This is a genomic window from Rhizobium sp. R693, from assembly GCF_002211315.1.
Classification (GTDB): domain Bacteria; phylum Pseudomonadota; class Alphaproteobacteria; order Rhizobiales; family Rhizobiaceae; genus Rhizobium.
Genome location: NZ_LOKY01000019.1, coordinates 1 through 47,490, shown reverse-complemented (window position 1 = coordinate 47,490; position 47,490 = coordinate 1). Strand labels below are relative to the sequence as shown.

Sequence of the window (47,490 nt, the reverse complement as noted above, 5' to 3'; positions counted from 1 at the left end):
AAAGCTCAACCGGCGAACGGGTTAAGCGTGGTAGGATCACCAAGGCGGGCAACCAAAGGGCGCGTCGGGTCCTCATCGAAGGGGCCTGGACATATCGCTTCCCGGCCCGTGTAAGCTCGAGGATCCAAGCGCGGTCGCAGGACCTAGCAAAGACCGATCTGTTACCTATGTCTCCGGGCTGGACAATAATTGTGATGGCGGAGAGGAAGGGATTCGAACCCTCGATACGCTTTTGACGTATACTCCCTTAGCAGGGGAGCGCCTTCGACCACTCGGCCACCTCTCCGGTGGGAGCCTGATAGAGTCATTCGACAGGTGACGCAAGCGCTTTTTCGGCTTTTTCACCTGATGCTGAGGCCAGCGGCCTCAGCTCAATAGCTGCTTGAGATCGGCAGATGCGTCCTCAATGATCGCCCTGTCGGGATTGATCCCCGATTCCAGCATCTTCTTGCCACTGACATAGGCCTTGGCGTCATTGATCGCATCGACGGCGATGAACGACCCGTTCTTGAAATACCAAATGGAATGCGCGCCGTCGCGCGCGCCAGGGCGCAGAATTGTGTCGTCATAGCCCATATTGAAGCCGGCGATCTGCAGCTTCACATCATACTGGTCCGACCAGAACCAGGGTTTGGGATCATATGCTTCGTTCCCGCCGGCAATGATGGCGGCAACAGCCTCCGCCTGATCGACGGCGTTCTGCACCGATTCGAGACGGATGCGTCCACCTTGCCACGGCAGGACCGCGCAATCGCCGGCAGCAAAAATCGACGGATCGGACGTGCGGGCGAATTCGTCCACAATGATTCCGTTCGCGACCTCGAGACCGGCCTCCTTGGCAAGCTGGTCGTTCGGGACGACCCCAATGCCGACGATGACGAAGTCGACCTCGATCGTAGAGCCGTCGGAGAGTTCGGCAGCGACCACTCTGCCTTCGTGGCCGACTAGATGCTTCAGTCCGGTCTTCTCACGGATGACGACATCATGCGCTTCATGAATCACCCGCATGATATCGGCCGTCTCCTTGGCGGCGACGCGCTGGAGGATTCGGTCGGCCATTTCGATTACCGTGACCTCGAGGCCGCGGTGACGGGCGACGGCCGCAGCCTCGAGTCCGATATAGCCTCCTCCTATGATAAGGACTCGGCGACCCGGCCGCATCTCGTCAGCCAAGAGGTCGGCATCGCGCTTGTCGCGCGCTACATAGACGCCTTCGAGTTCTCCACCGATCGATGCCGGCAGCGCACGCGGCGTCGATCCGGTCGTCAGTGCCAGCGTGCCATAATCCAACGCCGAGCCGTCTTGGAGGAGGACCTGCTTCTTATCGCGCACGATCTGTTCCGCCCAGGTCGAAAGCCTGATCTCAACATCGTTGTCCGCGTACCAGTGCTCCGGTCGGAACAGCAGGCGATCGAACGCCATCTCACCGAGCAGATACTTCTTTGTGAGCGGTGGCCGCTGATAGGGAAGCGCGTCTTCCGCACCGATGATGGTGATTGGGCGTGTATCCTTGAGTGCACGCAATTTCGCGGCCAATGCAAAGCCAGCCTGCCCCGCGCCGATGATCACCAGTCTGTCCGTCACGTTCTCACTCCCAGCATACAGCCGCGCGTTTCAGCAAAGGCCTACCCCCTGCCTCCAGCGTCGTCAACCTGAAGCGGATCGGCCTATGCGATCTCGATCCAGCGGCGCTCGTGGAATGACTGTGCCATGGCGTGAACAGACTTCTCTATCCTAAGACCGTCTTCGAATGTCACGATCGACGACGGCTCACCGGAAATTGCGCGGATCAGTTCGCGGCATTCGATAATTTTGAGATCGTTGAAACCGAGCCCGTGCCCGGGGGCCGGAATGAAGCGGTCGTAGGGCAGATGCGCCGGGCCGGCCAGTATCTTGCGAAAGCCCTGTTCTGAGCCGCGGCCTTCCGCCTGATAGAGTTCGAATTCGTTCATGCGCTCCTGATCGTATGCGATCGAGCCCTTCGAGCCGAAGATCTGCAGCGCGATTCGCCCTTTACGCCCCCAGGCGGCGCGGTTTGCCATCAGCACCGCAGAGATTCCACGGCCCACACGCATCAGAACGTTGGCCGCGTCGTGATTCTCGACATCGCGGCGACCGCCTTCCTTCAGCGGCCGGCTACCGTAGGGCTTCACCATGTCAGTGATAACAGCCTCAACGTGGCCGAACAGATACCAAAGCAGCGACAGAGGATGCACGGCGAAATCGTCCAGCGCCCCGTAACCGGCGGAAAGCTCGCTCTTCCAATAGAAGAAAGCATCGGGATCGGCCATGAAGTCCTCGTCCATCTCGACACGGATATGATTGACCGCACCGATCGCTCCTTCCTCGATCAAGGCCTTGATATGCCGCATGACGGGATTCTGGATATAATTGTAGCCGAGAACGGCGACCTTGCCCGCGGCTCTTGCGGTGTTCAGCATCCGCTCGGCATCAGCGTATGCTGGCGCCATCGGTTTCTCGCACCAGACATGCTTACCGGCTTCGAGCGCAGCAATCGCCATTTCGGCGTGGAACTGGTTCGGCGTGGTGACCGACACGACATCGACTTCGGGATCGGCGATCAAGGTGCGCCAATCGGCTGTTGCCTTCTCGAAGCCAAATTCGGAGGCGCGCTTATCGGCAAGGTCGGCATTGGCTTCCGCCAGATGGACCAGGCGCGGGCGTTCGACATCGCCGAATACGGTCTTTACCGCATTCCATGCGAGAGCATGGCATTTGCCCATATAGCCGGTGCCAATCAGACCGATTCCCAGTGATTTCATCCTATCTCCTCCAGATGCCGGCCGGATTTTTGGAATATTTAGATCATTTTGACAAGCGGCCCTTCCCGCATATCTTTGCTACGGTGACCTCGAAAACTGTTCAAAACACTTGGATTTCAATGCAATAAAAACAATTGGGCTCGCGCATGAAAATCATCTATGCTCGTAATTATGGAATGTTTATTTCGTTCAATGGACAGCGTGCATGGACAGTGACAGCAAAACGCCCACCAGGGTTCCGCGCGACTTCGAGAGCCTGCGCAGCATCATCATCGAACGGAAAGCAACCATGCCGAAGCGACTTGCGCAGGTCGCAGCTTTCGCACTCGCTAACCCCGACGAAATCGCCTTCGGCACGACGGCCAGCATCGCTACGGCATCCGACGTGCAGCCGTCGACCCTGGTGCGCCTGGCACACCACCTCGGCTACGAGGGCTTCTCCGACCTTCAGAGCATTTTTCGCGAGCGCCTGCGCGATCGCACGCTGACATATGAAGAGCGCTTGGTGACGCTGGAGCAGGCAAGCGGCGAGGACGAGGACGCCAACCTGCTTTCCGGCTTCATTTCGGCCGCGAGCCAATCGGTCAACCGGCTGGCGGCCACCGTGCAGACGGATACCTTTGCCAAGGCCGTCGACATTCTCGCGGCTGCCGAGACGATCTATCTGATCGCCAAGCGACGCTCCTATCCGCTGACCGCGCATATGACTTATGCCTTCTCGAAACTGAATATCCGCCACCAGATTGTCGCGTCGCCGAACGGCGTCGATCCGGAAATGGTGCAATTCGCGACGCAGAATGATGCGGCAATCGCAGCGAGCTTCTCTCCCTATGCCGCTGACAGCCTGAGCCAGGCCGAAGCGCTGGCGGATCGGGGCGTGCCAGTCGTTGCAATCACCGATTCGGCTTTTTCACCGCTTGCCGCCCGTGCCACTTGCTGGTTCGAGGTAGCGGAGGCGGATTTTGCCGGTTTTCGTTCACTCTCGGCCTCGATGGCCCTGACGATGGCGCTCCCGGTCGCCATCGCCGAGCGGCGGCGCAAACGAACGCAGGCAAAATCGACAAAATGAAAAATGGAACAAACATTCCGAATTGACAAAAATACGGAACCGATGTTTCATTACTCGCAATCAGCAGGCGCCAAGCCGTAGCTAAAATCTAGCGGGAGGACATGATGGCACAACCGAACCCGGGCTCACAGCCGGAACCGTCGCTTGACGTGATCACGATCGGACGCTCATCGGTCGACCTCTACGGGCAGCAGATCGGCTCGCGGCTTGAAGACATCGGCTCCTTTGCCAAATCTGTCGGCGGCTGCCCTGCCAACATCGCTATTGGGACGGCCCGCCTGGGCCTCAGGTCGGGCCTGATCACCCGGGTCGGCGACGAGCAGATGGGCCGCTTCATCATCGAGCAGTCAGCCCGCGAAGGGGTCGAGACGAAAGGCATCAAGACCGATAAGGAGCGCCTTACGGCTCTGGTGCTGCTGGCCGTCGAGGCTGAAGGCGTGTCGCCGATGATCTTCTATCGCTCGGACTGCGCCGATATGGCGCTCGACGAGAACGATATCGATGAAGGCTTCATCAAGTCGTCGCGCGCGGTCCTGGTGTCGGGCACGCACTTTTCCCGACCGAACACGGAAGCCGCACAGCGCAAAGCGATCTGCATCGCCAAGGCCAACGGCCGCAAGGTGATCTTCGACATCGACTATCGGCCTAATCTCTGGGGCCTTGCGGGCCACGCCGAAGGATTCGAGCGCTATGTGAAGTCCGATCGCGTCTCCTCCAAGATGAAGGAAACGCTTCCAGACTGCGACTTGATCGTGGGAACCGAAGAGGAAATCCTGATTGCCTCCGGTGCCGATGACGTGCTCGGCGCGCTCAAGGAAATCCGCCGTCTTTCGCCGGCAACGATCGTGCTCAAGCGCGGCGCCATGGGCTGCATCGTCTATGACGGCCCGATCAGCGACAATCTGGAAGATGGCATTGTCGGCGAAGGCTTCCCCATCGAGGTGTTCAACGTGCTCGGTGCCGGCGATGCCTTCATGTCCGGCCTCCTGCGCGGCTGGCTGAAGAACGAGCCGCTGAAAACCTGCGCGACCTGGGCCAACGCCTGCGGCGCCTTCGCCGTCTCCCGCCTGCTCTGCTCGCCGGAATATCCGACCTGGGCCGAACTCGACTTCTTCCTGAAGCATGGCAGTAAGCATCGCGCCTTGCGCAAAGACGAGGCGATCAACCACATCCATTGGGCTTCGACGCGCAAGGGCGACATTCCGCTTCTCATGGCGCTTGCAATCGACCATCGCTCGCAGCTCACCAGCGTCTGCGACGAACTCGGCGTCAATTACAAGAAGATCGTCGCCTTCAAGCGCCTTGCGGTAGAAGCCGCCGCGCGTGTTGCCGGTGGCCGCAACGGCTACGGCATGCTGATCGATGAGCGCTTCGGGCGTGACGCCTTCTTCGATGCGGCGACCAAGAACTTCGCCTGGATCGGCCGGCCGGTGGAACTGCCGGGGTCCAAGCCGCTGCGTTTCGAGTTCAGCCAGGATATCGGATCGCAGCTCGTCGAATGGCCGCTCGATCATTGCATCAAGTGCCTGTGCTTCTACCATCCAGATGATCCGGCAGAACTGAAGACCGAGCAGCAGGAGAAACTGCGCACGCTCTTTGAAGCCGCCCGCAAGGTTGGCCGCGAATTGCTCGTCGAAATCATCGCGAGCAAGAACGGGCCGTTGGCCGACGATACGATCTCGACGGCTATGGAAGAGCTTTATGCGCTCGGCATCAAACCCGACTGGTGGAAGCTCGAGCCGCAGGCTTCGACGGCTGCCTGGAAAAAGATTGAAGCCGTGATCGTCAAGAACGACCCATGGTGCCGCGGGATAGTGCTGCTCGGTCTCGAGGCTCCGGCCGACGAGCTGGTGAAAGGCTTCGAGGCGACATTGGCTGCTCCTTACGTCAAGGGCTTTGCCGTCGGCCGCACGATTTTTGCCGAGGCTGCCCGCGGTTGGCTTTCCGGCAAGTTGAATGATGAAGAAGCGATATCAGACATGGCCGGACGCTTCCGCCAATTGACCGAGGCCTGGTTGAAAACGCGCGGTCTACATTAATTAAAGCATTTGGGAGGTGCCTCATGGGCAAGACTGTACGTTTGACGATGGCTCAGGCCGTTACGCATTTCCTCAAGAAGCAGGTGACGGTCGTCGATGGCAAGAAGATACCGATCTTCGGCGGCGTCTGGGCGATCTTCGGGCATGGCAATGTGGCCGGCATCGGCGAGGCGCTCTACCAGGTGCGTGGCGAACTGCCGACCTATCGCGCCCATAACGAGCAGGGCATGGCGCATGCGGCCATCGCCTATGCCAAGGCGAACTTCCGCCAGCGTTTCATGGCGTGCACGACCTCCATCGGCCCCGGCGCGCTCAATATGGTGACGGCCGCTGGTGTCGCCCACGTCAACCGCATCCCGGTACTCTTCCTGCCTGGCGACGTTTTCGCCAACCGTGCACCGGATCCGGTGCTGCAGCAGATCGAAGATTTCGGCGACGGTACGGTTTCGGCGAACGACGCCTTCCGTTCGGTGTCCCGCTATTTCGACCGCATCACGCGGCCGGAGCAGATCATCTCTGCGCTGAAGCGCGCCATGCAGGTGCTCACCGATCCCTATGATTGCGGCCCGGTCACGCTGTCATTGTGCCAGGACGTGCAGGCTGAAGCCTTCGATTATCCCGAGAGCTTCTTCGAGGAGCGCGTCTGGACCACGCGTCGTCCGCGCCCGGATGCCGACGAGCTGACAAACGCCATCGCTCTCATCAAGAAATCCGAAAGGCCGGTCATCGTCGCCGGCGGCGGTGTCCTCTACTCACAGGCCACGAAGGAACTGACGGCGTTTGCCGAAGAACACCGGATCCCCGTCGTCGTCACGCAGGCTGGCAAGTCGGCGATCGACGAGCGACATCCGCTGGCGCTCGGCTCCGTCGGCGTTACCGGAACATCGGCTGCCAATGCCATCGCAACGGAAACGGACCTGATCATCGCCGTCGGTACGCGCTGCCAGGATTTCACGACAGGTTCCTGGGCGCTCTTCCAGAACGAGCAGCTGAAAATTCTCGGCCTCAACATTGCCGCATACGACGCGGCCAAGCACGACGGCCAGACATTGGTGGCCGATGCCCGCGAAGGGTTGAAGGCTATCTCGAGCGGGCTCGCCGGCTGGAAAGCACCGGCCGCGCTGGCGGAGAGGGCCGAGCGGGAAAAGAAGGTCTGGATGGACGCCGCCGCGAAGGCGATGGCGAGCACCAATGCCGCCCTGCCCTCCGACGCCCAGGTGATCGGCGCCGTTACCCGTTCGATCGACCTTGAAAAGGCAATCGGCCTTTGCGCTGCAGGCGGCCTCCCGGGAGAGATGCACAAGCTTTGGCCGGCGACCGCTCCGGGTAGCTACCATATGGAATACGGCTTCTCCTGCATGGGCTACGAGATTGCGGGCGGCCTTGGCGCCAAGATGGCGCATCCAGAGAAGGAAGTTTTCGTCCTCGTCGGTGACGGGTCCTACATGATGCTGAACTCCGAGCTCGCGACATCGGTCATGCTCGGCCTGAAGCTCAATATCGTCCTGCTCGACAACCGTGGCTATGGCTGCATCAACCGGCTGCAGATGGCGACCGGTGGCGCGAACTTCAACAACCTGCTGAAGGACGCGCATTATGAAGTCATGCCTGAGATCGATTTCAGGGCGCATGCCGAGAGCATGGGCGCGATCGCGGTCAAGGTTGCATCGATCGCCGAGCTCGAGAAGGCGATTGCCGACTCGAAAAAGAACGATCGCACCTCAGTCTTCGTGATCGACACCGATCCGCTGATCACGACGGAAGCCGGCGGCTACTGGTGGGACGTTGCGGTTCCCGAAGTCAGCCCGCGCGAGCAGGTCAACAAGGCGCACGCGGCTTACGTCAAGGCGCGCGCCGCCCAGCGCATCGGCTGATCGACTGATTTCACGGGAAGAGCGGCCCCGCTCTTCCAACAATGCCTTTGAGGAGACTATTGATGAAGGCCAAACTTGGCATGTCGCCGATCGCCTGGTGGAACGACGATCTTCCTGAGCTCAGCGACGACGTATCCCTGGAAGAATGCCTGCGCCAGTCGCGCAGCGCCGGCTTCACCGGCATGGAACAGGGCCGCCGCTTTCCGAACAATCCGGCCGAGATGCTGCCGATCCTGCGCGCCGCCGATGTGACGCTCTGCGGTGGCTGGTTCTCCGGCACGCTCGTTGACGAGGATCTTTCCGCCAATAAGGACCGCATCGCGCCGATGATCGAGCTGTTCAAGGCCGTCAACGCGCCTTGCATCGTCTATGGCGAGGTCGGCCGTTCGATCCAGGGCGATCGTTCCAAGCCGCTCGCGACCAAGCCGCGCCTGTCGGATGACGAGATGAAGGCCTATGCGCGCAAGGTCACGCAGTTCGGCGAATGGTGCGCCGAGCAGGGCATGCCGCTATCCTATCACCACCACATGGCAGCCGTCGTCGAGACCGAGCCGGAACTCGACGCCTTCATGCGCAACTCGGGCGAAGGCATTCCGCTTCTGCTCGATGCCGGTCATCTGGCCTTTGCCGGCGGCGACGTTTTGCGCGCCATCGACAGCCACCACGCTCGCATCAACCACGTGCACGTCAAGGATATCCGCAAGGCCGTCGTTGACGGGCTCGACCGCAGCAAGCAGTCCTTCCTCGACGCGGTGGCGCTCGGCGCGTTTACCGTGCCGGGTGACGGTTCGCTCGATTTCGGCGCAATCGTCCAGAGACTGGCCGATTATGGCTACGAAGGCTGGTTCGTCGTCGAGGCCGAGCAGGATCCGCGAAAGGCGCCCCCGCAGAAGATGGCAGAGATCGGCCATGCCGAACTGATGCGTGTCATGACCGCCGCGGGCTATACCGTGGAAACGGTAGGCTTCCCGAAGGGATAACGTTCTGCCTGCGTAAGAGCATTGATATCGATTGAAGGAAATCAGTTCATGCCGAACCTTCTCGTAAAACCAAGGGGTGACCGCGGCCGAGTCACCCATGTAACGCCGGAAACCGCCGGGTGGACCTATGTCGGCTTCGACTTGCATCGCCTGAAGCCGGGCGAGACTGTCTCGAGCGAGGCCGGCGACCGCGAGGCCTGTCTCGTATGGGTGGCCGGCAAGGGCAAAGCAACCGCCGCAGGAGAGGATTTCGGCTCGGTCGGCGGGCGCATGAGCCCGTTCGAGGGTGCGCCGCATTCGCTCTATGTGCCGGCCGGCTCCAGCTGGTCGGTGACGGCGGAAACCGATCTTGAACTTGCCGTCTGCTCGGCGCCCGGTGGCGGTGACTACAAAGCGAAGCTCATCCCGCCCGGCGTGCATCCGCAATTCCAGCGCGGCAAGGGCTCGAACGTGCGTCTCGTGACCAATATCATGCCCGAGGACGACAACTCCGCCCACTCGCTGCTGGTGGTGGAGGTCATCACGCCGAACGGCAACACCTCCTCCTACCCTTCTCATAAGCACGACCAGGACAATTTGCCGAATGAGAGCCTGCTGGAGGAAACCTACTACCACCGTATGAACCCGCCGCAAGGCTTCGCCTTCCAGCGCGTCTACACCGACGATCGGTCGCTCGATGAGGCAATGGCGGTGGAAAATGGTGACGTGACGCTGGTGCCAAAGGGTTATCACCCCTGCGCCACCGTCCACGGTTACGACCTCTATTATCTCAACGTCATGGCCGGCCCGAAGCGGGTGTGGAAATTCCACAACCAGCCAGAGCATGAATGGCTGCTGAAATAAGTCGATGTAGAATCGCTAACTATGTGACAGCGGGCGAGCCGTGCAGATGGTTCGTTGCCTCCACCGAAACCGAACCGATGGAGGACTACCATGCACGGCTCAAGCACCATTCACAGCCACTTCACTTCTTCGTCCCGGCGGGCCGATGGTCAGACCCGGGCGGAATTCCGGCGCGTAGCGCGGCTTCGGCGGTAATGAGCAGAGACCGCTAAAGAATTCGACAGCGATGGCAATACCCTAAGTGGTCGATTACCTCTTCGGGACCAGTGGCATGCTCGGATATCGACTTGTCCCGTGCAGCGGCGTGCCCAGATCGCCTCAGTAAGGGCGAGGCTCATCACGTTGCATCGGTCGCCAGAGTGATTTGCCGCCGGCGAATATATCTGGCCAAACTGCGCAAGCGCTTAGAGTGCGATTTCACCGCCAGCCGGAACCTACCCCGTTGTTTTCAGCCAAGCGGCTCAATCTCATGTTCGTGGCGCCCCGTCCTTGGAGCGCCACGAGTATTTGAGCGCTTACGTGCGCGGCTTCAGATTTTCCGGGTCATAGATCGGCTTGTACCCGACGCCGACCACCTCCACTGGATAACTCTCGGCAAAATACTCGACATTCAGCTTGCGTCCGACTTGGCAATGCGACCAGGGTAAGTAGGCCAAAGCAATATTCTTTCCGACCGTCGGGCCGTAGGCGATCGAGGTCGTGTAGGACCGACGGCCAAGCTCGTCGACCAGAACCTCTCCCGTGGCCGGATCGACGACCGGCAGGTTGCCGACGGGATAACGCTTCACGCCCAATTTGTCGGTATTCTCCGTCATCACAAGCGTACAAAGCACAGCCGGCTGGTGCTCACGCGCCTTGTATTGCAAATGCTTAGCCTTGCCGCGGAAATCGGCTTCCTTGACCTTCGGACGGGCGAGATCGCTTTCGATTAGGTTGTACTGGGTCAGGAGGTCGGCGTTCTGCAGACGTAGGCTCTTTTCCATGCGGCGTGAGTTTGCATAGGTCTCTACGCCGAAGGCCATCACGCCGGTCGAGCGCAGCGCATCCCAGACGACAAGGCCGTCTTCGTATTTCATATGCAATTCCCAGCCCTGCTCACCGACGTATGAGATGCGGAAGGCGGTGACAGACTTGCCTGCGATTTCGATCGGCTTGATCGCCGCAAAGGCGAAGTTTTCCTGTTCGAGCCCGGTCGGATCGGCCACAGCCTTCTTCAGCGTGTCGCGCGCGTTCGGACCCCAAATGCCGATCGTCACGAATTTTTCCGAGACGTCCGTGATGATAACGTCAAGGCCACGGTCTTCGGCGACGCGCTTCATATAGTGCAGGTCGCGTGGGCCGGCATCGGCGCCGTTGACGAGACGGCACCGGTCGGCCATGCGGAAGACGGTGAAGTCAGCGCGCACCATGCCTTCGTCGTCGAGGAAGTGGGTGTAAATGCCCTTGCCAATATTTGCATCGCCGCCGACCTTGGCGGCGCACAGCCATTCCATCAGCTCGACATGGTCAGGTCCCTCGATATCAACCATGTGGAAATGGCTGAGATTGACGATACCGCAATCCTCGCTCATCGCCAGATGCTCGGCATTCGACACGCGCCAGAAATGACGGCTGTCCCATTCGTTCTCTCGAACCGGGACGCGGTCGGCGTATTTCTCCAGAAGGTGCTCGTTGGCGGCGTAGCCGTGCGCGCGCTCCCAGCCGCCAAGTTCCATAAAGTATCCGCCAAGCTCCTTTTCGCGTTCGTAGAAGGGCGAGCGCTTGACGTTACGGCCGGATGCATAGGGTTCGCGGGTGTGAACAGCCGGGAAATAGATCTTCTGGGCGGCTTCGTAGCAGCGGCCTTCAATGAACTCTTCCGTCAACTGGTGCGGATAGAAGCGGGCGTAATCGATGCTGTTGTGATCGATTTCAGTACGGCCGTCGGTCATCCAGTCGGCGATTAGCTTGCCGTAGCCCGGGCCGTCCTTGACCCAGATGGCAACGCAATACCAGAGACCGCGCACCTTCTGGCTCTCGCCACAGGATGCGCCGCCGGCGGCGGAAACCTGCAGCAGGCCATTGAAGGAGTGACCTTCGTTATAGCCGAGTTCGCCGAGGATCGGCGTCAGCTCCATGGCGCGCTCGAGCGGCCCGATGATCTGTTCCATCTCGAGATCGCGCTGCGAGGGCGAAAGGCGCGCTTCGTGTTTTTCGAGAAGATCGCGCGGATGGCACATGCGCGGATTGGTGGTTTCGTAATAGCCCCACTCGATCTGACCGCCCTCCGTCGTCGCCGGATCGCCGGTGTCACGCATATAGGCGGAGTTGCCCTGGTCGCGCAGCAGCGGGAAGCCAATTTCCTTGCCGGTGCCTTCAAACTCGGTATAGGGACCGAAGAAGGTGAGCGGGTGGTCGACCGGCATAACCGGCAGGTCTTCGCCGACCATCTCGGCGATCAACCGTCCCCAAAGGCCGGCGCAGACGATGACGTGATCGGCCATGATCGTGCCGCGATGGGTGACAACCCCTTTGATGCGTCCGTTCTCGACAATCAGCGACTTGGCCGGCGTATTGCCGAAGACCTGCAGCTTGCCAGCTTTCTCGGCGGCGTCGACCAACTTGCCAGCAACAGTCTGCGAGCGCGGGATGACCAGGCCGGCATCCGGATCATAGAGGCCGCCCATCACCTGATCTTCCTGGATCAACGGGAACTTCTCCTTGATCTCGGAAGGGCTCATATAGTGGGCGCGAGTGCCGAAGGCGCGTGCCGAAGACAGCTTGCGCTTGATTTCTTCCATCCAGGCATGGTCGCCGGTGCGCGCCACTTCGAGGCCGCCGATGCGGGCGTAATGGCCCATCTTCTCGTAGAAATCGATCGAATATTGCGTGGTCCAAACCGACAGATAGTCGTGGCTCGTGGTATAACAGAAGTCCGAGGCATGGGCTGTCGAGCCGATATCGGTCGGGATGCCCGATTTATCGATGCCGACGATATCGTCCCATCCCCGCTCGACGAGATGATGCGCGATGGAGGCGCCGACGATACCGCCGAGCCCGATTATGACGACCTTTGCCTTTTCCGGAAATGCTGCCACGTGCTGTTCCTTCTACTTACTGGACGAATTTAAAATTTGCTTACCCGCGCTCGACTTACGCTTCGCGTATAGAACGCTGCGCGCGTGAAGCCATGTCAGCCTCGCAAGGGTGTCACATTTACCAAAGCTGCGGAACCTCCATACCTCTTCTCATGAAAGCCGCAACGAGGGCATTATGCATAGGGCTCGTGATCGTCATTGGTCCTACACCGTCTGGTACCGGTGTGATTGCGCCAGCCCGGACTAAGGCTTGAGCCATTCCCCGTTACGATCCTGTCCCAAATGGGACGCCTAACTCGGAGGATCACCACCATGAAGAAGACGAAGTGCGCTGCATGCGACTGCGGACTCGGACCGGATGCGATCAGCGTCAAGCTCGGCGGCAAGATGGTCGAAATATGCTGCGAGGAATGCCCCGAGGCGCTGAAGGAAGCGCAGAACGCGGCAACCGCCGCCGTTGCCACCAGCAAGGACTGAACGCGAAAGCCACCCCTATCAGGCGCAGCTTTCGGCTCTCAAGCGGGCAGCAGGCCGTAGCGCTACCCTGCTTCTTCTGGCGGGGCGCAGAAGCACCCGGCCCGCTAGCGAAACGTGCACAATTCCGCAAACACCGGCGGCATGCACATGCCAATCTCGCCGAAGAGATGTTGCAAAATGACAATCACCCGCGCGGGTTGCACGGGCGATCTGCGCCAAAGCGACAAGATGGCTCAAATATCAAGAACGAGGTGGGGAACACCGTTCGACGTCTTGCGCGGCGATACGCCGCTGCCATCGACCTGCGCACTAATACGCTGACGGAAAGCGGAAAAGCTCTCGAATGTCACGACGTCCACCGGCTCGTCGAAATGAATGGTGATCTTGTAAAACCCGCCTCCCGGCTGACCAGCGAACGCCAGGATCTTGCCGCTGAACGGCTGACCGAGGTAGCGGCCACACACCTGCGAGCCGACGGAAAGCGCCGCGATCGGCTCCCAGTTCGGCCGCGTCGCAAGCGCGGAAAGTGTGTTCCAGTCACGAACGCCATGCTGGTGGGCAACGAGTTCGAGGGCAGCGCTGTGAGAGATCGCAGTGCGGCGCACTTCCATCGCCTGGCGAAGACGCTTGGCCTGCGATTTGAGTTCTTCAATTGTCGGATATGCGGTGGTCACGGATTCAGCCTTTCGGAAGGCATGCCATTTCGACCGTTACAAGGAGCTCGCGTTGCCTGCAGTCAGCATGCACCAAATGGCGGTGACTGAATTTTGCCGAGGACTTCACCATGGACTTCGTCCGCGAGCGGCCGGCGCCTCGAGCCACCTTCGATATGCTTCAGGGGCGGCGGCGTGTCAAGCCGGACCGATCTGTCCTTCCCTGCCCAATAATGAGCCATTCTGCTTTCCAGACGGACATACGATTCGAATTGCAGAGGGATTGTTCAGAAATTGTCAGCAATCTTGCGCTAGTCTCGAAGCGTATAACAAGCGGAGGCTACCATGGCCTTTCAGATGCACCTCGACGCAGAGCACCCGCAGCCAGAGCAGACTTACCGGGAATTTTCACTTGATCGCCCCGGCAAGATCATCTTCGTCGGCCACCACCTCAGCACCGGAACGCAGGTCCGCTGCCTGATCCGAACGATCACGCTGGCCGGCGCCGTGCTGGAGGTCAACCCGAGCCTCGAGGTCCCTAACCACTTCTTCCTTGAGATTTTGGGTATTCACGACGAGATCGGCGCGACGGTGGTCAAGCGTGAGGGAGATCTGGTAACGATCAGCTTCAACATGCTGATCAATCCGGAGTTCCTGCATCACGTCCTAAGGCTGAATTTCGAGAGCTGAAAAGCGGGTACGAACGGCGAAGTCCGTATCCACATCAACCGCTTGAAGTCTGACTAGGCCACCAGATGTCGTTCGATCTGCTCGACGGGCAAATTGATATAGTCTTTGGGGACCTCCGCCGAAATTGCAGCCTGAACATCTGGGGTCAGATTGCCGCGCAGCGCGCCGAGTGCCCGCGGTGGCGCGACCAGGACGATGCGACGCGCCTGTTTCTCGCGCACCAGCAAGTCCATCTTTGCAGCCACTTGTTTCAGAAACTCCGTTTCGGCCTGCTCGTGCCAATTTGTCTGCTGCATGGCACTGCCACTCAAACCATCTGAGGCATGAGTTCGACCGGGCTTGTCCGAGCCGATGTCCCGATCCGGTTCATTCGGCTGAGACAAGGTTTCCTCCACCTTGAGGTTCAGATATTCCACATCGCCCGCATTTCGCAGGATCAATGCCTTCGCACCATCGCAAACGACCACCCACGATTTTGACGGGACTCTGACATCTATCATTTTGATTTCCTCGCTCTGCAGTTCTGGAGCATGGGACGCGCCGCCGACAACTAGGCAAACGTGCAAACTCGCAAAGAGTTCGATGAACACTTCGCGACAATTGCGGCACTTGGCGATCCAATCATCATCATCCCGCGCGCAAAGCCAATCTTGTGGCGCCAGGAGACGACCGCGGCGATGACCAAGCTGGATCTCTGCTAAAGCATATTTCTCACCGCTTTCCGCGTGACCGCTCGAACACTCAGTTAGGGCGCGCAACAGGCGCAAAAAGGCTGTTTCGTTAAAATTGTATTTTCTTCTTTGACAATTGCGCAAAGCATTCGTGTGAGGCTCCCATGGAAGAGGACCTAGATGAGCCAGGTTCAACGGAGACACGCGGGATGTCGATGCTTCGCGCCACCCACCTTGCGACCGTGAAATCCGCGGTCTACGAGACGCGCTGGGAACAATTCAACGTAAGACGGCCCGCGCGGATCGTTGCGGTTCGCCCCTGCCTCACTGGCATTTCCATCCGCAGTGCCGAGATCGTCGACATCTCACGCGGTGGCGCCACGTTTGTCGTTGCTTCGACCGCCGGCCTGCCAAAGCACTACTACCTCAATATCCTTGGCCTCGCCTATCGAATCGGTTGCGCGGAAGTTTATCGCAACAACGAACGCATCGGCGTGCGGTTCATCAATACGATCGACCCAGAAATCCTCCGCCGGGTGGTGCGCGCCGACTTTATGGCTGGCAACGTGGAAGCGCTCGAAGCCCGCGGATCCGTTCGCATATAAAATCGCCTACACTCGGGAATAATGTTTCTTGCCTTGGCAGCCGCAGGTCCTATTGTCGGTTCGATTTTTCACATCACTCAGGAAATCGCTCCAGCATGTCCGCCTTCTCGCGCTTCACGCCGCTTGCTAGCGCCCTTCCCTCCACTGTTCCTTTCGTCGGCCCAGAAGCGATCGAGCGCCAGCGCGGTCTTCAGGTCAAGGCGCGCATCGGGGCCAACGAGAATGGCTTCGGCCCTGCCCCGTCGGTGCTTGCGGCCATGCGCGATCAAGCTGGCGATATCTGGAAGTACAACGACCCGGAAAACTATGCGCTTAGGGAGGCACTTGCCAACTATCTTGGCGTCGGAATCGACACCATCGCGATAGGTGGCGGCATCGACGAACTGCTCGGCCAGATCGTACGCCTCGTTGTCGAGCCGGGGGCGCCTGTCGTGACGTCGCTCGGTGGCTATCCGACCTTCAATTTCCACGTTGCGGGCTTCGGCGGACGGCTCGTCACCGTGCCCTATGCCAGGGATCGCGAAGATCTCAACGGCCTTCTGGAAGCCGTCAAGCGCGAGAGCGCGCCTCTGGTCTATTTCGCCAATCCGGACAATCCGATGGGAAGCTGGTGGGATGCAGAAAGCATCGTCGCCTTTGCTCGCACACTACCGGAAACCACGATGCTGATCCTCGACGAGGCCTACAGCGAAACCGGTCCGGCCGGATCTCTGCCTTCGATCGACGCGCTCATCGATCTACCCAACATCGTGCGCACACGCACCTTCTCGAAGGCCTATGGTCTGGCCGGCGCGAGGGTCGGCTACGTGATTTCGACACCCGGCACCGCCCGCGCGTTCGACAAGATTCGCAATCATTTCGGTATGAACCGGCTGGCGACGGCCGCAGCGCTTGCGGCGCTCAGGGATCAGGAATATCTCGCCGAGGTGGTGGGAAATATTCACCGTGCCCGCGACCGGATCGCTGGTATCGCCAAGGCCAACAACCTGCTTCCGCTTGCCTCTGCAACAAATTTCGTTGCGATCGACGCCGGACGCGACGGCACCTATGCCCGTGCGATCGTCGACGGCCTGATGCAGCACGGCGTATTCATTCGCATGCCAGGTGTTGCTCCGCTCAACCGCTGCATTCGCGTCAGTGTCGGACCGGATGCCGACATGGCGCTTTTCGAGGAAGCACTACCGCAAGTGCTCAAGACGCTGGGCTAACGCAAAGAACCGTGCCGGCCTTGTTCCTGCCGGTCACGGTTACTGTTCGTGGCATAGGCCTTGTCTAAAGCCCGCCAGCCCCTCTCTTTTGAGGTTGTTATTGGTTTCGCGCCCCGCGTTGGCGGGGAACGGTCCTTAGTGGACCGTCATCCATTCGCGAGCAGCCCGTAGTGCCTCTACGATCTGCATCTTGTCCATGCCCGCAGCGACATCAGCGCGAAGCTCGGCGGCGCGGTCGTTGCCTTTGATCGCCGCGATGTTCAACCACTTGTGAGCGGCGACCAGATCCACGGCACAGCCGCGGCCGGTCGCATACATCAGACCCATTTCGCAGAAGATGTCGGCGTTGTTCTCGCCACCCATGGTGGCCATTTCAGCATTGTGCATTTCAAAGCGTGCCATCGGTTTTGTCCCTGTTTAGCCTGTTGTCGACTTACCCTGTTTTACCTTCGGGGCCCGCCGTCTATCGCGGCTTTGATACCCTTCGGTTCGGCGAGTTTGCCCCGCTCGTTTGATGGCTCCACTATGCCAACGCGCCTTCAAAAAACGCCTAAAATGCATGATTAATTTGAGACAAACAAAGTGCAAATGCTTGGTAAAATTGGATTTTTGTTAAACATCGGATTCCCTGCCGATTAAGGATTTTCGACACAATTTTACGGAATATTCAGATCTGAAAATTAACCTTCCGTTCACCACGAAATCAGCTTCAAATAGCTGAAACGGAAGATTTCACCGCCTTGCGGTCACCAAAAACACTCGTTTTTAGCGGCAGAAACGCATTTACGTTTACGTTCGCGTCATATACTTTCCCGCCGGGACATTAGGGAGGAACGAATGATCCGCACACTTATTCTCGCTGGCGCAGTGGTGTTTGCCGCCGGAGCAGCACTCGCAGACGAACCGATCGTCGGTAATTGGAAGACGGCTTCGGGCGATACCGCCCACATTGCATCCTGTGGCGGCAGCTACTGCATCGTACTCAAGTCCGGCAAGTACGCCGGCAAGAAGATTGGAACGTTCGCGGGAAGCGGCGTCACTTATACCGGCCAGATCACGGATCCGGCCAATGACAAGACCTATAGCGGATCGGGCAACGTTCTCGGAAATTCGCTGAAGATGAAAGGGTGCGTCCTCAACGTGCTCTGCAAATCGCAGACCTGGACCCGCCTATAAAAGGACAAACATCAAGAAGCAGCGCCCGGACTAGCCGGGCGCTTTGTCTTATCCGTTGTCAGCGAGCGCGCTGATTGAAAAGGATCTTTTGCGCTTCCTTGTCATCGGCGAGATTGCTGCGCTCGCGCTCCTCCTTGCCGATCGCCGTACCGCGGATGACTGCTGGACGCGCCGTCACTGCGTCGAACCAGCGCTTGAGATTGGGAAACTCGTTGAGATCCTGCCCCTGCCTTTCGTAGGGGATTACCCAACCGATGCTCGCCATGTCGGCGATCGAATACTCGCCGGCGAGATATTCGCGCTCGGCTAGCCGTTTATTCATGACCCCGTATAGGCGGTTCACTTCGTTGGTATAGCGATTGATGCCGTACTCGATCTTCTCTGGCGCATAGCCGCGGAAGTGATGCGCCTGCCCAGCCATCGGACCCAATCCGCCCACCTGCCAGAAAAGCCACTCCTCGATCTGGACGCGTATACGCTCGTCTGCCGAATAGAATTTCCCGAACTTGCGACCGAGATATTGGAGGATAGCGCCCGATTCGAAAACGGAGATCGGCTCTCCGCCCGGGCCATCGGGATCGATAATCGCCGGCATGCGGTTGTTTGGCGCGATCTTCAGGAATTCAGGGGCGAATTGCTCTCCTCGGCCGATATTGACGTACTTGACCTCGTAGGGAACGCCGAGCTCCTCGAGCATGATGCTGATTTTCCAGCCATTCGGCGTCGGCCAATAATAAAGTTCAATCGGTGCGGTCATGAAAGTCTCCATTGCGGGACTCCTGACATAAGCAGCCTCGACCACGCTTCAAGCGCCCGATTTCCTGAACGCCTGATGAATTGTGATCTCAGCACCGGTTCAGCCACAACGTGGCAAAACTGTCTCAACGCTAAGGCGATACCGGGGCAAAGTCATGGATATGCTCATTTTGGCAAGACGCTTCACCATCATCACGCTGTTTGCGGCGGTCTTCGCCGTCAGCTTTTCGGCGGTCGTCAACCGCAATGCGGGCGGCGGTGTGCAGTCTCACTTCGGAGCCAACTATACCTGCGTCGACACAAGCAGCCCGTTCTGCAGAACAATCCGCTAATACCGCCCCTCTGCGGCGCCGAGCGGCGCCGCAGAGAAATCCATGCAATCTCCTCCGCCGCGTCGTTTGCTTGTTAAAAACAACACCCTATAATGGCGCATGAGCAAACGAATCTCTTCCCCCCTGGACATTTCGTCCCCCTCTCCTTTCATTCCGCAAACGTTCGACGACCCGGTCAACGCTGTCGACGTGCTGACTGAACTCTACGAGCGCAACACTACCTTCCTGATCGAAAGCTTTGCCAAGCTCGCCAAAGGCGCGCCGATAACATCGCGCTATCGCGCCTACTATCCGCAGGTCAGCATCGAGACGACCAGTTACGGCCACATCGATACCCGACTGTCCTATGGCCATGTCACCGCGCCCGGAATCTACACGACGACGATCACGCGACCACAGCTCTTCCGGCACTATCTGAAGCAGCAGCTTGGCCTGCTGATGAAAAATCACAACGTGCCCGTCATCGTCTCTGAATCGACAACGCCAATTCCGCTGCACTTTGCTTTCGGAGAGGGCGCGCATGTCGAGGCATCCGCGGCGGCCTTCATGGACATTCCGATGCGCGATTTGTTCGACACGCCGGACCTGAACACGACGGACGACGAAATCGCCAACGGCGAATACATTCCGCCGCCGGGGGAACCTTCGCCGCTTGCGGCCTTTACGGCGCAGCGCATCGACTATTCGCTTGCCCGCCTTTCGCACTACACCGCGACCAGCGCCCAGCACTTCCAGAATTTCGTGCTGTTCACGAACTACCAGTTCTACATCGACGAGTTCTGCGCGTGGGCACGGAAGCTGATGGCGGAGGGGGGCGACGGCTACACGGCTTTCGTCGAACCGGGCAACATCGTCACGCATGCGGGTTCCAATCAGCCCGAGACCGACGTTACGCTTTCACGCCTGCCACAGATGCCTGCCTACCATCTGAAAAAGAAGGGGCATGCCGGCATCACCATGATCAACATCGGCGTCGGCCCATCCAACGCCAAGACGATCACCGACCACGTGGCAGTGCTTCGCCCGCATGCTTGGCTGATGCTCGGCCACTGCGCGGGCCTGCGCAACAGCCAGCACCTGGGCGACTACGTGCTGGCACACGCCTATATGCGCGAAGACCATGTCCTGGACGACGATCTGCCCGTCTGGGTGCCGATTCCGGCGCTGGCGGAAGTGCAGGTCGCGCTCGAGGGCGCCGTTGCAGAAATCACGGGTTACGAGGGCTTTGAACTGAAGCGCATCATGCGCACCGGAACCGTCGGCACGATCGACAATCGGAACTGGGAGTTGCGCGACCAGCGCGGCCCCGTGAAGCGTCTGTCCCAGGCTCGCGCTATCGCGCTCGATATGGAATCCGCGACGATTGCTGCGAACGGCTTCCGCTTCCGCGTGCCCTACGGCACCCTGCTTTGCGTATCGGACAAACCGCTGCACGGCGAACTGAAGCTGCCGGGTATGGCCACCGCGTTCTATCGGACACAGGTCAACCAGCATTTGCAGATCGGCATCCGTGCGATCCAGAAGCTTGCCGCAATGCCGCCCGAAGCGCTGCATTCGCGCAAGCTCAGAAGCTTCTTCGAAACGGCCTTTCAATAGGCTGTTTCGTTACTGGCGTGTGGCGGCAACCGCATTGGTGTCAAGCTGACGCTCATAACGCTCACCGGCAGTATCAAGCACGAGGGTAGTAGCCGCCAGAAAGGCTGCGGCCGCGGCAAACCGGGTGATCACGGCCTTCGTCATCAGTAATTCCGTATCGGTCCGATGATGTGGCCTGCTCTGTTGGCGACCTGCGCGGATGCAGTTCGCCAGCACAATCTCGAAGAGAACCATCGTCGTCACTCCACATTGTTGACGACACTTGGTCGAAGCCGGTTTGCACGTTTCGACCTGACTTCCGCAGAAAGTTTTTTTCGCTTCCTGTCGAAATCGTCCTAGGCTGATCGTCCAGTGATTGTGACAGCCAGGGAGAACGAACGATGAAGTATCTCTGCCAGGTATGGTTCGAGCCCGCGACGCTTGAGGCCATGACCGATGAGGAGAAGAGGAACCTCGACAGGGTGTCCCTTGCCTATGACGACGATCTAGTCGCCAGCGGGCATATGCTTACCGCGCACGCGCTGCAGTCACCGAAGAATGCCGTAACTGTCCGCGTCCGCAACGACGAGATGTCTGTGACTGACGGACCTTACGCGGAAACGAAAGAACAGCTCGGCGGCTTCATTCTGATCGACGCGAAGGATCTGAACGATGCCATTCGCGTTGCGGCCGGCATCCCACTCGCAAAGCTGGGATCAATAGAGGTTCGGCCGATCCACGATATTTCGGTCCACAATTGAGGGAGACGTCATGAAATATCTCTGCCAGATCTGGTTCGATACCGAGAAGAGCAAGCTCGTACCGCAGGAAGAGTGGGATGCGCTGACGCAAGAGTGCATCGCAAGCGATGACGATTGGCGCGACCGCGGCGTCATGCAGGCCGCGCTTGCCCTACGCGCGCCCGAGACGGCAGTAACCCTGCGTCTGAAGCAAGGCGTCACAACGGCAACCGACGGCCCCTTTGCCGAAATCAAGGAACACCTCGGCGGCTTCGTGCTGATCGAAGCCGCGGATATGGAGGAAGCCAAGGCGATCGCCTCGACGCTCCCGATACTGAAGTATGCCTCGATCGAGATTCGCCCCGGCTATTCCATCAAAGACAGAAGGTGATGTCATGCGCTATGTTTGCCTAATCTACAATTCGGCTGACATCGACGGCCGCCAGACGGCGGACGAAACCGAGGCCGTCGTTCGCGCCCATTTCAGCTTTGATGAAGACCTGCGCGATCGCGGTGCCCTGATCCATGCCGATGCTCTCGAAACGCCCGACAAGGCGGTCGTATTGCGGGTGCGTACGAACGAGATCAACATGACGGACGGTCCTTACGTCGAAACGAAGGAGCATCTAGCTGGCGTCTATGTTATCGATGCCTCGGATATGGATGAGGCCACCGCAATCGCCGCTGGAATTCCCTGCGCACGAATTGGTGCCGTGGAAGTCCGCCCCGTGCGGTTGTTGACATTGCCGGAGTAGACCTTGGAACGTCTGATCGAGGATATCTACCGATCGCAGTCTCGCCGCGTGCTAGCGACGCTCATCCGTCTCCTTGGCGACTTCGACAGGGCCGAGGAGGCCTTGCACGACGCGTTCGCGGCCGCTGCGCGCGCATGGCCTCGCGATGGGATTCCGGCAAACCCCTTCGGCTGGCTTGTTTCCGCCGGACGGTTTCGCGCGATCGACCATATCAGGCGCCGGTCCCGTTTCGATATGTCTGTAAAAGATATCGAGGAGAGTCTGTACGGATCTTTCGACGAAACGGAGATCGGCAACATGGACCTTATCGAAGACGACATGCTCCGCCTGATCTTCACGTGCTGCCATCCAGTCATACCGGCTGAGGCGCAAATGGCGATGGCTCTCAGGGAAATATGCGGACTGACGACCGAAGAGATCGCACACGCGTTTCTCGTCCCCGCCCCCACCGTGGCACAGCGTATCGTGCGGGCGAAGAACAAGATTCGCACGGCGAAAATTCCTTACGAAGTCCCCGAGCGCGACGAATTGCCCGAGCGGCTCGACCGGGTGCTGCATGTCATCTATCTGGTTTTCAACGAGGGGTATTCCGCATCGTCCGGCAACGAAGTCGTCCGGGCCGACCTGACCTCAGAGGCCATCCGCCTGACACGGTTACTGGTGCGCCTCCTGCCGCATCCCGACGTTTCGGGATTGCTTGCTCTTCTCCTTCTCCAGGATTCGCGCCGCGCCGCCAGGCGAGGCTCGGAGGGAACTCTCATTCTTCTGGCCGATCAGGATCGCAAGCTTTGGGACCGAGAGAAGATTCGCGAGGGTCTCGCACGCCTCGAGGGAGCGATGCGGAATGGCGAGGTTGGCGTCTACACGCTGCAGGCAGCCATCGCCGCAGAGCACGCGCGGGCCGAAACGCCTGAGAAGACGGACTGGCGGCGCATCGTCAGCTACTACGATCTTTTGCTGTCGGCTCAGCCGTCGCCGATTGCCGAACTCAACAGGGCAGTCGCAGTGGCCATGGTGGAGGGAGCCGAAAGAGGTCTGCAACTCGTTGACGCGATCCTGCAGGCAGGTGAGCTGGAGAGCTACCACCTGGCGCATTCGGCTCGTGCCGATTTTCTAAGGCAACTGGGACTGAAGGCGGATGCAGTTGCTGCATACGAGGCAGCCCTGAGGCTATGTCAGCAGACGCCCGAGCGGGCATTCCTGAAGAAGCGAATCTCAGAGCTTTCGGCTGCGACCGAGCGGCAGTGATATTGCCGTCCCTGTCAGGGCCGAGACGATGATCAGCAGATGCGCATTGATGCTTGCCTGCGCCAAGGCAGCGAGGGCGGTCTTTTCACTGGACGCCCCGAGGGCGATGGCGCCGGCGGTTATCCCGGCAGGATAAGTTCCGACGCCACCCGGAGCGTGCACCGGGAGCACTGAAGAGAGTTCGCCGCCCAATGCCCCGCCGAAGCTTGCGGCCATCGGCAAAACACCCATGAGGTTTAGAGCCCAAGCAAGGACCAGCACCTTGACGAGCCAGTTGATGACGGTCATCGCCCAGGCACGGGTGAAGGCCGCGGCATCCACTGGAAGTCCCCTCTCGATTTCGACCACGAGCTTCTGCGCCTTGATTGGCAGCAGCCGACTCGAAAGCCGCAACAACGGTTGCCTGAATGCGAAAGCAGCTACTGGAAGCGCCAGGAAAATGGTCCAAACAAGCCATGCGATGATCTGGTGCGGTGACGCGATTGCAAAGCCTATGCCGGCGGCAGCCAGCAAGGCGTGCAGATCGAGCAAACGCATGACCAAGAGCGCGGAGGTACCACGCGCCAGCGGGATACCGAACTCGGTACGCATCAAGACCGGAAAGCTCGTCTCGCCCGTTCGAAACGGGAGCATGATGTTCAGAAGGTTGTGAATCTGCGTAACGCGGAAAAGCACCTTGAAGCGACCGGCCGTCTCCCGCGGGAAATAATCGTAGATGCGCCAGGTCCTGAGGAAGTAGGTGCTGGTGAGCAAAATCAGGGCGCTGACAACCGGGATTGCGCCCACTTCTGCCCATTGACCGAGAATGACCGGCCAGCCCCAGAACCACTGGATGAAAAGCGCATAAGCCGCCACGACTGTCACCGTGAGCAGCGTCATCCGATTGCGGATAAACCAGGATTGTCGGCTGGCTACAACCGGAAACTTCATATAGTAGGCTTTCCTGACTATCGCGGCGAAAGCCGCCTGCGGCCGTGCGCCTTGTAGGAGAAATCAAACGTGCAGACAACGGTAGACTCGCGTCAAGGCCTCGTGGAAGCGATGCGGCCGGTCGAATTGTCGTTGGTTGTGCCTGTCTTCAACGAAGAAGAGAGCGTCGGCCCCCTTATCGATCGTATCTGCTTGGCCATGGCAAATTATCCCGACCGCTGGGAGCTTATCCTGGTGGACGATGGCAGCACGGATGCGACGCTAGCAAATGCCCGCAAGCATATCGGCCGCGAGGGGCTTGTCCTGCGGATCGTCGAATTGCAGCGCAACTTCGGCCAGACCGCCGCTATGCAGGCAGGCATCGACGCCGCCACAGGGCGGTTGATCGCCACCATGGACGGCGACCTTCAGAACGACCCGAAGGACATTCCGTCGATGGTTGCCGAACTCGAGCGCCGCCAGCTCGATCTTCTGGTTGGCTGGCGCAAGAACCGTCAGGATGGTCTGCTGCTGCGCAAGATCCCGTCCTGGTGCGCCAACTACCTGATCGGACGTATTACCGGCGTGAAATTGCACGACTACGGCTGCAGCCTGAAGATCTACCGTGCCTCGATCATCAAGCAGGTGAAGCTGATGGGCGAAATGCATCGCTTCATCCCCGCCTGGGTCGCTGGCGTCGTGCCGAGCTCGCGCATCGGCGAGATGGTCGTGACCCACCATGCCCGTCAGCACGGACAGTCCAAGTACGGCATCTCGCGCACGTTCCGCGTTATCCTCGACCTGCTCTCGGTCATGTTCTTCATGCGCTACAAGGCACGGCCAGGCCACTTCTTCGGCTCTCTGGGCCTTGGCCTTGGTGCAATCTCGGCGCTGATCATGCTGTATCTGTTCGTCGACAAATTCATCCTCGGCAACGATATCGGCACCCGCCCGATGCTGATGGTCGGAGTCGTCTTCATGCTCTCCTCGGTCCAACTTATCACGACCGGCATTCTCGCCGAGATGATCGCTCGCACCTACTATCGTGACGACGCCTCACCGAACTACATCGTCCGACAGGTCTTCGACGGAAGTGAGAATGCGTAATCTGCTGACCCGCAAGCCGGACACCGTCGTTCTTCTGCTGGCCGCATATTTCGTTGTCAGCTTCGTCGTCCGTCTGCTGGTCCCAAACGGCCTGCGAGTGGATGAATCCCAGCAAGCTTTCTTCTCACAGTGGCTTGTGGCCGGCTACGACACCCAGCCGCCACTCTACAATTGGGTCCAGGCAGTGGTCGTGTCCGTGTTCGGATTGTCGGTCGTAACGATTGCCGCGGCCAAGAACCTGGTCCTGTTTCTTCTTTTCCTAAGCTACTACAAGCTCGCAAAGCTGGTTCTTGGCGACCGCTTGTTTGCCGCCATCGCGACGCTTTCACTGTTCACGATTCCGCAGATTTTCTGGCAAGCACAAAGGGACCTGACCCATACGGTCGCCCAGATGCTGATGATCAACCTGCTTCTTTACAGCATCATCAAGACGCTGAAGGCGCCTTCGCTGCTTTCCTATGTGATGATCGGTATCGCGCTCGGACTCGGCATGTTGACGAAGTACAACTTCACGCTCGTCGTATCTGGAGCCCTTATAGCGGTTCTCCTGCATCCGGAAGGCCTGAAGCGGCTGCTCGACCGACGCTTCCTGCTGTCGCTGGCTATTGCGGTTCTGATCTTTCTGCCACACGGCCTTTGGCTACTCGACAATCTTAGCCTCGCAGCAACCCGCACACTGCATACTATGGGGCAGGAAGCGCCGAGCGGTTCATTGGCGAAGCTCATCAAGGGTCCAACCGAATTCCTCGGGCAGATCCTCGTGATCATGGCGCCTCTCGTCGCGGTTTATGCGATCATCTTCGGTAAGAAGTTTCTCCTGAATTTGCGTCCGACGACTGTCTGGGCTCACTTTTTCGACACCCTATTCCTGGCGATTGGTCTGCAAGTTTTGTTGCTGGTTTTCGCCATCGGCATAACCTCCATGCGCGACCGATGGGTGCTACCCTTCCTGTTCCTGATGCCGATCGCGTTCTGCCTGAAGATGCAGGCGCGCGGAATTCGAGCCGACGATTTCGCGAAGCGCTTCCTTGTCGTGCCGCTTGCCGTGATGATAGTCGTGCCGGCGCTGGTTTTCGTCCGTGCGAACGTACCGACGCTTTTCGGCCGACCTGAGGCCTACAATGCGCCTTACGAGGAATTCGTCGGCAGGATTCTTGCCGAGGAAGGTAAGCGCCCAGGGCTAGTGTTAACCGATGGCTGGCTCGCATCCGGCAACCTGCGTCTGCAACTGCCCGACGTCCCGACGCTGTGCACGTTTTTCGGCAATCTGGAGGTCGACTACGAGTGGACGGCCGAGAAGCCAATCCTGGCCGTCTGGCTCACCTCCGAAGAGGAAGCGGCCTTGCAACCGGAATTGGATGCATGGGTGCAGACAAACCTTGGCCCCCAATACTCGGACGTGGCGGTGAAGCACATGAGCGTCGGGTATATTCGCGCGCGACCGGAAGACCAGCGTCTCTTCGGTTACGCCTGGATCTATCCGCGGTAACTCGTCGCGCCGCCTAATTCCGCAGTTCTTTCCATGCGGCATCAAGCGCGATCTTCGTGATACGCGCCATCTCATCCACCTCGTCATGCGTGATGACGAGTGGCGGTGAAGCCAGCATCCTGTCCCCGGTTGCGCGCAGAACAAGTCCGTTTGCGAGCGCGTGGTTACGCACGAGGGCGCCAGCGGCATCCGGCTTCTGGAAACGGGCGCGGCTTGCCTTGTCGGCAGTCAGTTGCAGCGCGCCCATGAGGCCGACATTTACTGCCTCGCCGATGAGATCGTGATCGCCAAGCGCGCTCCAGACCTTGCCAAAGTAAGGGCCTATGTCCTGACGAACGCGCTCGACCAGCATTTCGTCCTCGATAATGCGGAGATTTTCCAGAGCCGCGGTGGCACAAACCGGATGACCGGAATAGGTAAAGCCGTGATTGAAATCCCCGACCTCACCGATCAAAACGTCAGCGATACGGTCGCCGACGAGCACGCCGCCAATCGGGAGGTAGCCCGATGAAAGTCCCTTGGCGATTGGCGCTAGATCAGGCTCGACACCGTAGTACTGGTGGCCGAACCATTCCCCGAGGCGTCCGAAACCGCAGATCACCTCATCGCAGACCAAAAGGATGTTGCGCGCCTTGCAGATCCGGGCGATCTCCGGCCAATAGGTGTCAGGCGGGACGATGACACCCGCAGCACCCTGGATCGGCTCAGCCACGAAGGCCGCTACATTCTCCTCGCCGAGTTCATCGATCTTGGATTCCAACTCCCGTGCAACTTCCAGGCCGAACTCAGCCGGAGACAATTCTCCGCCCTCACCGTACCAGTAAGGCTGTCCGATATGCACGATGCCCGGTATCGGCAGGTCGCCCTGCTCGTGCATGTACTTCATGCCGCCGAGACTGGCGCCGGCAACCGTTGAGCCGTGATAGCCATTCTTACGGGCGATGACGATCTTCTTCGAAGGCTTGCCGACCGCGCTCCAATAGACCCGTGCCATCCGGAACCACGTGTCGTTCGCCTCGGACCCCGAGCCCGTGAAGAAAACATGGTTGAAGTGCGGTCCAGCGTGGGAGGTGACCTTTTCGCCGAGCAACGTCGTCGGTGTCGTCGTCGTGCCGAAGAAGGTGTTGTAATAGGGCAGTTCGTTCATCTGGCGGGCAACGGCGTCGGCAATCTCCTTCCGCCCATAACCGACATTGACGCACCACAACCCTGCGAAGCCATCCAGATAGCGCTTGCCGTGGCTATCCCAGATGTAGACGCCCTCGCCGCGTTGGATGATGCGAGTACCGTCGGCATTCAGCTTCCCCATGTCCGAGAAAGGATGCAGATGATGGGCCGCATCGATAGCAGCGAGGTTGGAACGTGTGTAAGTATCGGACATGATTTGCAAATCACCTTCGGAGATTGAAAGCCTCTTTCCAATAGGTTACGACCTTGGCCTTCTCCGAAAGGATTTTCAAGATCATGGCAGACGACAAGATTCATGACACGGCAGCCGGCGGCAACCCGCGCATCGAACTCCTGCTCGTCGGCATGAACGGTGATCTGCGCGGGAAGCAGATTCCGCTCGATGCCCAAAAGAAAATCTGGGCAGGGGAAGTCCGCCTTCCCTCTTCGACGCAATCGCTCGATGTCTGGGGCGATGACAACGACGACATCACCGGCCTCTCGCTTTCCGTCGGCGATCCGGATGGCAATTGCATTCCGGACAAGCGCAGCCTGGCGCCGATGCCATGGGCGCCCGAAGGTTCGATGCAGGTCCTTGCTACAATGCATGAATTCGACGGCACGCCGAGCTTCATGGACCCCCGCGCTATCCTTGCATCCGTGTTGAAGCGGTATGAAGAACGCGGCCTGACGCCTGTTGTCGCTACCGAACTCGAATTCTATGTCGTCGAGCCGAATTGGCGTGAGACAGGCCGACCTTCACCACCCACCAATCTCACCTATCGCGGCGAACCGAACGGCTTCCAGCTTTACGACATGACCGCTGTCGATGCGCTCGACGACTATCTGCAAACCGTGCGCGCCTATGCCAGGGCGCAGGGATTGCCGGCTGATGCGACAACGGCGGAGTTCGGTCCCGGGCAGTTCGAGATCAACTTGCTGCACCGGCCCGATGCTCTCGCCGCGGCCGACGACTGCATCTATCTGAAGCGTATTGTGGAGCAGGCGGCGCGTAAGCACGGACTGAAATCCACCTGCATGGCGAAGCCCTACTCGGACCATGCCGGCTCTGGACTTCATGTGCATGCCAGCGTCATCGACAAGGATGGGAGGAATATTCTCGATGCCAAAGGCGACGACCCGCGGAGGCTGAAATCCCTCTGTGCCGGGCTGCTTCAAACCATGCGGGATGCGCAACTCGTCTTCGCACCGTTCGCTAACTCCTATCGCCGTTTCCAGCCTGGATCGTTTGCGCCCGTCGACCTGACCTGGGGATACGGTCACCGTGGCACAGCTGTCCGCATCCCGGATCTGAATGGCCCGGCTGCTCGCATCGAACACCGTGTGGCTGGCGCCGATGCCAACCCCTATCTGCTGCTAGCCGCGATTCTGGGCGGCATGTTGCTCGGCATCGATTCCGAACTCGATCCCGGCGAGGAAACGACGCCGTCGCATATGCCTCGACACACGACGCAACTAACCCACGATTTTCTGACGGCGGTCGACGCCTTCCGCGTCTCGCCGTTCATCGCCGACATATTCGGTGAGCGCTACCAGAAGCTCTACGGCGACACGAAACGCAAAGAGGCCATCACCTACCTGCGCACCGTCTCGGACTTCGACTACCGCACCTACCTGCCGCGCCTCTAGTTTGCAGATTCGCGGCGCTCGGATTGCTCCACCTGCGCGGCGAGCCCCTGTTTCACCAGCACCTTCAACTCGCCAGGATGCAGCTTCAGCGCCACGTCACGCGCAAGCGGCAGTAATTCGCCGTCCATCACGCAGTTTGCCTTGGCACGAAGCTTGGGGAAATGGAGGTGAACTTCGGCCGGATGCATGATCATCACGTCGGCATTTTCCCTCACCTTGCCTCTCAGCAGATCAATCGCCAAGCGGGCGACGCCGAGCGGCTTCAGCGGCTTGGCGGTATAGAAGCCCAGTTCACCGCTGGTAAGGCTGTCGGCATAAAGCAAAGCGTTCTGGCCGAAAGGGTTGTTTGAGACCGAGATTGCGGAAACCCGGCGGCGCTCGCGAACGCCCCCGGCTTCAAAATCGACCTCGAACTCGGGCGGATTTAGTATGACGCCGCAGGCGGCCCGTAAGCTTGCCCTCATCTTTCCGAACCGCGAGCGATACGTGTAAGAATCTCGATAGCGTACCATGCGCGCATGGAGCCCGGCCGAGAACTGATGAATGAACGGTCGACCGTTGGCGCTGGCTATATCGACGTGATCGACTTCGCCAAATGCAAGTGTCTCAAGCGCCTGCCATATATCGAGGGGAACACGCAAGGAACGGGCGAAAAGGTTCATTGTGCCCGCCGGCACGACGCCGAGCGCGACACCATTCTTCCAGGCGATCGACGCAGCTGCCGATATCGTCCCGTCACCACCGCCGGCAACGATGCCATCGATGTCGTCGCGGCGCGCCGCGCGCTCCATGGCGGGCACGATCTCCTTGCCGGAGAAGACGATTGCATCGAAATCGTGACCAGCCTCTCTGAAGATTGCTTCGGCCCGTCTTTCATAGGCTTCCATATCGGTGGTCCTAAACGTCCCACCGTCTCGATTGAAAAAGCCAATTAGTTTCATCAGGTTCCCGTTAGTCCTTGGCGACAGGCAAAGCCTGCCGGCGCTGCTAGAGATGGTTCCTGCAGCGGCGATTTCAAGCTGAGGCGCACCGCGCGGCCCCGCGGGAGAGGAGATAGAGCCAGCAAATTTGCAAGGGACGTATGCATATCAGGGGACGCTGCACTGCAGAAAACGCACTCGACCTACAGGAGTCTATCATTGATAGATGGGATAGTGGAGCTTTGTCCCCATCTCCCTTCATCTCCGGCCTACCGGTCACGGCTGCATCGCGCCCCGCCCCGTATGTCGCCTATCGAATGCCAAGGAGCGCGTCTTGAGCCAGGTCGCCGTAAACGATTCCGTTGACACGAGCTCTGTGGTCGAAGCCCCATCGCCGATGGCCATCGCGCTCGTGCAACTGGCGCTCGCCTGCGGCGGCTTTGGCATTGGTACCGGCGAATTCGCTATCATGGGTCTTTTGCCTAACGTCGCCGACGCCTTCTCCGTGACGACGCCGCAGGCAGGCTATGTGATCAGCGCCTATGCGCTTGGTGTCGTTGTGGGCGCCCCCGTCATTGCGGTTCTTGCTGCGAAAATGGCGCGACGCTCATTGCTCCTGCTCGTCATGGGCATCTTTGCGATCGGCAACATCTTGAGCGCGATGGCCCCAACCTTCGATAGCTTCACGGTGATGCGTTTCGTAACAGGCCTGCCGCACGGAGCCTACTTCGGCGTTGCCGCGATCGTCGCCGCATCCATGGTGCCCACGCACAAGCGTGCTCGCGCCGTCGGTCGCGTCATGCTCGGGTTGACGGTCGCGACACTGCTGGGAACGCCACTCGCCACTGTGTTCGGGCAGTCTCTCAACTGGCGGCTTGCCTTTACGATCGTTGGAATCATCGGCCTGCTGACGGTAGCGCTGATCTGGTACTACGTGCCGCGAGACCGCGTCGCCGAGGGTGCAAGCTTCAAGCGAGAGCTCGGCGCCTTCAAGCGACCGCAGGTTCTGCTGACCCTCGCTACGGCATCTGTCGGCTTCGGCGGGATGTTTGCCATGTTCAGCTACATCGCGCCTACGACGACGCAGGTGGCGATGCTGCCGGAAAGCATGGTCGCCGTGATGCTCATCATCTTCGGCATCGGCATGAATGTCGGCAATGTCGTCGGCTCCTGGCTTGCCGACAAATCGCTGATGGGCACGATCGGCGGCAGCCTTGTATTCAACATCGTCGTGCTGAGCCTGTTCTCCATGACGGCCACCGATCCCTTCATGCTGGCGCTTTGCGTGTTCTGCATCGGTTGCGGCTTTGCTGCTGGTCCCGCTGTCCAGACCCGACTGATGGATGTCGCAGCGGATGCGCAGACGCTCGCTGCGGCATCTCACCACTCCGCATTCAACATCGCGAATGCGCTCGGCGCATGGCTCGGTGGCCTGGTCATCGCAAAGGGCTATGGTTTCGCCGCCACCGGCTATGTCGGCGCGATCCTGTCGTTTATCGGCATCTTTGTGTTCGCAGCGTCTCTAAGCCTCGACCGCCACAACCGCTGATGCCGCTGAAACATCCGGCATGCCGCGCCGAGGGTGCGGCATTCTGGCACCAAGCACCTCAAGCGCTTGACTTTTTTGCCAATTGAGACCACCTACAACCTTACGCGGATCGCGTCTGTTTTCCGCGGATATCAACGGAGCCATCATCACGATGCCAAGCGACAGTAGCAGTCGATTGCCTTTGCCGTACGCGGCCCTCGTGCTGACCTGACTCCTGTCGGGCTCGCCCGTCGGTCGCTACGGCGGATCGACGGAAAGGCGAGCCTATGAACATCAATCGCTTCCCACTGCGGGCGGGCCATGCTGCTCGTTTCTTCAGCAGCGACCACCTCGGCCCGATCACCACGGCTGAGCGCGTCGAGCAGCTGAACGCACTTGAAATTTCCGAAGCCGCAGCGATCCTGGTTACGCTGCCGCAACAGAAGGCCGTGCGCATTCTCGGACGCCCCGAGTTGCATCACGCAGCCGCGATCCTTGCTGACATGCCGACCGAGCATGCCGCACGGCTGCTTAATGCCTTAGCGAACGACCGCGTTGCCGACCTCTTTCAGGAGATGAACGAGGGGGGCCGCGCCCACCTCTTCTCACGGCTGGATCGCACGACCTGTCTCGCCGTCCAGCATCTGATGGGTTATCCGCCCCACACGGCCGGCAGCATCATGACGACGGAATTCGTCAGCGTGCCCGACACCTGGACGGTCGAACAGACGCTGGAGCATGTGCGCAAGGTCGAGCGTTCGCGCGAGACGGTCTATGCCATTTACGTCCTTGACGCCGTCAGCCGCGAGCTGACGAGCGTCGTCACGTTGCGCCGTCTCATCACAGGCGATCCCAGTGATTCCGTTCTGACGGTTGCGCAGAAGGAAGGGGTTGTGCGTGCCGATCCGCTGATGACGCAGGAAGATGTCGCCCGGCTGATCCGCAAGCATAATCTGCTCGCCCTGCCCGTCGTCAGCGAGGACGGCCACATGCTCGGCATCGTCACGGTCGATGACGTGATCGACACGATGATCGCCGACCAGACGGAAGACGCCCAGAAGTTCGGCGGTATGGAAGCACTCGGCAAGCCTTATATGAAGATCGGCTTTGCCGGCATGATCCGCAAGCGTGCGGGCTGGCTCTGCGCCCTCTTCCTCGGTGAAATGCTGACGGCAAGCGCCATGCAGCATTTCGAAGGCGAGTTGGAGAGGGCGATCGTGCTGACACTGTTCGTGCCGCTAATCATGAGCTCCGGCGGTAACAGCGGTTCGCAGGCGACGTCGCTGATCATTCGGGCGCTGGCGCTTGGCGAGCTGAAGCTTTCCGATTGGTGGCGCGTACTGCTGCGCGAACTGCCGACCGGCATCGTGCTTGGTACGATTCTCGGACTGGTCGGCTTCGCCCGCATCGTGCTCTGGCAGAACATCGGGCTATATGACTACGGCGAGCACTGGGTTCTGGTCGGTGCTACGATCTTTGCCGCCCTGATCGGTATCGTCACCTTTGGCTCGCTGGCGGGCTCCATGCTGCCCTTCATCCTGCAGAGGCTGCGGCTCGATCCGGCAAGCGCCTCCGCCCCGTTCGTCGCGACGCTCGTTGATGTGAGCGGGCTGGTAATCTACTTCTCGGTCGCGCTGCTGATCCTCAGCGGCACGCTTCTCTAAGCAGGAAACGGGGCCTGATCCGCCCCGTCTTCATTTCGGCTCGGGCAGCTTCAACGCTCCATGGGTTTTCATGCTGCGAATGGCGAAGTTCGAGCGGATGTCACTGACATTCGGCAAGGTCAGCAGCGTGTCTGTCAGCAACCGCTCATAGGCCGTGAGGTCCTCGACCACGACCTCGGCCAGGAAGTCCGCCGTTCCTGAGATCAGGAAGCACGAGACCACTTCGGGAATGGCGAGCAATGCCGCTTCCTGCGCCTGCGCATTCTCGCGGCTGTGATGGGCGACCTTGAGCTCGACGAAAACCGTCAGGCCAAGACCGACTTCCTTGCGGTCGATGTCGGCGCGGTAACCGCGAATGACACCGGTCTTTTCGAGGTTGCGGATTCGACGCAGGCAGGGCGACGGCGACAGGTTGACCTTTTCGGCAATCTCCACGTTCGTCGCCCGCGCATCCTCCTGCAGGCACTTCAATATCGCCAGATCGAATTTATCAAGATTTGGCATGATCGAAAAAATCTCCCTGGTCTTTTGGCATATAGTTGCTCACACTAGTATTCTGACGGCACAAATAGCAAGGACATGCCTCGCCGTTTCCGCCTACTGTTCTCTCAACCGGACAGCAGTCCGCACGATCACAAGAGGAGAGATCGATGAGCGTCGTTGCCTTCACCAATGAAAAACCCACCTCGACGTCAGTCGGATATGCGGGCGCCGTTGTCACAGTCCTGATCTGGGCGACGTGGATCCTGGCGACCCGCCACAGCGTGGCGACACAGCTTGGGACGATCGACATCGGCCTGATTCGCTACGGCATTCCGGCGCTCGTTCTGGCACCAGTCTGGCTGAAGACCGGACTGCTGCCGAAGGGTGTGCCGCTTGGACTGCTAGCTACGATGGTCGCTGGCGCGGGCGCCGTATTCTTCCAGCTGACCACGTCGGCCATTCACTCCACCCCGGCATCTGCGGCCGGCATTCTGCTCGGCGGCTCCATGCCGCTGGCAACTGCTTTGATTGGCGTCATTGTCTTCCGGGAACGGCCTGATGTCATGCGCGTGTTCGGCCTGGCCGCAATCGTCGCGGGCGTCGCCATCCTGCTGGTTCGCGGCCTTGCCGGCGCGACCCTGCCGTGGAGCGGCTTCGTGCTGCTGCCGATGGGAGCAATTCTCTGGGCAAGCTACACACATGCCTTCCACCGCTCCGGCCTGACTGCCGTGCAGGCCAGCGCACTCATCGCGGTCTGGTCCTTCCTGATACATATCGCTCTGGCCATCGTCTTCGGCACGTCGATCGCCAGCGCGCCACTAGGCGAAATCGGGCTGCAGGTGTTGAGCCAGGGCGTTCTTTCCGGTCTTGCCGCGACCGTCGCCTATGGTCTCGCTGTTCGCGCGCTTGGCGGCACACAGGCAGCGGCCTTCACCGCGATCACGCCGGTCCTGGCAACGATCGGCGGCGGCATGCTGCTGGGTGAGGAAATCGGCATCGCAGAGATTGCCGCGGCCATTATCACCGGACTCGGCGTAGCGCTCTCAACCGGTATTGCGTCGCGCCGATAGCAGTACCCCCCGCGGTTTGAGCCGGCGTCAATCCGCCCGCTCATTCTATTGTCAGTCAGGCGTCGCTATAATCTCAAAGGGTGCGAATCATCGCGACGCGCCGTTCCGCGTCCATCCCGACAGCGACTTCGTGATCCAGTTTTTTCCGTAGGAACTGAGGTAAGACTTCGGCGCTCGGTAGCACAAAGCCGAGGGAAGCATAGAAAGGCGCGTTGAATGGAACGTGGCGATCAGTGGTCAGCGTCAGAGACGATAGTTGGCGTCGCCGGGCCATCTCGATCGCAGCCGACATCAGATGCCGCCCGACACCTCTGCGCTGGCAATTCCGGCAGACGTCCAGTTCGATCACATAGAGCGTGCCCTCGATCTCCTCCGCCGCGAGAAAGCCAACCAGACGATCGTCGTCATCAGCGGCAACGAGCAGCAGGCTCGCGTCGAGCGATCCTCGCAATACGTCCTGCGATAGCGCGTGCGCTTCCCTGGCAACACCGAGCGCCTCCGCAAGCGTCGCGAAGGCGTCGATTTCGATCTCAGTCAGGCGCGGCAGTTCATTGAGACGCGCCTGCCGTATGATGCAGGCACTACTCATGCCTGCCTCTTACATATTCGGATAGACCGGTCCCTCGCCGCCCTGCGGCGGCACCCAGTTGATGTTCTGGTTGGGATCCTTGATGTCACAGGTCTTGCAGTGGACGCAGTTCTGGGCGTTGATGACGAAGGTCTCCTTGCCATCCTTCTCCACCCATTCGTAGACGCCGGCCGGACAGTAGCGGGTCGAGGGACCGGCATAGATATCGTGCTCCGACGATAGCTGCAGCGCCATGTCCTTGACCTGCAGATGCACCGGCTGGTCTTCCTCGTGGTTGGTGTTCGACAGGAACACCGAGGAGAGGCGGTCGAAGGTGAGGACACCATCGGGCTTCGGATAGGCAATCGGCTTGTGCTGCGAGGCAGGCTCCAGCGAGGCCGCATCCGTCTTGCCATGCTTTAACGTACCGAAGATCGAGAGGCCGAAGAGCTGGTTCGTCCACATGTCGAAACCGCCGAGCGCCACGCCGATTGCCGTGCCGAACTTCGACCACAGCGGCTTGACGTTGCGCACCCTCTTCAGGTCCTTGCCGATGTCGCTCGAACGCCAGTCGTTCTCGATCTCGACCACTTCATCGTTAGCGCGGCCGGCGGCGATCGCAGCCGCGATGCGGTTCGCTGCCATCATCCCCGACAGCACGGCATTGTGGCTGCCCTTGATGCGCGGCACGTTGACGAAGCCGGCCGAGCAGCCGATCAGCGCCCCGCCCGGGAAGGAGAGCTTCGGCACCGACTGCCAGCCGCCCTCGGTGATCGCACGCGCACCGTAGGACAGCCGCTTGCCACCCTCGAAGGTGGTGCGAATGGCCGGATGCGTCTTGAAGCGCTGGAATTCCTCGAAGGGATAGAGGTACGGGTTCTTGTAGTTCAGATGAACGACGAAGCCGACGGCAACGAGATTGTCTTCGAGGTGATAGAGGAAGGAGCCACCGCCGGTCTTCATGCCAAGCGGCCAGCCGAAGGAATGCTGCACGAGGCCTCGGCTGTGGTGCTCCGGCTTCACCTGCCAGAGCTCCTTGATGCCGATGCCGAACTTCTGCGGCTCACGGTCCCTGGAGAGATCGAACTTGGCGATCAGCTGCTTGGCGAGCGAGCCGCGGACACCTTCGCCGATCAGCACATATTTGCCTGTTAGTTCCATGCCGCGGGTGTAGTTCGGACCGGGCTCGCCGTTCTTCTCGATGCCCATGTCGCCGGTGGCGACACCGATGACGGCACCCTCGTCGTTGTAGAGCACTTCGGTTGCGGCAAAGCCCGGATAGATCTCGACGCCGAGTTCTTCCGCCTTGGTGGCGAGCCAGCGACAGACGTTGCCAAGCGACACGATATAGTTGCCGTGATTGCTCATCAGCGGCGGCATCAGCATGTTCGGCAGACGCACCGAGCCGGCCGGGCCGAGCACCAGGAAGTGGTCGTCGGTCACCTCGGTCTTGAACGGATGATCAGCCTCTTCGCGCCAGCCGGGCAGCAGACGGTCGATACCAACAGGATCGACGACGGCACCCGACAGGATATGGGCACCGACTTCAGCCCCCTTCTCGAGCACGACGACCGACAGTTCCGGATTGACCTGCTTCAGGCGGATCGCAGCCGACAATCCCGCAGGACCGCCACCGACGATCACGACGTCGAATTCCATGCTCTCGCGTTCGGGCAGTTCAGTCGTATCGGTCATGCATCCATCTCCGCTCGGCCGACATTGCGGCCATATTCCCCGTGATCGGGTTATGTCTTGTCAAAACAGAAGGCTATTGTCGAGCCGGGAAACGACAGCGAATCCTCCAATTCGCGCAACAGCATTTCTAGGGCCAAATAATTATATTCATCTTACGTAAACGTCAAACAATAAACAAATGGCGCACGCCGCTTTCGTCTCCGGTCGGCGCGCCGTATAGAGAGACCGACGACTGGAGGAATTTGGCATGGATCTCGGCATCAAAGGCAAGCGCGCACTCGTTCTGGCATCGTCGCGCGGATTGGGGCATGGCATCGCCGTAGCTTTGGCGCGTGAGGGTGCGAATGTTCTGCTTTGCGGGCGTAGTGGCGAGACGCTGGAGGCAAACTGCCGCGCCATCAATGCCGAAGGACATGGCAAGGCGGATTGGATCTGGGCCGATCTCTCCGATGAGAACTTCGTGGAGACCGTAACCGCCGCCGCGTACGACAAGCTTGGCGGCGTCGATATCCTCGTCAACAACACCGGCGGCCCGACACCGGGGACGACGCAGGATATGACGCCCGAGAAGCTGGAAACCTATTTCTTCTCCATGGTCCTGCGTGTGATTGCGCTCACCAATGCTCTGCTGCCATCTATGAAGGAACAAGGCTGGGGGCGCATTCTCACCGTCGCATCGTCGGGCGTCATCGAACCGATCGCCAACCTCGCGCTTTCGAACACGCTGCGCCCCGCCCTCGCCGGTTGGAGCAAGACGCTGGCAACGGAGATCGGGCGCTTTGGAATCACCTCAAACCTGCTACTTCCCGGTAGCATCCTGACGGATCGCCTTGACGATCTCGACGGCGCCGCTGCCAAGCGGACCGGTAAGAGCCTCGATGAAATCCGGTCCGCAAAGCAAGCCGCGATTCCGATGGGCCGCTACGGAACGGTCGAGGAGTTCGCTGCGACCGCCGCCTTTCTTTGCAGCCAGCCGGCGAGCTACATTACCGGCAGTCTTGTGCGCTGCGATGGCGGAGCGGCGCGATCCGTCTGATTGAAAAGGAAAAATTCCCAAAAGTGTGGGCTACCCCACATTGCCGATGCTCAAGAAATATCATTTAAGCGCATTCTTTCATTACAAAAATTTAAGCCATTATAACCACTTAGTGATGGTCGGTCCGATAATTGTGTCTTTTTTGCGCCGTAATAAACGTGGTTCAATAGAGCCTGGATTTCCGCGCAACTTGCCCCAAACCGGTCCTGCATATGAAAAAATTATTTGTCACAGTCTGCATCGTCGCTGCCGCCGCCGTTGGCGTATGGCAATACAGGGAACGCGTCCCTTACCTTTCGCAATTTCTATCCAAGGCACAGCAGCAGGCAGATGCCGCCGATGGCGGCCACCAGACGGCGGGCAGTGCATCGCAGTCCGGTGACCAGAAGGGCGGCGGCAAGGGTCGCAACCGCAACGGCGGACCAACACTGGTCAAGACTGTTGCAGCGGTGAAGACTACCCTGCCCCGAGACGTCACGGCTTCCGGCTGGGCTGATGCGGACGACAACACGACGATCGCGGCCCAGGAACAGGGGATCGTTACGAGGATCCTCGCATCGGACGGCGCCACCATCAAACAGGGAGACCTGATCGCCGAGCTTGATGCACGCACGGCACAGGCAACGGTCGACAAGGACAGCGCCATGGTCGTCCGCGACCAAGCCACCCTGGCGGAAGCGGAAACGGCGCTGGCGCGCGCCAATGACCTGCTAAGCTCGAAGGCCGGCACACAGCAAAGCTACGATCAGGCGAAGGCGGCGCGCGACACAGCGGCGGCCACGGTTCAGGCGGATAAGGCAGCGCTCGCCGCCGATCAGGTCCTGCTTGAGCATACCGATATCCGCGCACCCTTCGACGGACGCCTGGGCGATATCTCGGTGAGCCCGGGCGCCTTTGTGAACGCCGGCTCGGCGATCGTGACGATCGCAAAGTACGATCCGATCTATGTGAAATTCCACCTTCAGGAACGGGACCTGAGGCAATTGAAGCTTGCCCTCGCCGCAGGGCCGGTTGATGTCAGCACGGTTCCCCAGTCCGACAAGGGCAAGCCACATCAAGGCCATATCAGCTTCTACGACAACACCGTCGACCCAGCGTCCGGCACCATCCTCGCGAAGGCAAAGTTTGAGAACGCGACGGGCGCGCTATGGCCCGGCCAGTCGGTCAACATCGTTGTCCATTTCAACAACAATGAGCAGCAGGTCGTGGTCCCCACCGTTGCCGTCAGCCCGGGCGCCGACGGCTTCTTCGCGCTTGTGGTGCGCGATGGCAAGGCTCAGGTGACCCCGGTCACTGTGGCCCGCGCGAACGGCGGCTTCAGCGCCATCTCACAGGGCCTTTCCGAGGGTGATCACGTCATCATCGAGGGACAGGCGCAGCTGGTTGATCAGCAGCCGGTGAAGGAACAGTTCGACGACAAGGCTTTGAACGTCGCCTCCACGGACCAGGCCGTGGGTAAGACTGAAACCATCACAGCGGGCACGGAAGAATGATACCGAATTTCTGTATTCGACGTCCTGTCGCGACCACGCTACTTGCCATCGGCGTCGTGCTTGCCGGTCTTGCAGGCTATCAGCTGGTACCAGTGGCAGCCCTGCCGCAGGTCGATTTCCCGACGATCAACGTTTCGGCGGCGCTGACAGGCGCCTCGCCGCAGACGATGGCGACCTCGGTTGCGACGCCGCTGATTAAGCAGTTCCAGACCATTCCCGGCATCAGCGAAATCAGCGCCACAAACTCGCTCGGCAATACGAGCATTGTTCTGCAGTTCGACCTCAACCGCAACATCGACGCGGCGGCGGCGGACGTTCAGGCAGCAATCTCGCACGCGACGCGGCAGTTACCCGATAACATGACGACGCCGCCAAGCTACCGGAAAACGAACCCCGCCGATGCGCCGGTCATGCTGCTTGCCGTGCAGAGCGATACCATGCCGCGTAGCAAGCTCGATGAGATTGCCGAGGACATTATCTCGCCGTCCCTTTCGACCCTTCCAGGCGTCGCCGAGGTTTCGGTATTCGGTGCACAAACCTATGCGGTCCGCGTCGAGGTTGATCCAAGCAAGCTTCTCAACCGCGGCATCGGCATCGACACGGTTAACCAGGCGCTGGTCGCGGCCAACAGCCAGGTTCCCGTCGGCTCTCTGCAGAACGACACCCAGAGCATGACGATCAATGCCAACACCCAGCGTACCAACGCCGACGAATTCCGCACGCTCGTTATTGCCAATCCAAACGGCGCGCCGATCCATCTCGGCGATGTTGCCGACGTGCAAGACAGCGTCGAAAATCTGAATACCGGCAGCTGGTACGATGGCAACCGCGGCATCATTCTCGCCATTCAACGTCAGCCCGATGCGAACACCGTTGAGGTTGTCGACGCGATCAGGGCGAAGTTGCCGGGCCTGCATGCAGAGATTCCGGCCTCCGTTTCAACGAAGGTCATGAATGACTCCGCGCAACCAATCAAGGACGCGATAGCGGACGTTAAATTCACGCTCCTTCTGACGATTGGCCTCGTCGTCCTGGTTATCTATCTCTTCACCGGCCATCTGACGGCGACAATCATTCCTGGGCTCGCCGTACCGCTATCGCTGATCTCCACCTTCGGCATGATGTACGTGCTCGGCTACAGTATCGATAATATCTCATTGCTCGGACTGACGCTTGCCGTCGGCCTTGTGGTCGATGACGCGATTGTCATGCTGGAAAACATTCTCCGGCATGTCGAGGAGGGAATGCCGGTTCTCGATGCGGCCATCAAGGGTGCAGGCGAAGTGAGCTACACGATCGTTTCGATGTCGGTTTCGCTGATCGCCGTTTTCATCCCGATCCTGCTGATGGGCGGCGTCGTCGGCCGTATCTTCAACGAGTTCGGTATGGTCGTTGCCATTGCGATCGTCGCCTCTGCAATCGTTTCGCTCACGGTGACGCCGATGTTGGCGTCGCGCCTCGGTAGCGCCCACGAGCGGCCGCCGTTCCTCATCCGCTGGTTCGACGCCGGTTTCGAGCGGACGCTCAGAGGCTACGAGAGATCGGTCGGCTGGTGCCTGAAGCACCGCCCGACGGTTCTTGCACTGTTCGTGGCGTCTGTCGGGTTGACCATCTACCTGTTCATGACGCTGCCCTCGAGCTTCTTCCCCACCGAGGATATCGGCCGGTTGAGCATCACGACGCGCGCCCGTCAGGACATTTCCTATCCAGCAATGCAGGCACTGCAGAACCAGGCCGCGGCACTCGTGAAGCAAAACCCCGCTGTCAACCACGTGATGTCGATTGTCGGCGGCAATGCACGCAGCCCGCTCAACAACGGCACCATGTACGTCGAGCTCAAGGACAAGGATCAGCGTCCGCCGCTTGATCAGACCTTAAGGGAGTTGCGAGCGAGCATCAGCAAGATTCCGGGCCTTCAGGCATACATAACGCCGCAGCAGAGCCTTCGCTTCGGCGGCCGCCAGACAGCAAGCCAATACCAGTTGGTCGTCCAGGCACTAAGCGCCGATCAGACGAACATCTGGGCAAATAAGATCCAGCAGGCGATGCGCGCCGACCCCCGTTTCACTGACGTGGCTTCCGATGCGCAGAACAACGCATTGCAAGCCAATATCGTCGTTGACACCGAAAAGGCGGCCGCCTTCGGCATCACCGACGGACAGTTGCGTACGACGCTGCAGGAAGCCTTTGGCGGATATACGGCGGCTCAGATCCAGTCGACCGGCGACAGCTATGACGTGATTGTGGAATATGACACCAGCAAGCCATGGGACGATCAGAAGCTTCAGGAAATCCGCGTCGCGTCCAACAGTGGCGGCGCCCTGGTTCCCTTGTCGAACTTTGCGACGGTCCAGCGCACGACAGGGCCAGTGACCATCAACCAGACCGGCCAGCTTGTCTCAACAACGGTGTCGTTCAATCTGCCTGCAGGTGAAGCGCTCGGCGACGCAACGGCTGCGATCGACCAGATCAAGAAAGACATCAACATGCCCGCGGACGTCTTCACGTCCTACGGCGGCACCGCGCAGATATTCCAGCAGTCTCAGGGCAACACCCCGCTGCTGATCTTGGCGGCTGTGCTGACGATCTATGTTGTGCTGGGCGTTCTCTACGAAAGCTTCATCCACCCGTTGACGATTCTTTCAGGCCTGCCGGCCGCGGCACTCGGCGCCTTGCTGGCACTGAAGATAATGGGCTTTGATCTTTCGATCATCGCTCTCATCGGCCTGCTGATGCTGATCGGCATCGTCAAGAAGAACGCGATCATGATGATCGACGTGGCATTGGAGAACCTGCGCTCAGGCAGCGGCATGTCGCCCTCGGAAGCGATCCACGAAGCCTGCGTCCGACGTTTCCGCCCGATCATGATGACGACCTTCTGCGCCCTCCTCGGCGCACTTCCGATCGCTCTCGGGAGTGGTGCAAGCTCGGAACTTCGCCAACCACTCGGCATTGCCGTTGTCGGCGGTCTTGTCGTATCGCAAGCGCTAACGTTGTTCATCACCCCGGTAATTTTCGTCGAGATGGGCAAGCTCAGCGATTGGCTCCTCAGCTTCGGGCGCAAGAAGAAAACCACGCACAGTGAGGAAATGCCTCAGGCCATAGCGGCCGAGTAAAGAACGAGCGGGCGCCATTGGCGCCCGCAGCATTTTTCGCCTTCAAGCCTTGAATAAAGGCGGCCCCTGTGGCATCACGCGCCCTCCTTGAATTCGGGCGCGTCGTTCCGCGCCTTTGCGGAGGCTGACCTCCGATCTCAAAACATAATCGGCAGGGTGAGGTGCGAGCATGGCTCAGGCGCTGGGATTCGACTTCGGCACAACGAACACGGTTTTGGCCACGGCAGACGGGCAGACAACCCATTCAATGGCCTTCACCAGTGCCGCCGGCAACGCCGATAGCATGCGCACTGCCTTGTCTTTCATGAAGGATTCGCAACTCGGCGCATCCGCGCTGAAGGTCGAGGCAGGACACGCCGCAATCCGGCAATTCATCGACAATCCCGGCGATTGCCGGTTCCTGCAGTCGATCAAGACCTTTGCGGCAAGCGCGCTCTTTCAGGGCACCCTGATCTACGCAAAGCGCCACAGCTTCGAGGATCTGATGGAGGTCTTCATCCGTCGCCTGCGCAACTATGCCGGCGACAACTGGCCGTCAGATGTTACCCGCATCGTTACCGGTCGTCCGGTGCATTTCGCCGGCGCGAACCCGGATCCTGCGCTGGCGACCGAGCGCTATAACGAGGCACTTTCCCGCTTCGGTTTTCCAGAGGTTCACTACGTCTATGAGCCGGTGGCCGCTGCGTTCTACTTTGCGCAAAACCTGAAGTCCGATGCCACCGTGCTGGTCGCCGACTTTGGCGGCGGTACGACCGACTATTCGCTGATCCGGTTCGAAACAGTTGGCGGAAAGCTGACTGCAACTCCGATCGGCCATTCGGGTGTCGGGATCGCCGGCGACCACTTCGACTATCGCATGATCGACAACATCGTTGCGCCGCAGATCGGCAAGGGGAGTCATTTCAAGAGCTTCGACAAGATCCTTGAAGTTCCGACAAACTACTATTCGAGCTTCGGTCGCTGGAACCAGCTCTCGATCTTCAAGACATCGCGCGAATTCGAGGATCTCAAGAAGCTCGTGCGCACGGCACTCGAACCCGAAAAGCTTGAGGCCTTCATCGACCTTGTCGAGCACGACGAAGGCTACCCGCTTTATCAAGCTGTTTCGGCAACGAAGATGGCGCTCTCGGCCGCCGATGAGGCTGCCTTCGACTTCGCCCCTCTCGGCCGCGGAGGTCACCGGACCATCAGGCGCGCCGACTTCGAGAGCTGGATTGCAGATGATCTCGCGCGGATCGAAGGCGCCCTTGATGACGTCCTGGAGAAGACAAACACGACGTCCGGTATGATCGATAAGGTGTTCCTCACCGGCGGCACGTCGTTCGTGCCGGCTGTGCGCCGCATTTTCACCGAGCGCTTCGACGCAGACTGTATCGAGACCGGTGGCGAACTGCTATCCATCGCCCATGGGTTGGCACTGATCGGCGAACGCGAGGACATCACGCAATGGACAGTGCAATAGGTCGGCTAGCGGCCAGAGCGCTCTTTCATTGACGTCCCGGCTTCGCTAAAGTCGCCGTTATGATCTCCGTCAACGAACTCTCTCCGGGCGAACTCGCCGCGCTTTTGCATTTCCATGCGGAAGCCGGCGTCGAGTGGTTGCTCGAGGAGGAAGCTGTCGACCGCTTCGCCGAGTTCGAGGCAATGAAGGCGGCGCGACGGAGTGCGGGCTCCTCCCCGCAGGCCACCGAAGCCCGGGAAACCTCGCCACGCCCGGCGGCCCAGGCGACGCGAAGAAATGCCCCTGCCCCCGAGCGCACGGCTCAACGACCGCAACCGTCGATCCCCGATGGCGAGGCCGTTCAGCAGGCGCGCTTCGCGGCTGAGAGCGCCCGTTCGCTGCCGGAGCTGAAAACGGCGATCGAGGCATTCAATGGATGCAATCTCAAGCACAGTGCACGCTCGACGATCTTCGCCAGCGGAGATGCGGCAAGCGGGATCATGGTGATCGGTTCAGCGCCGGGCGCTGACGATGACCGTGAAGGTCAACCCTTTTCCGGGCGACCTGGGCAACTGCTCGACAAGATGCTCGCGGCAATCGGTCTGCAGCGCGATACCATATTGCTGACGCAGGTCATTCCCTGGCGACCACCCGGCAACCGCATTGCGTCGACCGCCGAGATGGATATCTGCCGTCCTTTCATCGAGCGGCAGATCGCGCTTGCCGAGCCCAAGGCAATTCTCGTGCTCGGCAATTTTGCTGCCCGGGTCTTTTTCGGGGAGAACGATACGATTCACGGTCTGCGTGGGCAATGGCGGGAGATCGCGGTCGGGAACGGCGTCGTTCCTGCGATCGCGACCTTGCATCCACAAGATCTATTGACGGCCCCCATCAACAAGCGTCTGGCCTGGAACGATCTTTTGGCTTTTCAGGCCAAACTGGCAGCACTGTAATCTGCTCTCAAAATGGGCAATTATAAATGCTTTATGAAAACATCTATGCGATTTACGCATATCTGCCCCTTATTCTAACGCATTGAAAACCTCATGTTGCAGTGCAATATTGTGGTCTGTCTTGGGAGGAATCAACAGGAACCAAGGCAATGACTGCACGTTTTCGTCCTATCCACTGCGGGTTTGAAACCCTTCGCCTTGCCAATGAGCAGGGTCGCACAACGCAAAGCTACAGCCGCATCGGCTTCGCCACGAACGAACAAATGGTTGCTCGCGGCACCGGCGCAAGCGGCCGCATCGCGCGCCCCGCCGCGATCTTTGCGGATTTTCAGCAATACTGAGGTCGAGGCTGGCATTTGCTGGCCTCTTGTCTCATTGCTTGGCCGATCACAAATCGCTATCCCCGCCGATCGGCCTATCGCGTCCCCCAGTGGAACGCTTCGTCGACATACGCGAACTTGATCGCTTGCCACTTGCAGTATTGTTCGACGAATGAGCGCGACATCCAGAGTACGGGCTTCTTGTCGGTCGTATCCCAGCCAATGCATCCTTGCTGCGCTGCCTTTGCAAAAAGCCGCTGCAAGTGCGTGCGCGATATCATGAAGTCCGCCGCAAGAGCGCGGCTGTCGACATGACCGACCACAACACGCCTGGGGTCATCTCCTTGTAAATCCATTCGGGATACCAGGTGATCGACGATCAGACCGCCGGCGTCGTTCCACAGGAAAAGCGCCACATGATCTGTGGGTTCCCGCCACCGCGGATCTTCAAGACAATTGCGCGCGATACGCGGTTGAAGGATTCGAACCAATTCCTTGTGAGCCTCAACATGGGCAACCCGGTTTCCACCGTCCACCAAATCAAGAGCTCCCAGGTTCGAGACGAGCCATCCAAACATCGCGTGATGACTGGTCTCTGCCGGCTCAAAGTGGCGGGGACGACGGCGCTCCGCCCCTGGCTCGTAGGCAATGAAGCGGTAGGTGAGGAGTTCCTCGATGAAGCTCAGCACGGTGTTGCGGCTGGCCGCCTTGCGGGATGTGATCTCGCCCGTCAGCCGAACGGCCGTGAACCCCGAAGTCGGATCAGCGGGATTACGCTCCATAGCGAGGGCATAGGCAGTCTGCGTCAGCAGCCAGCGTTGCTGGGAAGCAAGCAACCGTGCCAGTCGCGGGCCAGCATCGAACATGCTGCGCATTCGCCCCGCGTGGAAACGAATGGCAAGGATGAATTTCGGATTCGCAACCAAGTCTTCGGCACTAAAAGGCATTTTTCACCCGACGCGCACTCATCCGTTGCAGCAACCAGCCGGTACAACAACGTCCGGTTTCCTCAACATGCGCATTCGCGAATAAATGAAACTTCGTCAAGTTCATAGAGCACAACAACCGTTCGGATGTCGTCACTATTCGTTGGATTTCTCCCGTAGTGCGCGAGAAATCCGGCAAGACCATCAGAAAGCTCTTATGTTCGTTTTCAAGCTCTTTGGGCATGATTTTTCCTTTTCGACTTTGGCGGCGAAAGCCCATGCGTGAAGCTGGTGGACAAAGGAGGAGACAGGGCATTTTGACGACGGCTGGCATACTCTTATGCGCGGGTTGGGTACCGCATTTCCGTTTGTTCGTCTGGGCCTACCTCGGTCTAAAGTCGGGC

Annotated in this window: 45 protein-coding genes, 1 tRNA gene and 1 pseudogene; 29 read left to right on the top strand and 18 right to left on the bottom strand. The window is 59.6% G+C overall.

The window, feature by feature from the left end; translation table 11 throughout:
* A pseudogene (locus ATY79_RS16985) lies at window positions 1-116 on the top strand (transposase); the annotation flags it as partial.
* Between the two features lie 79 nt (window positions 117-195).
* On the opposite strand, the gene ATY79_RS16980 reads toward ATY79_RS16985, so the two are convergent.
* The 3 genes from ATY79_RS16980 to ATY79_RS16970 all read right to left on the bottom strand — a co-directional run bounded on the left by ATY79_RS16980 (window position 196) and on the right by ATY79_RS16970 (window position 2,783).
* Window positions 196-286 (bottom strand) — tRNA-Ser (locus ATY79_RS16980).
* Window positions 287-366: 80 nt separating this feature from the next.
* Window positions 367-1,584 carry an FAD-dependent oxidoreductase gene (locus tag ATY79_RS16975; protein ID WP_088693594.1) on the bottom strand — a complete coding sequence of 406 codons (1,218 nt, stop codon included), beginning with the start codon at window positions 1,582-1,584 and terminating at the stop codon, window positions 367-369.
* Window positions 1,585-1,667: 83 nt separating this feature from the next.
* A complete protein-coding gene (locus ATY79_RS16970; RefSeq protein ID WP_088704493.1) occupies window positions 1,668-2,783 on the bottom strand; it encodes a Gfo/Idh/MocA family oxidoreductase in 1,116 nt (371 codons plus the stop codon).
* 205 nt (window positions 2,784-2,988) lie between these two features.
* Here ATY79_RS16970 and ATY79_RS16965 point away from each other — a divergent pair, with 205 nt between their 5' ends.
* The 5 genes from ATY79_RS16965 (at window position 2,989) to iolB (ending at window position 9,588) form a co-directional block, all read left to right on the top strand.
* Window positions 2,989-3,852, top strand: a complete 864-nt coding sequence (locus tag ATY79_RS16965) for a MurR/RpiR family transcriptional regulator (protein ID WP_088704492.1) — start codon at window positions 2,989-2,991, stop codon at window positions 3,850-3,852.
* 104 nt (window positions 3,853-3,956) lie between these two features.
* The gene (iolC, locus tag ATY79_RS16960; protein ID WP_088704491.1) at window positions 3,957-5,891 is read left to right on the top strand and encodes a 5-dehydro-2-deoxygluconokinase; all 1,935 of its coding nucleotides are present in this window, start codon (window positions 3,957-3,959) and stop codon (window positions 5,889-5,891) included.
* 23 nt (window positions 5,892-5,914) lie between these two features.
* Window positions 5,915-7,765: a 3D-(3,5/4)-trihydroxycyclohexane-1,2-dione acylhydrolase (decyclizing) gene (gene iolD, locus ATY79_RS16955; protein ID WP_088693590.1), complete on the top strand. Its 1,851-nt coding sequence runs from the start codon at window positions 5,915-5,917 to the stop codon at window positions 7,763-7,765.
* 62 nt (window positions 7,766-7,827) lie between these two features.
* Window positions 7,828-8,745 (top strand): myo-inosose-2 dehydratase, encoded by a 918-nt coding sequence (gene iolE, locus ATY79_RS16950; protein ID WP_088693589.1) that lies wholly within the window; start codon window positions 7,828-7,830, stop codon window positions 8,743-8,745.
* A 48-nt stretch (window positions 8,746-8,793) separates the two neighbouring features.
* Window positions 8,794-9,588, top strand: a complete 795-nt coding sequence (gene iolB, locus ATY79_RS16945; protein WP_088693588.1) for a 5-deoxy-glucuronate isomerase — start codon at window positions 8,794-8,796, stop codon at window positions 9,586-9,588.
* Window positions 9,589-10,103: 515 nt separating this feature from the next.
* Here iolB and ATY79_RS16940 read toward each other — a convergent pair.
* On the bottom strand, window positions 10,104-12,665 hold the full coding sequence (locus tag ATY79_RS16940; RefSeq protein WP_088704490.1) for an FAD-dependent oxidoreductase: 2,562 nt from the start codon (window positions 12,663-12,665) through the stop codon (window positions 10,104-10,106).
* A 118-nt stretch (window positions 12,666-12,783) separates the two neighbouring features.
* Window positions 12,784-12,924, bottom strand: coding sequence for a hypothetical protein (locus ATY79_RS16935; protein ID WP_088704489.1), 141 nt, complete (start codon window positions 12,922-12,924; stop codon window positions 12,784-12,786).
* A 53-nt stretch (window positions 12,925-12,977) separates the two neighbouring features.
* Between ATY79_RS16935 and ATY79_RS30910 the strand changes: the two genes are divergently transcribed.
* Complete coding sequence (locus ATY79_RS30910) at window positions 12,978-13,142, top strand: hypothetical protein (protein WP_189637184.1); 165 nt, start codon at window positions 12,978-12,980, stop codon at window positions 13,140-13,142.
* A gap of 233 nt (window positions 13,143-13,375) precedes the next feature.
* Here the strand turns inward: ATY79_RS30910 and ATY79_RS16930 are convergent, their stop codons facing one another.
* Window positions 13,376-13,816, bottom strand: coding sequence for a glyoxalase superfamily protein (locus ATY79_RS16930; protein ID WP_088704488.1), 441 nt, complete (start codon window positions 13,814-13,816; stop codon window positions 13,376-13,378).
* Window positions 13,817-14,152: 336 nt separating this feature from the next.
* Between ATY79_RS16930 and ATY79_RS16925 the strand changes: the two genes are divergently transcribed.
* Window positions 14,153-14,485: a hypothetical protein gene (locus tag ATY79_RS16925; protein ID WP_088704495.1), complete on the top strand. Its 333-nt coding sequence runs from the start codon at window positions 14,153-14,155 to the stop codon at window positions 14,483-14,485.
* A 53-nt stretch (window positions 14,486-14,538) separates the two neighbouring features.
* Here ATY79_RS16925 and ATY79_RS16920 read toward each other — a convergent pair whose 3' ends face one another.
* Window positions 14,539-14,985, bottom strand: coding sequence for a host attachment family protein (locus ATY79_RS16920; RefSeq protein ID WP_088704487.1), 447 nt, complete (start codon window positions 14,983-14,985; stop codon window positions 14,539-14,541).
* A 380-nt stretch (window positions 14,986-15,365) separates the two neighbouring features.
* Between ATY79_RS16920 and ATY79_RS16915 the strand changes: the two genes are divergently transcribed.
* Both ATY79_RS16915 and ATY79_RS16910 read left to right on the top strand, forming a co-directional pair.
* The gene (locus ATY79_RS16915) at window positions 15,366-15,761 is read left to right on the top strand and encodes a pilus assembly protein PilZ (RefSeq protein ID WP_088693583.1); all 396 of its coding nucleotides are present in this window, start codon (window positions 15,366-15,368) and stop codon (window positions 15,759-15,761) included.
* A 95-nt stretch (window positions 15,762-15,856) separates the two neighbouring features.
* Window positions 15,857-16,969: a pyridoxal phosphate-dependent aminotransferase gene (locus ATY79_RS16910; protein ID WP_088693582.1), complete on the top strand. Its 1,113-nt coding sequence runs from the start codon at window positions 15,857-15,859 to the stop codon at window positions 16,967-16,969.
* A gap of 135 nt (window positions 16,970-17,104) precedes the next feature.
* Here the strand turns inward: ATY79_RS16910 and ATY79_RS16905 are convergent, their stop codons facing one another.
* Window positions 17,105-17,371 carry a sel1 repeat family protein gene (locus tag ATY79_RS16905; RefSeq protein WP_088693581.1) on the bottom strand — a complete coding sequence of 89 codons (267 nt, stop codon included), beginning with the start codon at window positions 17,369-17,371 and terminating at the stop codon, window positions 17,105-17,107.
* 435 nt (window positions 17,372-17,806) lie between these two features.
* On the opposite strand from ATY79_RS16905, the gene ATY79_RS16900 reads away from it, so the two are divergent.
* The gene (locus ATY79_RS16900; RefSeq protein ID WP_088693580.1) at window positions 17,807-18,145 is read left to right on the top strand and encodes a DUF2147 domain-containing protein; all 339 of its coding nucleotides are present in this window, start codon (window positions 17,807-17,809) and stop codon (window positions 18,143-18,145) included.
* 58 nt (window positions 18,146-18,203) lie between these two features.
* Here ATY79_RS16900 and ATY79_RS16895 read toward each other — a convergent pair whose 3' ends face one another.
* The gene (locus ATY79_RS16895) at window positions 18,204-18,902 is read right to left on the bottom strand and encodes a glutathione S-transferase N-terminal domain-containing protein (RefSeq protein WP_088693597.1); all 699 of its coding nucleotides are present in this window, start codon (window positions 18,900-18,902) and stop codon (window positions 18,204-18,206) included.
* Window positions 18,903-19,056: 154 nt separating this feature from the next.
* Between ATY79_RS16895 and ATY79_RS30905 the strand changes: the two genes are divergently transcribed.
* Together ATY79_RS30905 and amn are read left to right on the top strand one after the other, a co-directional pair.
* Entirely contained in the window at window positions 19,057-19,233 is a 177-nt protein-coding gene (locus tag ATY79_RS30905; RefSeq protein ID WP_189637183.1) for a hypothetical protein, read from the top strand.
* Between the two features lie 99 nt (window positions 19,234-19,332).
* Complete coding sequence (amn, locus tag ATY79_RS16890) at window positions 19,333-20,829, top strand: AMP nucleosidase (protein WP_088704486.1); 1,497 nt, start codon at window positions 19,333-19,335, stop codon at window positions 20,827-20,829.
* A 9-nt stretch (window positions 20,830-20,838) separates the two neighbouring features.
* On the opposite strand, the gene ATY79_RS31910 is transcribed toward amn, so the two are convergent.
* Window positions 20,839-20,973 carry a hypothetical protein gene (locus tag ATY79_RS31910; RefSeq protein WP_280950891.1) on the bottom strand — a complete coding sequence of 45 codons (135 nt, stop codon included), beginning with the start codon at window positions 20,971-20,973 and terminating at the stop codon, window positions 20,839-20,841.
* Window positions 20,974-21,209: 236 nt separating this feature from the next.
* Here ATY79_RS31910 and ATY79_RS16880 point away from each other — a divergent pair, with 236 nt between their 5' ends.
* The 4 genes from ATY79_RS16880 to ATY79_RS16865 are packed head-to-tail and all read left to right on the top strand — an operon-like array spanning window position 21,210 to window position 23,551.
* Window positions 21,210-21,569, top strand: a complete 360-nt coding sequence (locus ATY79_RS16880; RefSeq protein ID WP_088704484.1) for a YciI family protein — start codon at window positions 21,210-21,212, stop codon at window positions 21,567-21,569.
* Between the two features lie 10 nt (window positions 21,570-21,579).
* Window positions 21,580-21,939: a YciI family protein gene (locus ATY79_RS16875; RefSeq protein ID WP_088704483.1), complete on the top strand. Its 360-nt coding sequence runs from the start codon at window positions 21,580-21,582 to the stop codon at window positions 21,937-21,939.
* Between the two features lie 4 nt (window positions 21,940-21,943).
* Window positions 21,944-22,303, top strand: a complete 360-nt coding sequence (locus ATY79_RS16870) for a YciI family protein (RefSeq protein ID WP_088704482.1) — start codon at window positions 21,944-21,946, stop codon at window positions 22,301-22,303.
* A gap of 3 nt (window positions 22,304-22,306) precedes the next feature.
* Window positions 22,307-23,551 (top strand): RNA polymerase sigma factor, encoded by a 1,245-nt coding sequence (locus ATY79_RS16865; protein WP_088704481.1) that lies wholly within the window; start codon window positions 22,307-22,309, stop codon window positions 23,549-23,551.
* On the opposite strand, the gene ATY79_RS16860 is transcribed toward ATY79_RS16865, so the two are convergent.
* Window positions 23,519-24,481, bottom strand: a complete 963-nt coding sequence (locus tag ATY79_RS16860; RefSeq protein ID WP_088693573.1) for a lysylphosphatidylglycerol synthase domain-containing protein — start codon at window positions 24,479-24,481, stop codon at window positions 23,519-23,521. The genes ATY79_RS16865 and ATY79_RS16860 overlap by 33 nt on opposite strands.
* Before the next feature lie 69 nt (window positions 24,482-24,550).
* Here ATY79_RS16860 and ATY79_RS16855 point away from each other — a divergent pair, with 69 nt between their 5' ends.
* Entirely contained in the window at window positions 24,551-25,567 is a 1,017-nt protein-coding gene (locus ATY79_RS16855; protein WP_088704480.1) for a glycosyltransferase family 2 protein, read from the top strand.
* Window positions 25,560-27,056 carry a glycosyltransferase family 39 protein gene (locus ATY79_RS16850; RefSeq protein WP_088704479.1) on the top strand — a complete coding sequence of 499 codons (1,497 nt, stop codon included), beginning with the start codon at window positions 25,560-25,562 and terminating at the stop codon, window positions 27,054-27,056. Before ATY79_RS16855 ends, ATY79_RS16850 begins: the two co-directional genes overlap by 8 nt.
* 13 nt (window positions 27,057-27,069) lie before the next feature.
* Here the strand turns inward: ATY79_RS16850 and ATY79_RS16845 are convergent, their stop codons facing one another.
* On the bottom strand, window positions 27,070-28,437 hold the full coding sequence (locus ATY79_RS16845; protein WP_088704478.1) for an aspartate aminotransferase family protein: 1,368 nt from the start codon (window positions 28,435-28,437) through the stop codon (window positions 27,070-27,072).
* 83 nt (window positions 28,438-28,520) lie between these two features.
* Between ATY79_RS16845 and ATY79_RS16840 the strand changes: the two genes are divergently transcribed.
* A complete protein-coding gene (locus ATY79_RS16840) occupies window positions 28,521-29,873 on the top strand; it encodes a glutamine synthetase family protein (RefSeq protein WP_088704494.1) in 1,353 nt (450 codons plus the stop codon).
* Here ATY79_RS16840 and ATY79_RS16835 read toward each other — a convergent pair.
* Window positions 29,870-30,814, bottom strand: a complete 945-nt coding sequence (locus tag ATY79_RS16835; RefSeq protein ID WP_088693569.1) for a diacylglycerol kinase family protein — start codon at window positions 30,812-30,814, stop codon at window positions 29,870-29,872. The two genes, ATY79_RS16840 and ATY79_RS16835, sit on opposite strands and share 4 nt — an antisense overlap.
* Window positions 30,815-31,127: 313 nt before the next feature.
* Here ATY79_RS16835 and ATY79_RS16830 point away from each other — a divergent pair, with 313 nt between their 5' ends.
* A complete protein-coding gene (locus tag ATY79_RS16830) occupies window positions 31,128-32,342 on the top strand; it encodes an MFS transporter (protein ID WP_088704477.1) in 1,215 nt (404 codons plus the stop codon).
* Between the two features lie 266 nt (window positions 32,343-32,608).
* Window positions 32,609-33,985, top strand: coding sequence for a magnesium transporter (gene mgtE, locus ATY79_RS16825; protein WP_088704476.1), 1,377 nt, complete (start codon window positions 32,609-32,611; stop codon window positions 33,983-33,985).
* Between the two features lie 30 nt (window positions 33,986-34,015).
* On the opposite strand, the gene ATY79_RS16820 is transcribed toward mgtE, so the two are convergent.
* Entirely contained in the window at window positions 34,016-34,489 is a 474-nt protein-coding gene (locus ATY79_RS16820) for an Lrp/AsnC family transcriptional regulator (protein WP_088693566.1), read from the bottom strand.
* Between the two features lie 146 nt (window positions 34,490-34,635).
* On the opposite strand from ATY79_RS16820, the gene ATY79_RS16815 reads away from it, so the two are divergent.
* Entirely contained in the window at window positions 34,636-35,538 is a 903-nt protein-coding gene (locus ATY79_RS16815; protein WP_088704475.1) for a DMT family transporter, read from the top strand.
* A 73-nt stretch (window positions 35,539-35,611) separates the two neighbouring features.
* On the opposite strand, the gene ATY79_RS16810 is transcribed toward ATY79_RS16815, so the two are convergent.
* Both ATY79_RS16810 and ATY79_RS16805 read right to left on the bottom strand, forming a co-directional pair.
* Window positions 35,612-36,127 (bottom strand): GNAT family N-acetyltransferase, encoded by a 516-nt coding sequence (locus ATY79_RS16810; protein ID WP_088704474.1) that lies wholly within the window; start codon window positions 36,125-36,127, stop codon window positions 35,612-35,614.
* Between the two features lie 9 nt (window positions 36,128-36,136).
* A complete protein-coding gene (locus ATY79_RS16805) occupies window positions 36,137-37,801 on the bottom strand; it encodes an electron transfer flavoprotein-ubiquinone oxidoreductase (protein WP_088704473.1) in 1,665 nt (554 codons plus the stop codon).
* Between the two features lie 247 nt (window positions 37,802-38,048).
* On the opposite strand from ATY79_RS16805, the gene ATY79_RS16800 reads away from it, so the two are divergent.
* The 6 genes from ATY79_RS16800 (at window position 38,049) to ATY79_RS16775 (ending at window position 46,181) form a co-directional block, all read left to right on the top strand.
* Window positions 38,049-38,837, top strand: a complete 789-nt coding sequence (locus tag ATY79_RS16800; RefSeq protein ID WP_088704472.1) for an SDR family oxidoreductase — start codon at window positions 38,049-38,051, stop codon at window positions 38,835-38,837.
* Window positions 38,838-39,049: 212 nt separating this feature from the next.
* The gene (locus ATY79_RS16795) at window positions 39,050-40,330 is read left to right on the top strand and encodes an efflux RND transporter periplasmic adaptor subunit (RefSeq protein WP_088704471.1); all 1,281 of its coding nucleotides are present in this window, start codon (window positions 39,050-39,052) and stop codon (window positions 40,328-40,330) included.
* Entirely contained in the window at window positions 40,327-43,446 is a 3,120-nt protein-coding gene (locus ATY79_RS16790; protein ID WP_088704470.1) for an efflux RND transporter permease subunit, read from the top strand. The genes ATY79_RS16795 and ATY79_RS16790 overlap by 4 nt, the downstream gene beginning before the upstream one ends.
* A 169-nt stretch (window positions 43,447-43,615) precedes the next feature.
* Window positions 43,616-44,908, top strand: a complete 1,293-nt coding sequence (locus ATY79_RS16785; RefSeq protein ID WP_088704469.1) for an Hsp70 family protein — start codon at window positions 43,616-43,618, stop codon at window positions 44,906-44,908.
* Window positions 44,909-44,967: 59 nt separating this feature from the next.
* Window positions 44,968-45,840, top strand: coding sequence for a uracil-DNA glycosylase (locus ATY79_RS16780; protein ID WP_088704468.1), 873 nt, complete (start codon window positions 44,968-44,970; stop codon window positions 45,838-45,840).
* 149 nt (window positions 45,841-45,989) lie between these two features.
* Window positions 45,990-46,181 carry a hypothetical protein gene (locus ATY79_RS16775; protein WP_088704467.1) on the top strand — a complete coding sequence of 64 codons (192 nt, stop codon included), beginning with the start codon at window positions 45,990-45,992 and terminating at the stop codon, window positions 46,179-46,181.
* Between the two features lie 74 nt (window positions 46,182-46,255).
* Here ATY79_RS16775 and ATY79_RS16770 read toward each other — a convergent pair whose 3' ends face one another.
* Both ATY79_RS16770 and ATY79_RS16765 read right to left on the bottom strand, forming a co-directional pair.
* A complete protein-coding gene (locus ATY79_RS16770) occupies window positions 46,256-47,107 on the bottom strand; it encodes a hypothetical protein (RefSeq protein ID WP_088704466.1) in 852 nt (283 codons plus the stop codon).
* Window positions 47,097-47,330: a hypothetical protein gene (locus ATY79_RS16765; RefSeq protein ID WP_088704465.1), complete on the bottom strand. Its 234-nt coding sequence runs from the start codon at window positions 47,328-47,330 to the stop codon at window positions 47,097-47,099. The genes ATY79_RS16770 and ATY79_RS16765 overlap by 11 nt, the downstream gene beginning before the upstream one ends.
* Between the last annotated feature and the right edge of the window lie 160 nt (window positions 47,331-47,490).

Bases quoted from the DNA above. Each gene is read 5' to 3' on its own strand.
- ATY79_RS16925 (WP_088704495.1), top strand. From the start codon at position 14,153: ATGCACCTCGACGCAGAGCACCCGCAGCCAGAGCAGACTTACCGGGAA.
- ATY79_RS16790 (WP_088704470.1), top strand. From the start codon at position 40,327: ATGATACCGAATTTCTGTATTCGACGTCCTGTCGCGACCACGCTACTT.
- iolD (WP_088693590.1), top strand. From the start codon at position 5,915: ATGGGCAAGACTGTACGTTTGACGATGGCTCAGGCCGTTACGCATTTC.
- ATY79_RS16875 (WP_088704483.1), top strand. From the start codon at position 21,580: ATGAAATATCTCTGCCAGATCTGGTTCGATACCGAGAAGAGCAAGCTC.
- amn (WP_088704486.1), top strand. From the start codon at position 19,333: ATGAGCAAACGAATCTCTTCCCCCCTGGACATTTCGTCCCCCTCTCCT.
- ATY79_RS30910 (WP_189637184.1), top strand. From the start codon at position 12,978: ATGAAGAAGACGAAGTGCGCTGCATGCGACTGCGGACTCGGACCGGAT.
- ATY79_RS16810 (WP_088704474.1), bottom strand. From the start codon at position 36,127: ATGAGTAGTGCCTGCATCATACGGCAGGCGCGTCTCAATGAACTGCCG.
- ATY79_RS16775 (WP_088704467.1), top strand. From the start codon at position 45,990: ATGACTGCACGTTTTCGTCCTATCCACTGCGGGTTTGAAACCCTTCGC.
- ATY79_RS16805 (WP_088704473.1), bottom strand. From the start codon at position 37,801: ATGACCGATACGACTGAACTGCCCGAACGCGAGAGCATGGAATTCGAC.
- iolE (WP_088693589.1), top strand. From the start codon at position 7,828: ATGAAGGCCAAACTTGGCATGTCGCCGATCGCCTGGTGGAACGACGAT.
- ATY79_RS16905 (WP_088693581.1), bottom strand. From the start codon at position 17,371: ATGGCACGCTTTGAAATGCACAATGCTGAAATGGCCACCATGGGTGGC.
- ATY79_RS16815 (WP_088704475.1), top strand. From the start codon at position 34,636: ATGAGCGTCGTTGCCTTCACCAATGAAAAACCCACCTCGACGTCAGTC.
- ATY79_RS16785 (WP_088704469.1), top strand. From the start codon at position 43,616: ATGGCTCAGGCGCTGGGATTCGACTTCGGCACAACGAACACGGTTTTG.
- ATY79_RS16910 (WP_088693582.1), top strand. From the start codon at position 15,857: ATGTCCGCCTTCTCGCGCTTCACGCCGCTTGCTAGCGCCCTTCCCTCC.
- ATY79_RS16935 (WP_088704489.1), bottom strand. From the start codon at position 12,924: ATGGCTCAAGCCTTAGTCCGGGCTGGCGCAATCACACCGGTACCAGAC.
- ATY79_RS16920 (WP_088704487.1), bottom strand. From the start codon at position 14,985: ATGATAGATGTCAGAGTCCCGTCAAAATCGTGGGTGGTCGTTTGCGAT.
- ATY79_RS16795 (WP_088704471.1), top strand. From the start codon at position 39,050: ATGAAAAAATTATTTGTCACAGTCTGCATCGTCGCTGCCGCCGCCGTT.
- ATY79_RS16770 (WP_088704466.1), bottom strand. From the start codon at position 47,107: ATGCCTTTTAGTGCCGAAGACTTGGTTGCGAATCCGAAATTCATCCTT.
- ATY79_RS16965 (WP_088704492.1), top strand. From the start codon at position 2,989: ATGGACAGTGACAGCAAAACGCCCACCAGGGTTCCGCGCGACTTCGAG.
- iolC (WP_088704491.1), top strand. From the start codon at position 3,957: ATGGCACAACCGAACCCGGGCTCACAGCCGGAACCGTCGCTTGACGTG.
- ATY79_RS16895 (WP_088693597.1), bottom strand. From the start codon at position 18,902: ATGACCGCACCGATTGAACTTTATTATTGGCCGACGCCGAATGGCTGG.
- ATY79_RS16800 (WP_088704472.1), top strand. From the start codon at position 38,049: ATGGATCTCGGCATCAAAGGCAAGCGCGCACTCGTTCTGGCATCGTCG.
- mgtE (WP_088704476.1), top strand. From the start codon at position 32,609: ATGAACATCAATCGCTTCCCACTGCGGGCGGGCCATGCTGCTCGTTTC.
- ATY79_RS16820 (WP_088693566.1), bottom strand. From the start codon at position 34,489: ATGCCAAATCTTGATAAATTCGATCTGGCGATATTGAAGTGCCTGCAG.
- ATY79_RS31910 (WP_280950891.1), bottom strand. From the start codon at position 20,973: ATGACGAAGGCCGTGATCACCCGGTTTGCCGCGGCCGCAGCCTTTCTG.
- ATY79_RS16845 (WP_088704478.1), bottom strand. From the start codon at position 28,437: ATGTCCGATACTTACACACGTTCCAACCTCGCTGCTATCGATGCGGCC.
- ATY79_RS16915 (WP_088693583.1), top strand. From the start codon at position 15,366: ATGTCGATGCTTCGCGCCACCCACCTTGCGACCGTGAAATCCGCGGTC.
- ATY79_RS16870 (WP_088704482.1), top strand. From the start codon at position 21,944: ATGCGCTATGTTTGCCTAATCTACAATTCGGCTGACATCGACGGCCGC.
- ATY79_RS16970 (WP_088704493.1), bottom strand. From the start codon at position 2,783: ATGAAATCACTGGGAATCGGTCTGATTGGCACCGGCTATATGGGCAAA.
- ATY79_RS30905 (WP_189637183.1), top strand. From the start codon at position 19,057: ATGGATATGCTCATTTTGGCAAGACGCTTCACCATCATCACGCTGTTT.
- ATY79_RS16880 (WP_088704484.1), top strand. From the start codon at position 21,210: ATGAAGTATCTCTGCCAGGTATGGTTCGAGCCCGCGACGCTTGAGGCC.
- ATY79_RS16835 (WP_088693569.1), bottom strand. From the start codon at position 30,814: ATGAAACTAATTGGCTTTTTCAATCGAGACGGTGGGACGTTTAGGACC.
- ATY79_RS16765 (WP_088704465.1), bottom strand. From the start codon at position 47,330: ATGCCCAAAGAGCTTGAAAACGAACATAAGAGCTTTCTGATGGTCTTG.
- ATY79_RS16780 (WP_088704468.1), top strand. From the start codon at position 44,968: ATGATCTCCGTCAACGAACTCTCTCCGGGCGAACTCGCCGCGCTTTTG.
- ATY79_RS16840 (WP_088704494.1), top strand. From the start codon at position 28,521: ATGGCAGACGACAAGATTCATGACACGGCAGCCGGCGGCAACCCGCGC.
- iolB (WP_088693588.1), top strand. From the start codon at position 8,794: ATGCCGAACCTTCTCGTAAAACCAAGGGGTGACCGCGGCCGAGTCACC.
- ATY79_RS16850 (WP_088704479.1), top strand. From the start codon at position 25,560: ATGCGTAATCTGCTGACCCGCAAGCCGGACACCGTCGTTCTTCTGCTG.
- ATY79_RS16860 (WP_088693573.1), bottom strand. From the start codon at position 24,481: ATGAAGTTTCCGGTTGTAGCCAGCCGACAATCCTGGTTTATCCGCAAT.
- ATY79_RS16900 (WP_088693580.1), top strand. From the start codon at position 17,807: ATGATCCGCACACTTATTCTCGCTGGCGCAGTGGTGTTTGCCGCCGGA.